Source organism: Pseudorhodoplanes sp. (assembly GCF_035565795.1).
Lineage (GTDB): Bacteria > Pseudomonadota > Alphaproteobacteria > Rhizobiales > Xanthobacteraceae > Pseudorhodoplanes.
The window spans coordinates 1-44,220 of sequence record NZ_DATMRV010000230.1 but is presented as its reverse complement, the minus strand read 5'-3'; the positions used below and the strand labels follow the sequence as shown (position 1 = coordinate 44,220).

Genomic DNA, 44,220 nt, shown 5'->3' with positions numbered 1-44,220 from the left:
GGACCGGGTCCACGCTGCGCGCACGGCCTCTGGTTTGCCGTGGAAACTCGACCACGGTCGGCTCGCCTTGGGCTCCGAATGTCTTGCGCCATTCTTCCACATGCGCCATCGGCAACCCGGATTCCCAGATGACGATGACGCCGCGCTTCCTGAGATCTTCCATGTCGATCCAGGGACTGATCTGCGGCCGACCATGGACGACGACGCGCGGCCTGTCGGGTGAATAGACCGCGACATTGTTGGCAGCAAATTCGGTTCCGGCGACATACGGAAGCGCCGTTCCGGTTTTCTCGTGCCACAGGCGGGTCATCTGCGCGGCGATGGCGTGGCCCGGGAAGTTGCTGGCCTTGGGACGTTCACGCAGATACGGGTCCGCAATCCACGTCCCGATCCAGATCGCGGGAGCGAGCAGGAACAGGAAAATCACCCCGACCGCGAAGGTGGTGATGCGGCGGGTATCCGTGACCGGCCCAAGCCAGAGCAAGGCGGCGAGCGGCAGGAAGGACCAAAGCGGATAGCCCCACATCTGCACCGGGAAGCGGCCGGTCGCGAACGAAACCGCGGTCACCACGGCAAAGGGGCCGAAAGCCAGCATCGTCACGTAGCGGCGCGCGAATGACGATTGTGGCGTGACCGGCTGCACTGTGCCCGCTCGCGGCAGCAACGTGACGGCGAGCAGGATGAGCGTCGGATGCGTGAAAAACATCTGCCCGAACACCCATTTGAATGGCCGCGTGATGTATTCGTGCCAGACCTCGGGGATGCGCGCGCGATCGCTGACATACTGCATCGGCAGGAAGCCGGAATCGACGAGCCACCACGCATTCGGCGCGATCACGACGGCGAAGGCTACGGCCATCAGCCACGGGCCGGGCGTCCACAGCGTGCGGCGCGCGACCGGATCGATGAGAAGAAACAGGCCGAGGCTGACGGCGAGCGCGAAGGCGGCATATTTCGACCAGAAGGCGAGCGCGAGCATTGCGCCGGCCAAAATCCAGTCGAGCGCGCGGCCGCGCATCAATCCCCGATAGAAAAACAACGCGGTGAGAGCCCAGAATGGCAATTGCATCTGGTCGTGCGCGAATTTCACCGCCGAGTAGTTGTAATAGTGGATGCCGACCAGCGAGAGCGTGGCGATCAGCGCCTGCACGGGTCCGGCAATGTCGCGGGCGAGGAAATAGACGGCGATGAAGCAGCCGATCACCGCCAGCGGCCCAAGCGCATAGACCGAGGCGATCTCTCCGCCGGTCAGGCGATAGGCCAGATCGGCCATCCACCAGGGCAATGGCGGGTGCTTCCAGTAGCCGAGCTGCCACTCCTTTCCGAGCGCAAGGTCCTCGGCGAGGTCGAGTTCCAGATTCGGACTGGTCAGGGCCGGCAGCAGCAGCCAGACGGCGAAATGCGCGAGAAGCACGATCGCGAGCGTCCGCCCAGGCTTGCGCAGAGCGAAATCGACGATTGCGCCGAGGGCGCCGCCGCCCGCTGTCGCCGTTTTGGATTCCATGCTCGCGTCGTAGTATGCCACACCCGGAATGGCCCCTTCGGGCCGGCCCGATATTGAGTGCCCGCCTGGCCTCCGCCCGTCAACTCGGGTAACCGGCGACAGAGCGGTACTGGACAGGACGATGAGCGACCCCGTTCCGGATATTTCGGTCGTGCTGCCGGCCCACAACGAGGCTGGCAACATCGCGCGCATGGCCGCGACGCTTGAGGGCGTACTCAAGCCGCTCGGCCGCTATGAGATTGTGTTCGTCGACGACGGCTCGTCCGACGGAACGCTCGCGGCCATTCGTGCCGCCGCGACCGCGAACCCGCAGGTCCGCTACATCTCCTTCACGCGCAATTTCGGCCACCAGGAGGCCTTGCGTGCCGGACTGCGCCACGCGCGCGGCCGCGCGGTCATCGTCATGGATGCCGATTTCGAGCATCCGCCGGAACTCATTCCCGAACTGGTCGCGGCCTGGCGGGACGGCACAAAGGTTGTTGCGACTCGGCGCGAGGACGGTGAAGCCGATCTGCCGGCCCTGAAGAGCGTCACGTCGCGGCTCTATTACCGGCTGCTCGATTCGATCGGCGATGTGCGCATCGAACCGGGCTCGTCCGATTACATGCTGCTCGATCGCAGCGTGGTGGATACGGTGAACGGCTTTGCCGATCAGGACGTATTCCTGCGCGGTGCGGTGCGCTGGTTCGGCTTTCCGACAACCACGATCACCTTCTCGCGCGGGGCGCGCACCTACGGCGAAAGCAAATACACGCTGAGGCGCATGATCGATCTCGCGGTGACCGGCATTGCCGCGCACAGCGTACGCCCGCTCCGGCTCGCGATCTGGCTCTCGCTCGCTTTTGCCGCCGTCGGGCTGCTCCTCGTGATCTATTCGGTGGTGAGCTATTTCCTGGTTCGCCAGACCGTGATCGGCTGGACCTCGATCATGGCAACAATCGCACTGCTCGGCGCGGCGCAATTGCTGGTGCTCGGCATCATCGGCGAATATGTCGGACGCACGCTGCGCGAGACACGCGGGCGGCCGACCTACATCATCGGCGAGACCGAGGCGGACCAGAAGCCGGACCGCGATGTGATCGGATTCAGGCGGCCGGCAGAGTAACTTTCTATCCCTCCCCCGCACGCGGGGGGGAGGGACAGGCAAGTGGCTACCCTACCGCCTTGATCACCCGCGCGGTCTTCTCGAAGATTTCGCCGATCTGCTTCTCGCTGACGATCAGCGGCGGCGACATGGCGAGCGAATCGCCGACAGCACGCAGCATGATGCCTTCGTCGTGGAAGCCGCGGTCCATCGCCTCGAAGCCGCGCTTGCCGACGCCATCGGGCTTCGACGCGAGATCGATGCCGACGGTGAGACCGACGCAGCGGATGTCGAGCACGTTCGGCAGCCCCTTCAGCGACATGCAGGCGTCGTACCAGAGCGGCTCGAGCGTCTTCGCACGCTCGAACAGGCCCTCGTCCCGATACACGTCGAGCGCGGCGAGGCCCGCGGCAACCGCCAGCGGATGCGCCGAATAGGTGTAGCCGTGGAAGAATTCCACGACATGCTCCGGCCCGTGCATGAACGCCTCGTGGATCTCCTTGCGCACGATCACGCCGCCCATCGGCACCGAGCCCGAGGTCACGCCTTTGGCGAAGGTGATCATATCCGGCACCACGCCATAGCGCTCGGCGGCGAAGGCATGACCAAGACGCCCGAAGCCGGTGATGACTTCATCGAACACCAGCAGGATCTTGTACTTGTCGCAGATCGCGCGCAGCCGCTGCAGGTAGCCCTTCGGCGCCGGGAGTACGGCGGTCGAGCCCGCCATCGGCTCGACGAACACGGCCGCAATGGTGTTGTCGCCATTGAGCGCGACAATACGCTCCAGCTCGTCGGCCAGATGCGCGCCCCATTCCGGCTCGCCTTTCGAGAACGCCTGCTGCTCGCGGTTATAGGTGTGCGGCAGATGGTCGACGCCGGCGAGCATCACACCGAACGCCTTGCGGTTGTTGCCGATGCCGCCAACCGACATGCCGCCGAAGCCGACGCCGTGGTAGCCGCGCTCGCGTCCGATGAAGCGCTGGCGCTGCCCCTGCCCCCGCGCATTCCAGTAGCCGAGCGCGATCTTCATCGCGGTGTCGACAGCTTCCGACCCTGAATTGCAGAAGAACACATGATCGAGATCGCCCGGCGCCATCGCGGCGATCCGGCTCGCCAGCTCGAACGATTTCGGGTTCGCGTACTGGAAGGGCGGCGCGAAATCCATTTCGGCGGCCTGCGCCTGGATGGCGGCGACGATCGGCTCGCGGTTGTGACCGGCATTGGTGCACCACAGGCCCGCGGCGCCGTCGATGACCGCTTTCCCTTCGGGGGTGAAGTAATGCATGTCCTTGGCGCGCGACACCATGCGCGGCCGCGCCTTGAAGGCCCGATTGGCGGTGAACGGCATCCAGAATGCTTCGAGATCGTTCGGGACGGCAGTGGCGACGGGTTTGCGGGCGGATTGGGTGCTCATGGTGGCCTCGGATTGCTGCCCCTTCGGCGGGCGGAAGAGGCATGTTCGGCGCTGGATTATCCGCATTCGCAGATAATGACGAAGCGGGATGGCGCTGATACCTACCCGCCCTGTTCACGATTGATCGACGACATGACCGACAAACCGAGCAAACTCAAGGCGCGGCTGCCTCGCGGCCTGGTAGACCGGACCCCGTCCGACATCGTGTCCACGCGCGCGATGCTGGAAAAGATCCGAGCCGTTTACGAGCTTTATGGCTTCGACCCGGTGGAGACGCCCGCCATCGAATATACCGACGCGCTCGGCAAGTTTCTGCCCGACCAGGACCGTCCGAACGAGGGCGTGTTCTCGTTCCAGGACGACGACGAGCAGTGGATGTCGCTGCGCTATGACCTGACCGCCCCGCTCGCGCGTTATGTGGCGGAGAATTTCGACGCGCTGCCGAAGCCCTATCGCAGCTATCGCGAAGGCTGGGTGTTCCGCAACGAGAAGCCTGGACCGGGCCGCTATCGGCAATTCATGCAGTTCGACGCCGACACGGTAGGCTCCGCCTCGATGGCGGCTGACGCCGAGATCTGCATGATGGCAGCCGACACCATGGAGGCGCTCGGCATTCCGCGCGGCAGCTATGTGGTGAAGGTGAATAACCGCAAGGTGCTGGACGGCGTGATGGACGCTGCAAACATCGCCAGCGAAAAGCGCCTCACTGTTCTGCGCGCGATCGACAAGGCGGACAAGTTCTCTCTCGACGAAGTCAGAAAACTGCTCGGTGAGGGCCGTAAGGACGAGAGCGGCGATTTCACGAAGGGCGCCAACCTCGACGCAAAGCAGACGGAGATCGTGCTTGGCCTGTTACGTGCGGACGCGGCCACCACGCAATCGGCTTCGCTGAACGAGACGGGCAAGGCCGGATTTGATGAGCTCGACCAGATCAGAGAACTGGTGAGAGCTGCGGGCTACGGTGAGGATCGCATCCGCATCGACCCGTCCGTCGTGCGCGGCCTCGAATACTACACCGGTCCGGTCTACGAGGTTGAACTCCTGCTCGAGACCAAGGACGAAAAGGGTCGGCCCGTGCGCTTCGGCTCGGTCGGCGGCGGCGGGCGCTATGACGGCCTCGTCTCGCGATTTCGCGGAGAACCTGTACCCGCGACCGGATTCTCGATTGGCGTGTCGCGACTCGCGGCGGCTCTCGCGCTTGTGAACCGCGCCGATGCACAGCCAAGTTTCGGCCCCGTGGTCGTCACGGTTTTCGATCAGGATCGAATCGCAGATTATCAGCGCATGGTCGCGGAGTTGCGCGCAGCGGGAATTCGCGCCGAATTGTATCTCGGTTCAGGAAAGTTCAATCCGCAGATGAAATATGCCGACAAGCGCAACGCGCCCTGCGTCGTCATTCAGGGCAGCGATGAGAAGAACGATGCGGCGGGCGAACAGGTGGTGGTGAAGGATCTGGTCCTCGGCGCCGAGCTGTCGAAGCTGGAAAAGGGCCGCGACGAATACCTTCAGAAGCAGGCCGAGGCCCAGCGCAAGGTGCGGCGCGATCAGCTGGTGAAGACCGTGCAGGAGATTCTCGCGCGCCACGGCGTGCGGACGCGGATGGCCTAGCGCCGGTTCTCCCCGCGCAGGCTCACAAGCTCAGCAGCGCATCCTCTTCAGGGACCAGCGCGACAGGATCGATCCGGGTATGGACGTCGATCGGATGTCCGACGACCTGCTGGGCGGCGTCGAAGGTGTCGCCGAGGCCATGGAATGCGATCAGCTTGCCATTGCGGAAGCGCAGGAAGTGCACGGCGCGAAAACACAGCGAGCGGCCGGTGTCACGCTGGCGCGCGCGCAGCCGCCCGTATATCGCGACCCGCTCGCCCTGCAGCAGCAGATGTTCGATCTCGAAATCGATGATGCGGAAGAAGCACGGCAGGATGCGCGTGACGAGCTCGATCACCTCCGCCTTGCCGCGACGATGGCCATACATATCGAACTGATCCGCCGGGCCGTTCAGCAGCCATTCGACATCGTCGTCGAGGATGGCATCGAGGAGGCCGGCATCGCGCTGGCTGTAGGCGCGGTAGAAATCGCCGATGAATGGCGGCAGATCGCGACCACGGAGCGTGGCCGGCAGCGCGATGGCGCTCAGGACATCGGTCGTCATAGCGCGATCACATCCTTGGCCGCAGCGGGATCTGGCTCGCGATAGGCATCGATGCGGTGTCCGACCACCTGCTCGGCCATGTCGAAGGTGTCGGACAATCCTTTGACCGAGACGACCTTGCCGTCGCGAAACACAACGAAGACGGCAGTCTGATAGGTCAGGATGCGGCCGGTTTGCTTCTGCACCGACGTGACGTTGCTGATCATCGCCGCGGTATCCCCGTCGATCACGATCTCTTCCGGCTCGTAGCGTTTGACCGCGAACATCGAGGGCACAAGCCGCGCAATGTAATCGACCACGGCCGCCTTGCCGCGGCGGTAACCGCAGAACACGAGCACATCCACCGGGCCGGACATGTGCCACTCGACGTCGTCGGCGAGGCACTGCGCGAGCCGCACGGGGTCGCGCGAAGCCAAAGCCTCGTAAAAGGCCTGAACTGCCGCGCAAGAAACAGGTTCACCCATGATTGTCTCCAGACAACCATGTAAGATGGCTTCGAAATCCTTATTTTTCGTGATTACCAACGCTCAGGTGCGCGGCACGTGTTTGCTTCCTGTTAACGCTCGTCATCGACGGCGCCGCCGTCGGGAGCAAGCGACAGGTCTCTGGGAACCGTGGGATCCGTTTCGATCGCGCGCGACACGTCGATGCTACGGCCGACCATTTGCTCGATCGCGTCGAAGGTCTCCGGCACCGCCCGGAACCATGTCAGCAAGCCACCCTTGAAGCGGATGAACTGGGCGGAGCGCAGGCTGAGCGCGCGGCCGGTATCGCGCTGTCGGGCGCGCATGCGAATACGCGTCGCGACGTTCCCGTGGGAGGCATCGCCCTGGATTAACAGGCAGTCCAGCGAAAAGGCTGCCGGCTGGTAATAGCAGGGCATGATCCGCGTGATCAGCTCGATCACGGCACGCTTGCCATGGCGTCGGCCGTAATGGTCGAACTGCTCCGCCGGTCCCTCCAGAAGCCAGTCGACCCGCTCATCGAGAACCGCATCCAGCTCGCGCTCGTCACGCAGCAGGAAGGCTTCGTAGAAGCGGCGTAACCACGCCGGAATGGCGCGGCCGGAAGCCTGACGGGCTGTTTCGATCACGGGCGTCAGGCCGTTCATAACTGCACGAGCCCGTCGTCTTTGGCTTCCAGATCAGGAACGCCAAACGCGTCGATGCGTCTGGCGAACACCTGCTCCGCGATGCTGAAGCTATCCGTCACGCCATGCAGGGAGGTCAGCCTGCCGTCGCCGAACTGCGCGAAATAGGCGCAGGAATAGGCAATGGTCCGGCCGGTCCCTCTCTGCACGGTCGCGATACGGCTGAGTGCGCCGACTGTGTCCCCGTCGATCACCACATGCTCCACGTCAGAGCGGATCACGTCGACCAGACCGGGGACCTCCTGGCAAACATAGCGCAGCACAGCCGGCTTGCCGCGGCGGTATCCGCAGAACGGATACACGCCAACCGGCCCGGGCATGACCCATTCAACGTCATCGCGAGCAGCGGCGCGATGCGCGCCACATCGCGCGAGCGATGGGCCTCGAAGAAGGTTCGAACGAGGCTCAGTGAAACCGGTTCGCCCATCTCCACCTCCGGCAATCACTTCAGAATGGTCCAAATTCCCTTATTTTTTGTGATCGCGAAGAAATTCGATTGATGGGACTAGTAGGGTTTAGGTAACCATTCCGCGGCGATCTGCCCATGAAACGCGGGCTCGAACCGTCGTCGAAACCTCAACACTTCCGTGCTAAAGCCCCGCGGCCATGACCAATCCGCCAAATCCGGCCCTGCCCGATCCGCGCGTGGAGACCCTCGTCTCCGCCCAAAGCCTTGTCTCGACCTATGAACAGGCGGGCTACACGCGTGCGCATCCGGCGATCCTGCAGCCGGCGGACCCCTTCCTCGACCTGTCCGGCGAGGATATCCGCGCGCGAATGTTCCTGACGTCGGGACGGGCTGGCGCCGAACTCTGCCTGCGTCCGGACTTCACCATCCCGGTGTCGCGCGATTATCTCGCCTCGCCCCTCGCGGGACGGCCGCAGGGATTTTGCTATCTCGGCCCGGTCTTCCGCGATCGGGGTACGCTGCCCGGCGAATTCCTGCAGGCGGGCATCGAGTCGTTCGGGCGATCCGACAAGGCCGCCGCCGACGCCGAAACGCTGTCGCTCGGTCTCGCCACGGCCGCGCATTTCGGAAATGACTCCCCCGATATCCGCATCGGCGATGTCGGGTTGTTCGCAGCGCTGGTGTCAGCGCTCGATCTCGCGCCGGCCTGGAAGCGGCGGCTCGTGAAGGACTTCAACCGCAAGGCTTCGCTCGCGCACGACCTCGACCGGCTCACGCTCGGCAAGGGCAATGGAAGGCCCGACTATCAGGGCGTGCTCGCCGCACTTGCAGGCTCCGACCCGAAAGCGGCGCATGCGCTCGTGACCGATCTTCTGTCGATCGCCGGCATCTCGGCAGTCGGCGGGCGTTCGGTGGGCGAGATCGCGGACCGTTTCCTGGAGCAGTCTACGCTCGGCGCGTTGGCGGCCTTGCCGCCCTATACACGTACATTGCTCGAGCGCTTCCTCTCGGTCACGGGGAACCCGCTGGATGCCTCGGTGGAGATGCGCGAGATCGCCAAAGACGGAGGATTTGTCCTTACCCCCATGCTGGACCTGTTCGATGCCCGAAATGTCGAACTGACACAGCACGGGATCGACCTGAAGCGCGTCGTCTTCTCGTCCGCCTTCGGTCGCGGCATGGATTACTATACCGGCTTCGTGTTCGAATTGACCGACGGAAAGTCTACCGAACCATTGGTCGCCGGCGGACGCTACGACGACCTCCTGACCCGGCTCGGATCGAACACGCAAATCCCCGCGGTCGGGTTCTCGGTCTGGATTGAACGGCTCGCCGGAGGCGCGTCATGACTGCGCCCCTCATCATCGCCGTGCCGGCCAAGGGCCGGCTGCAGGAAAATGCCGAAGCGTTTTTCGCGCGCGCAGGCCTGAAACTCGTCAAGCCGCGCGGCGCCCGCGACTATCGTGGCACCATCGCCGGGATGGATGGCGTCGAGATCGCCTATCTGTCGGCGTCAGAAATCACCGCGCAACTGGCCCAAGGCGCAGCCCATCTCGGCGTGACCGGCGAGGATCTTGTGCGCGAGATGATTCCGGACTCGGATTCGCGCGTGATCCTGCTGGAAGGGCTCGGCTTCGGCTACGCCAATGTCGTGGTCGCGGTGCCGCAGGCCTGGATCGATGTGCGCAGCATGGCCGATCTCGACGATGTCGCAACCGCTTTCCGCCTCAAGCATAACCGCAAGATGCGGGTCGCGACCAAATACGTGAACCTCACCCGCGGATTTTTCGCGCAGCACGGCATTGCCGACTACCGGATCGTGGAGAGCCTCGGTGCGACCGAAGGTGCGCCCGCAGCCGGCACCGCCGAGATGATCGTCGATATCACCACCACCGGCAACACACTCACCGCCAACGCATTGAAGGTGATCGACGACGGCGTGATGCTGCGCTCGCAGGCCAATCTCGTTGCCTCGCGCGGCGCTGACTGGAATGCGAACGCGCTCGACACCGCGCGCCGGATCATGGACCGGCTGGCAAGCCAGGCACGTGCGCATGCCTTCCGCGAGATGCGCACGCGCTTTGCGGGCTGCGACGATGCGCTGCTCGCGCAGGCGCGCGATCGCTTCGGCATCGTGACGCCGTTCGGAGGGCCGACCTCGTCCGGCATGCTGACGCTGCATTGTCCGCCGGATCAGGTTTTCGCGCTTGCGGATTTTCTGCGCGACAAGGGCGCACAGGCGATCTCGGTGTCCGAGATCGATTACGTGTTCACGCAGGAGAATCCGCTGTACGAAAAGCTGACGGCGGGAATTTAGCCCGGCGGATCTAGCGGTTCGCCCGCACGCACGGATGGCGGCGTGATGGTCAGCCTCTGCGACAATCTCGGCCCGCAGTTCAATCTGGTGATCGGGGTGAAGCATTAGCTATCCGCCCGAATACCCGCCGATGATCGGCAGGATCTCGCCGGTGATGTAACTTGAGCAACTCGGCGCGGCGAGGAAAACGAAAGCCGGCGCGATCTCTTCCGGTTGCGCCGGGCGCTTCATCGGTGTGTCGGCACCGAATTTTGACACTCCCTTTGCATCACGGTCGGCCGGATTAAGCGGCGTCCAGACCGGTCCGGGCGCGACGGCGTTCACGCGAATGCCCTTGTCTACGAGATGCGTCGCAAGCGAACGCACGAAGGCATGGATGCCGCCCTTGGTCATCGAATAGTCGAGCAGCTTGTCGTTGCCCAAAAGACCTGTCACCGAGCCGGTCATCACGATCGACGCGCCCTCTTTCATGTGCGGCACCGCGGCCTGCGCCATGTAGAAATATCCATAAAGGTTGGTCTTCAACGTGCGATCGAAATGCTCTGGCGCCAGATCGAGGAAATCCTTCACATGCTCCTGGAACGCGGCATTGTTCACCAGCACGTCGAGCCGGCCGAATGCATCCAGGGTTCGCTTTACCGCTTCCTTGCAGAATTCCGGATCGGCGACGTCACCGGAAATGACAATGCAGCGGCACCCTTCTTTTTCGACGGCGCGCTTGGTTTCCTCTGCATCCTTGTGTTCGGAGAGATAGGAGATCGCGACATCGGCGCCTTCGCGCGCATAGAGAACCGCAACGGCACGGCCGATGCCGGAATCTCCGCCGGTGATCAGCGCGACCTTGCCTTTCAGCTTGTCCGACCCCTTGTAGTGCGGAGCATCGTACATCGGCGCGAGGTCAAGGTCGGATTCGTTGCCCGGCTTCCTGAGATGCTGCGCAGGCAGCGGCGGCTCTGGATAACGGCGTGCGCCGGCTTGCATCGCGCGCGGTTCGTTGTCCTGCTTGGGCTTTGATTTTTCCTTGGATTTTTCCTTGCGATCGATGTCGTCCTGAATCGCGCGCTCGGCGGCGGCGGTTTGCTCTGCGGCGCGCGCGAAGCGGTCCTTGGTTGCTGCGTCTGCCATCGGGTCCTCGCGTGTGTTTCACTCGCTAACGGACGCCAGCGCAGCGAAGTTCCCGGCATTCAGATTGCATGGATGACGCAGCGGCCTCAGGCGCGCGGCTTCCGGAACACCACGAAATGCGACATGGAGAAATTGACGAGGAAGCTGACGCCTATGGCGAAGAGCTTTGCATACAAGACCGGCATGACAAGCGCGCAAAGCACCAGCGTGGTGGTTGCAGCAATCAGTCCGAACACCTGCGAGACGACGAAGGCCAGATAAGCCTTCACGGTAAGCCGGCGCCCGGACTCCGCGGCGAAGGTTATGAAGGAATTCATCACGTAGGATCCGGTCACCGCGACGGTCCAGGCCAGCACGTTTGCGACCACCAGCGAACCGGTCAGGTATTTCAGCGCGAGGAGGAACAGCCCGAGATCGACCAGCGAATTCACCACCCCGATCGAGGCGAAACTCATCGCCTTCAGCATGATGGCCTGGCGCCGCAAAGTCGCCACGATGCGCTGCAGCAAGCTTTCGGGACTGGGTGAATGCTGCATCGGGAAGGTTAACTTTTTGAAAGATCGGCGTTTTCTGAACAAAAGCTCATGCAACATTCGCAGCATGAGCTATATTTTTGGCGATGGCCTCGCAGGGCCGGAACGAGCGCGATATGCCGACGAAAGCGGGTCAGGACGGGAATACATCAGCGGCAGCCGCGCGCAAGCGTGCCGAGCGCACGCTGTCGATCGTGGTGCCGTGCTTCAATGAAGCCGATAATCTGCCGGCGGTCCATGCCCGGCTTTGCGAAACTGCGCAGATGCTGCGCGAGACCCGCGGCCTGAAGATCGAAGTCGTCTATATTGACGACGGTTCTCGTGACAGCACATACGCCGTCGCAAGCGCCCTGCCCGCCATCGGCCTTGACGTGCAAACCGTGTCGCTGTCGCGCAACTTCGGCAAGGAAGCCGCGCTGATGGCCGGTCTCCACCACGCCCGCTATGGCGCAATCCTGTTCATGGACGGCGACGGCCAGCATCCGCCGGCGCTGATCGAACGGCTGGTCGGGCATTGGATCGATGACGGCTACGATGTGGTCTACACCGCGAAGGCGCACCGGGATCAGGAACCGCTCCTGCGCCGAGCCGGCGTGAAGACCTTCTACGCGCTGATGAACTTCCGCTCCCGTCACAAGATTCCGGAGGACGCCGGCGATTTCCGCCTGCTTTCTCCACGCGCGGCCAACGCGCTGAGGCAGCTCCCCGAGCGCAATCGCTTTTTCAAAGGTCTCGCCAGCTGGATCGGGTTTCGGCAGTTACGGGTCGACTACGAGCCGGCCGAACGCGCCCATGGCCGCACCAGCTGGAATCTCGGTTCGCTGATCGGGCTCTCGATCGAGGGACTGACATCGTTCTCGGTTGCGCCGCTCCGCGTCGCGAGCCTGCTCGGCGTATTGCTCGCCACAGGCGCACTGATATTCGGCATGGCGATCCTGTACGAAACGCTGATCTACGGAAAATCGGTGCCAGGCTATCCCTCGGTGGTTGTCGGCCTGATGGTTCTTGGTGGCGTGCAACTCATCATGATCGGCGTCCTCGGCGAATATATCGGCAAGATCCTATCCGAGCAGAAGGCGCGGCCGGTCTATTTCGTGGCCGAGCACCAGACCCGCAGCGAAGCCCGCGAAGAAGCGAGCGAAGACCGCCAGCCGGGCGCGGCCGCCTGAGCCAATGACGCCAGCAGGAACGCGGCGCATCGTACTGTGCGCGGACGATTACGGAATCTCGCCCGGTGTCAGTGAGGCGATCCGGGACCTGATCGCGCGCGGCCGCCTGAACGCGACCTCGGCAATGGTTGTCGCGCCGTCACTCACGGCATCAGAGGCGGCGTCGCTCACCCGCCTGAAGCGGGATTTGCCGCACCTGCAGATCGGGTTGCATTTCACGCTGACGGCTCCGTTCCGGCCAGTCAGCGAAGGCTTCTCACCCCTGAAGCAGGACTCCTTCCTGCCCCTCACCACCACGCTCGGCAGTGCGCTGATCGCGCGGCTCGATCGTGAACGCATCGCGCAGGAACTGCGTTCACAACTTGCTGCCTTCTCCGAGAGGTTCGGCTTTCTTCCCGATTATGTGGACGGCCATCAGCACGTACAGATTTTTCCGCAGATCCGCGATGCGATCCTCGCCGTGATGCGAGATGCGATGCCCGGCGCATGGGTACGGCAATGCGGCCGCGCCACGCCGTTGGCTGCGCGTATCGCAGATCGGAAGGGATTGCTGCTCGACACGTTGAGCAGGGGCTTTCGCAGCCGCGCGGCGGCCATGGGCGTTGCGTACAATCCCGCCTTCGCCGGCTCCTACGACTTCGGCTCCGATCCGGATTTTGCTGCACTGTTTCCGAAGTTTTTGGACGCTCTCCCGGCCGGCAGCGTCGTCATGTGCCATCCGGGCTTCGTCGACGATGAACTCAGGACGCTGGATCCGCTGACTGATCTGCGAGAGCGTGAATTCGCTTTCTTGGGCTCGGATGCCTTCCCGGAACTTCTGCGCAAACACCGCGTCACGTTGTCGTGACATCTCCCCGCGCGAGGTCGGGCTCCCTACATTTGCGGTGCCCGCCTCCGCGGGCGTGAAGGAGGACCAATGACACCGCAGGAACGCGAACTGGTCGACGATCTGTTCGAACGGCTTGCGACACTTGAGCGCAACCCGCGCGAGGCCGACGCCGAGGAAGCAATCCGCGCCGGCCTTCGCAAGGCGCCGAACGCGACTTACGCACTGGTGCAGACCGTGTTGCTTCAGGAAGAAGCGCTGCGTCAGGCCAATGAGCGCATCCGCGAGCTGGAAGCCGCGCCGCCCCAGCAGCAAGGCGGCGGTGGTTTCCTCGATTCGATGCGCGACGCTGTATTCGGCGGCAACAGCGCTCCGCCCGGCTCTGTCCCGTCTGTCGGCGGCCGGCCGATGGGCGTGCCGGGAGGTTTCCCGCGCGCGGGTGATCAGTCCCAAGCTCAGGGCGGCGCGCCCTACCAGCAGCAGGCCGAGCCTGCGCATGCTGGCGGAGCGGGCGGCTCGTTCCTTGGCACAGCTGCTGCAGCAGCAGCCGGCGTCATTGGCGGCACACTCCTGATGAATTCGCTGAAAGGCATGTTCGGCGGGGACCAGGCGCATGCCCACGGGCTCGGCAATCTCGGCTCGCAGCAGGCCGAAACCAATCCATCCGGAGCGAACCCTTGGGGCGACGCCGGGTCAGGCGGCGGAGACCTTTCGCGACAGGCCGGGATCGACAGCATCGGCAAGCCGAGCGGTGAAGGCGATCGTCACGCCGCCTACGAGCCCGCGCACGAGATGGACGAGGGCGATATGGAGGATGACTTCGATATCGGTTTCGACAACGACTTCCTCTGAGCCGGCATTGCATCAGCGCCAAGACACGAACGGCCCGCTCATCGAGCGGGCCGTTTTTGTTTTAGGTCGGGCCGGCCAACGCTCGCCGGAAGGCTGGGGTCCTTCCATGACACGAAGGCGCGGCCCGCTGATCGCCGCTTTTGCGATCAGATGACGATAACCCTCGTGCCGACCTTCACGCGCTCATACAGGTCGGTGACATCCTCGTTGCGCATGCGGATGCAGCCCGACGACACGGCCTGACCGATGGTCCAGGGCTCATTCGATCCGTGGATGCGATACAGCGACGAACCGAGGTAGAGCGCGCGCGCGCCGAGCGGATTATCCGGACCGCCGGCCATGTAATGCGGCAGGTCCGGACGGCGCGCGAGCATTTCCTTCGGCGGCACCCAATCGGGCCATTCGGCCTTGCGCGTGACTGTCTTCACGCCCGCCCAGGTGAAGCCCGGACGCCCGACACCGATGCCGTAGCGCAATGCGGTGCCGTCATTCTGCACCAGATAGAGGAACCGCTGCGGCGTATCGACGATGATCGTGCCCGGCTTTTCCTTGCCGGAATACGGGACCACCTGCTTGTTGAAGCGCGGATCGAAGCTGCGCTGATCCGGCCCGCGATAGGCCATCGGCGGCGTGGCGCTCTGATCCTGATACATGCCCGGCTGATAATAGCCCGGTGCACGGCCATATTCGGGTTGCGCGGGTGCGCCCGGATAAGCCGGCTGTTCGCGATAACGCGGCTGCGCACCCGACTGCCCACCGCCGAACAGAAACTCGATGAACCCGCCGCCCATATTCTGCGCCTTCGCAGGCACCGGCGACAACGCAGCGCCGGCGAGACCGGACAACGCTGCGGCAAATACAAGACCAGAACGCTTCATCGACGCTACTCGCACTTGCTGAACAAAGGCGCTGCAAAGGCACGCGCCACTCATGCGAGCGAGTACATGGGAAAAATTGATGCGAATGGTAAACGATCGCGCGGCAACGCAAAGCTAACCACGATCGCGGCGCCTTTACCTGCAGTTAGCGTTTATTTTGGGTGAAACATCGTGGTTAATGCTTCGCTTCATCGTGCATGAACCGGGCATTAAGCGGCGTCGGTTACCGTCGCTGCCGGAGACAAGCATGCCCGTACAACGCAAGATTTTCCGCGTCGAAGAAATGATGCGCGACGAGCCGCAGCCGCAGGATTTGCTGGCACCCGACGCGCCAGATTTCCCATCACCAGGTTTCCCGTCAAATGTGATTGACGAACTGCGCGCGCTCCGCACTCTCATGGAAAGGCGCATGCCGGACGCCGGCGAAACACGCGCGAAAGCTGACGCGCCGGCGCAGGAAGTGCGCAAACTCAAGATCGAACTCGACGTGATCGGAAACGCCATCAAGCAGACGCGCACCGAGATCGTGTCGCTGCAGGATCAGGGCTTCGATTCAGGGCGTGTCTCCCGCGTGACGAAGGAACTCGACGCTGTATTCGAAGATACGTCCCGTTCGACGGATCGTATCCTCAAGGCAGCCGAGGATATCGACCGCTCCGCTCATGCTCTCGCCGGGATGTTGAAGGGTGACCATGAGCTGGGACTGGCTCATGACATTCAGGAGCGGGTTACGGAAATTTTTGAAGCCTGCAATTTCCACGACCTGACGGGACAGCGCATCAGCAAGGTCGCCGCCATGCTGAAGATGGTCGAAGAGCATCTCGCGCGGATGATGGAAATCTGGAGCGTGATCGAGCGCTTCAATGTCGATGCCGCACAAACGGCCGCATCCGAACTCGACGGGCTGCTGAACGGGCCCAAGCTTGCGGGCGACAACGGCCATTCGACGCAGGACGAGATCGACCGGCTGTTTAACTGACGCGCTTCGGGCCGCCGCCGACGGCGCTTCCTCCTGTCCACAACGCGTGTGGTATAAGGATTCCCCTTCAGCGGCCGATCCGGTCCCGAGCCATGTCCGCCTTGTCTCCCGCGACCCTGACCACGCCGGCAAAGCCCGCGCACTCCGCACGCGCCGTGGCGGCCGCACGGCTCACCCGATCCTATGCGCGGCTGAGCAGCGGGCTGATCCTGTTCGCCTTCGTGCTCTGCCATTTCGGAAGCCACATCGCCCTGATCGGCTCCGTGCCGGCGGCCGAGCGCGTTTTTGGCGTCCTGATGTGGTTCTGGCTGACCGTTCCCGGCACCCTGTTGCTCGGGACTGCGTTCGTTGTGCATGTCCTGAATGCACTCTGGTCGATCTACGTCCGCCGTTATCTGCGGATGCCCGCCTGGGAGATCGCGCAGATCGTACTTGGGCTCGCGATCCCGCCGCTCATCATGATCCACGTCATCGGAACAAAGCTCGCCGACGACATCTACGGCACCAACAGCAGCTACGCATCGGTACTGGCGTCGCACTGGCTCGGACCACCCCTGCTGTGGGGCGCCTCGTCCTTCGTCTATCTGCATATCGCAGCGATCCTGACCGTGTGGATCCATGGCTGCATCGGGCTGCATTTCTGGCTGCGGACCAAGCGCTGGTACGCATCGTGGCGACCGGCGCTCGAGATCGCGGCGATCCTGATCCCCGCACTTGCGCTCGCCGGCTACATTTCCGGCGGAAACCAGATCATGCGCGACGCGCAGGATCCGGATTTCATCAAGGAGCTCATCCAGGAAGCCCGCGTTACGCCGGAGACCATCGAGGGGGTCTGGCACAACATCCATATCGGGTTCGCGATCTATCTCGGGCTCGTGCTGTTGCCGTTCATCGCGCGAGCGATCCGCCGTCTTGTCCACACGATCCATCGCCCTCCGCGACTGACGCATGCGATCGGGCGCTCCATGGCTGTCTTGCCCGGTGCGACTGTCCTCGAAACATTGCGAGCGAACGGAATTTCCCACGCCGCCGTTTGCGGCGGCCGCGCGCGCTGCACCACCTGCCGCATCCGGGTGACGGATGGACTTTCAGCGCTGCCGGAACCGGCCGGGCTTGAAGCCACGGCGCTGGCGCGGATCGGCGCAAACGAAGGCGTCCGGCTGGCGTGCCAGTTGCGGCCGACAAGCGACATTTCCGTGCTCCCGCTTCTGACCGCAGATGCGAGCGCAACCTACGGCCTGATCCGCGCCGGCAGCGAAGGCAGCGAACGCCTGGTCACTGTCATGTTCATCGACCTGCGCGGCTCGACCACGCTTGGTGAAGCGCGGATGCCATACGACGTGCTGTTCATCCTCAACCAATTCTTCGACGAGATGAGCAAGGCGCTGGAGGCGACAGGCGGACATTATTCGAACTTCACCGGCGACGGCCTGATGGCGATCTACGGGCTTGATGCCGCAGACCCGAGGGCCGGCGCGCGGCAAGCATTGCGCGGCGCAAGCGAAGTGCTGATCCGGCTCGACAACGTGAACGCGCGGCTCAAGGCCGACCTGAAGGAACCGCTGCGGATCGGCGTCGGCATCCACTATGGCGAGGCAATCGTCGGCGCCATGGGGCCGCCTCGCTCGCAGATCATCACCGCGATCGGCGACACGGTGAACACCACCGCGCGTCTCGAAGGCCTGACCAAGGACTATCGCTGCTCGCTGATATTGTCGCAGGCGGCGGCGCAGGCGGCGGGTCTCAGGCTGCAAGGCCACGATCTGCATCAGGCGACCGTGAAGGGCCGCACAGGGTCGGTTGCATTTTATGCGCTCAACGAGGTTCCCGAACCAACACGCTGAAGCGTGAAGGCATCGCGCCAGCCGCCGATCTCCTTTGCCTACTATTTTTGCAAACAAAATAGCGCCTTTGCCGCAATACGAAGCCATTTTGCGCAAGGCAGGAACATTTGCACGAATAAAAGCATTTCGCATTTTTTCTTTGAAACTAATCTAGCCCGACAGTTCTTCTGTCTTGTGCATCGCAAAGCAGCGGCTTTCGGGGCATTCATTGCGTCGCCCCTCTCGCCGAGCATCACCAATTGCTTGGAGTTATCGATGTCACGCAAATCATCACAAACGACGACTCGTGTTGAGCATCCAACCCGACGCGAAGTCGTCACGTCCGGAGCAATGGTTCCGATCGCCTTGAGCTTGCCATCGGACAGCGTGGCTCAATCCGGCGCGCAAACCGTAACGAAAACCGCCGCTCAAGTCAGCGTTCCGGTGACCATCACCATCAACGGAAAGCCGCGCGCGCTTACTCTCGATCCGCGATCGACGCTACTGGATGTGTTGCGTGAGCAACTGGATCTGACGGGTTCCAAAAAGGGATGCGATCAGGGCCAATGCGGCGCGTGCACTGTCCTGATCAACGGACGGCGCGTCGTGTCCTGTCTGACGCTGGCTGTCATGCAGGATGGCGCGAGCATCACGACGGTCGAGGGCCTTGCGACGGATGGCAAGCTGCATCCCTTGCAGCAGGCCTTCATCGATCATGACGCATTCCAGTGTGGCTATTGCACGCCCGGCCAGATCTGCTCGGCCGCCGGTCTGATTGCCGAAGGCAAGGCCAGGACACCGGACCAGATCCGCGAGCTGATGAGCGGCAACATCTGCCGTTGCGGCGCCTATCCCAACATTGTTGCAGCAATCCAGCAGGCGATGGGGCAGTCATGATCGGGTTCGAATATTCGCGCGCGAGCAATGTCGCCGATGCGGTGACACAGATGGCCGCAAGCCCCGGAGCGAAATTCGTCGCCGGTGGCACCAATCTAGTCGATCTCATGAAGGTCTATGTCGAAAAGCCGACAAAGCTGATCGACGTGACCAGGCTTCCACTCGACAAGGTCGAGGAGACTGCAGGCGGCGGCCTGCGGATCGGAGCGCTGGTGCGCAACTCCGATCTCTCCTACCACCCGATTGTCGAGCGCCGATACCCTATGCTGTCGAGCGCGATACTGGCCGGCGCATCGCAGCAGCTGCGCAACATGGCTTCCACTGGCGGCAATCTCGTGCAGCGTACGCGCTGCGCCTATTTCTACGACATCGCCACGCCCTGCAACAAACGCGAGCCGGGCACCGGCTGCTCCGCCAGGGAAGGCCTGAACCGGATGAACGCGATCCTCGGCACGAGCGACGCCTGCATTGCCGTGCATCCGTCGGACATGTGCGTGGCGCTTGCCGTGCTCGAGGCGAAGATCCACGTCACCGGCCCGCGCGGCGACCGCGAGATCGCGCTTGCGGATTTCCATCGGTTGCCCGGCGGCACTCCGCAGCTTGAAACCAACCTGAACGCAGACGAACTGATCACCGCGGTCGAATTGCCGGCGCGAGGATTTGCATCGAACTACACCTATCTGAAAATCCGCGACCGGCTGTCCTATGCCTTCGCACTCGTCTCCGTCGCGGCAGGCATCGAACTCGACGGCGGCACGATCCGCGAGGCACGGTTCGCACTCGGCGGTGTCGCGCACAAACCGTGGCGCAATGCCGAGGCGGAAGCGGCACTGCGTGGCAAAGCCGCGAACGAAGCCGCGTTCGCCCAGGCGGCCGATATCGTGCTGCGCGAAGCAAAAGGCTTCGGCGGCAACACGTTCAAGATCGAACTGGCACGACGCACCATCGTGCGCGCGCTGTCGCAGGCCGCGCGCGCAACGCCGCAGTCGCAATCCACCAAAAAGATCGCGTGAGCAAAGTCATGGCACCTTACATCGGTACTGCTACCTCCCGCGTCGATGGCGTTGCGAAGGTCACCGGCGCCGCCAAATATGCCGCCGAGTTCAATACGCCCGGCCTCGCCCATGCCAGCCTCGTCACATCGACGATTACGAAGGGTCGCATCACGGGCATTGACCCGAGCGCTGCCAAGGCCGTCAAAGGCGTCCTCGCCGTGCTCACGCACGACAACCGGCCGGCGATGGCGGACAAGGACGAAGCTTACAAGGACGATGTGGCTCCGGAAGACGGATCACCCTACCGGCCGCTTTACGACAACAGGATCATGTTCAACGGCCAGCCGGTCGCGCTTGTCGTGGCCGAGACGCCGGAGATCGCGCGATACGCAGCGTCCCTGGTGAGAGTGAACTACGCGACGGAAAATTTCGTCACCGACATCTTCCGCGAGCGCGCCAGAGCGACCCCGGTGAAGACCAGGGAAGGCCCGATGGCTCCGCCGAAAGCCCGCGGCAAGCCCGACGACGCGCTGGCTGCCGCGGCCGTTCGCCACGAGGCCGAATATTACGTGCCGATCGAGCATCATAACCCGATGGAGCTCTACGCTTCGACCGTCGTGTTCGAGCCCGGCGGCAAGCTGACGATCTACGACAAGACGCAAGGTGTGCAAAACGTCCACAAGTATATCTGCGGCGTCTTCAACATGAAGCCGGAGGACGTGCGGGTCATGTCGCCCTATATGGGCGGCGGCTTCGGCTCGGGCCTCCGCCCGCAATACCAGGTCGTACTGGCGGTGCTGGCAGCGCGCGCGCTGCAGCGTTCGGTGCGGCTCGTGCTGACCCGGCCGCAGATGTACGAACTGGGCTATCGACCCGCGATGATCCAGCAGATCGCGCTGGGCGCAAATACGGGCGGCACGCTCGACGTCATCACGCATGACGCGGTAACCGTCACGTCGCAATACGAGGATTTCCACCGTCAGGAGACCGGCTGGTCCGGCCTCCTTTACAAGTCGCCAAACGCGAAATATGCGCACCGCCTCGCGAAGCTCGATCTGCCGACATCGGCGGACATGCGGGCGCCGAGCGCTGCACCCGCGCTGTTCGCGCTCGAGTCCGCGATGGACGAACTCGCCGTCAAGCTCAAGATCGATCCGATGGAGTTCCGATTGCGGTGTTATTCGGACCGCGACCAGAATGAAGACAAGCCATTCGGCAGCAAGGCTCTGCGCGAATGCTACAAACAGGGCGCAGACGCATTCGGCTGGAGCAAGCGCAGCCCCGAGCCTCGCTCGATGCGCGACGGCAGCGAACTCGTCGGCTGGGGCATGGCGACCGGCATCTGGGAGGCGCTGCAGGTACCAATCACCGTGCGCATTGCACTCACCGCCAACGGTCATGCCGAGGTCGCGTGCGCAACGTCCGACATCGGCACCGGCACCTACACCATCATGGCGCAGGTCGCGGCCGATATGCTCGGCCTGCCGATCGAGACTATCAGCATCAAGCTCGGCGACTCGAGCCTTCCGCAATCGCCGGTCGAAGGCGGATCGTGGATCGCGACGTCCGTGGCGAATGCCATTGTGACAACCGCCGGGGCGATCCGCGACCAGTTGCTCGGCTTCGCGGGCAAGATGCCAAACTCGCCGCTTGCCGGGATGAAGGGCGATGATGTCACGCTCGCCGACGGCAAGCTTGTCAGCAAGCGCGACGCGTCCCGCAGCGTGTCGATTGCCGACGCCATGCGTCACGGTTCGGTGGAACGGATCGTACAGGAGAAGACCACCGGGCCGAGCGGCGACCACTCGAAAGCGAACAATACGCACGCCGCGCATTTCATCGAAGTGAAGGTGGACGAGCAGCTCGGCGTCATACGCGTCACGCGCGCCGTGAGCGCGATTGCGGCCGGGCGAATCCTGAATCCCAAGACCGGTGGCAACCAGATCAGCGGCGCGGTGGTCTGGGGCATCGGCATGGCGCTGCACGAGGAGACCCATATCGACCACAGGTTCGGCCGCATCATGAATGCCAACCTCGCCGAATATGCGATGCCCGTTCACGCCGACATTCACGACATCCAGGTGATCTTTGTCGACGAGAAGGACGAGAGTAATCCGCTCGGCCTGAAGGGGCTTGGCGAGATCGGCATTGTCGGTGTCGCCGGGGCGGTCGCGAATGCCGTGTATCATGCGACCGGCAAGCGCGTGCGCCATCTGCCGATCACGCTCGACAAGCTGCAGGCGTGACCGCTTAGGCCAACGGGATCGCGGTCAAGCTTTCGGGCGGCGGATCGCGATCAGGCAGACCAGCGAGACGACACCGAAAGCGGCCGTGACCGCGAGCGCGGTCGCGTCTCCGCTGTGCTCGACCACGAAGGCGAGCGCGAGCGGCGCCATCGCCTGCATCACCTGGAACGGCTTGGCGATACGGCCGAGGACGCGGCCATAGCCGCTCGCCCCGAACAGCGCGAGCGGCACGGCACCGCGCGCGATGGTCAAGAGACCATTGGCGGCGCCGAACATGATTGCAAATGCGATCGCGGCCCATAGCCTGAAGCCGAACAGCGCAATCAGCGCGAAGCCGGACAGGATCAGCGCGACCGAAAATCTGGCGAGATTGAGCGGATGCGCGCGTCCGCCGAACACAAGCTCGCAGATCCGCGCGGCGACCTGCGAGGGTCCAAACAACGCACCGATCATCACCGCTGTTGCAGGGTCGATGCCCGAACGGCCGAACATCGCGATCAGATGCGCCGCGAGGCCGGACGGAATGAAGGCATACGACGCAAAGGCCGCAGCGACGAGAAAGAACACGAGACCGCTGGCCGGCAGATAGGTCGGCGGGTTCGCGGCGGCGTTGTCGGCCATGGCCGGTGGCGCGGCTTTGGTGCGCGGCAATGCGAAGGCGTGCAGCGGGGCTGCGACCATCGCCAGTACCGCGGCAAATATCAGATAGGTGCCGCGCCAGTCGGTGAAGGTGAGCGAGAGCTGCGTCGCCGGCCAGCTCGCGGTCGAGGCGAAGCCGCCGGCCAGCGTGAGATAGGTGATCGGCTTGCGTGCGCCTGTGCCGAAGATACGGCCCAGTGTCGCGAAAGCCGGATCATAGAGATTGGCCGCGATGGCAACGCCGAGAATCACCCAGACCGCAAGATAGGCGGCCGGATGCGAGGCAAAGGCGAGCAGCGCCACGGCCAGCGCGCCGATCAACGAGCCCGCCGCCATGACGATATGTCCGCCATACCGATCGATCCAGCCGCCGATGGTGGGCGCGGTCGATCCGGCAACGAGAAGCGCGAGCGAAAACCCCGCCATCGCAAACGACAGCGACCAGCCGCGATCCGCCGCGATCAGCGGCATCATCAGGACCGGCGGATAGAACAGGATGCCCCACGCGAGGATTTGCGTGACGCCGAGCACCAGCACGGCGCGCCAGGGACCGAGGAGGAATGCGCTGAGACGGGACATGCGAGGACCGGCGGGGCGTAGCCAAGCCTAGCACGTCGCGAGCGGAAACCGGACTGCCGCTCCTGCAAACCAGCCGTCAGGCGAACAGGCGGGTCGCGTAGTAGCAAAGCGCCGAGATCGCGGCGGAACAGGGGATGGTGATGATCCAGGCTATGACGATGCCGTTTGCCACGCCCCAGCGCACCCCGGACACCTTCTTGGCCGCGCCGACGCCGACAATGGCGCCCGTGATCGTGTGGGTGGTCGAGACCGGAATGCCGAGCCCCGTCGCCATGAACAGCGTGATGGCGCCGCCGGTCTCCGCGCAGAAGCCCTGAACCGGCGTCAGCCGCGTGATCTGCGAACCCATCGTCTTCACGATGCGCCAGCCCCCGGCCAGTGTGCCAAGACCCATGCCGAGCTGGCAGGAGATCACCACCCAGAACGGTACATAGAACTCGCTGCCGAGATGCCCCTGCGAATAGAGCAGCACCGCGATAATACCCATGGTCTTCTGCGCGTCGTTACCGCCATGTCCCAGCGAATAGAGCGAGGCCGACACGAACTGTCCGGAGCGGAAGAAAATGTCGACTCCGTACGGCGTTCTGCGCGCGAACAGCCACGACACGATCAGGAACAGAACCAGCGCCAGGACGAACCCGGTGAAGGGCGACAGAAAGATTGCGGCCGTGGTCTTTGCCAGACCGCCCCACACGATCGACGAAATACCGACCTTCGCAACGCCGGCGCCGACCAGGCCGCCGATCAGGGCATGCGAGGAACTGGACGGGATTCCGTAATACCAGGTGATCAGGTTCCAGGCGATTGCGCCCATCAACGCCGCGAAGATCACGCTCGCATCGACGATCTCGGGCGAGATAATTCCGGTGCCGACCGTGTTGGCGACATGAAGGCCGAAGATCAGGAAGGCGATGAAATTGAAGAAAGCCGCCCAGATCACAGCGTAGTGCGGCCGCAGCACGCGCGTCGACACGATGGTCGCGATCGAATTCGCGGCGTCGTGCATTCCGTTGATGAAGTCGAAGAACAGCGCGACGACGATCAGCGCGATTAGAAACGGAAGGGCGATCGAGGCGTCCAAACCAAGCCCCTCAGACGTGCTCGATCACGGTCGCGTGGATGACGTTGGCGACGTCATCGAAGCGGTCCACGACCTTTTCGAGATGATCGTAGACCTCGTTGCCGGTGATGTAGCCCATCGGATCGGCGTTACGATACCGCCGGAACAACTCGTGCAGCCCCTGGTCGTGCAACTCGTCGGCCTGCCCTTCGAGGCGGGATATCTCTTCGGTGATTTCTCCGAGGCGATGGGCTTCGTTGCTGATGGATTTCAGCCGCGGAATTGCCTCTTCCACGAGGCCGGCGCAGCGCTTGATCACGTCACCCATCTCGCGCATCTGCGGGGTGAACTCACGCAACTCGAAAATCATCACGGCCTTGGCGGTCTTCTGCATCTGGTCGATGGAATTGTCCATCGACGTGATCAGTTCCTTGATTGCGCCGCGGTCGAACGGAGTGATGAAGGTACGGCGAACCGCGATCAGGATGTCCCGGGTGATGACGTCGGCGTCATTCTCACGCTCCATCACCAGCTGAAAGTTGCGTTCCACCGCTTCGCCGCCGTCCAGCAGCGCCCGCAACGCCTCGGCACCCGCCACCAGCGTTTTCGAATGCGCAGCGAACATATCGAAGAAGCGCTCTTCCTTCGGAAGGAGCGCATTGAACCAGCGCATCATGTCAAATGGCTCCCGTCGGACCGATCGCGCCGGACGCTACCCGATTCGATGATCGCGAATGACGCTAATATGACCGTCCACAAGGATCAGGCGCGCGGCGCACAGCGCACGTAGACCTGCGTCCCATAGCGGCCGGACACCTCGGGATCGAGGAAACGCACGGTCATCGTGCGGCCATCGAACGAGGTGATCTCGCGGTCCTGCATCCCGCCCGCCGGCTCGCCGGGCGGGCCGATAAAGGTCTTGTTGCCGGGCGCACCCTTCAGCCGCAGTTCTTCCGGCTGCGCCTTGTCAGGCATGTGCATGATCACGCCACCGCTCGGGCCCATGCCGATATTGTAGGGCTGGCGGCAGCCATTGCGGGCGGCAGCTTCGGTGCGCTTCAGATCCTGTGGATTATGATAGGCGGCGAGGCCCCAGCGGCCTGCGATTTCCTGCGCCTTGATGGCCGGCGGCACCTCGGCGACCGACGGCATCGAAGTCTCCGGCGAGTTTCCCTGCCCGGCGCAGGCGCCAACGGCCAGCGCAGCGGAAAGTCCAAAAATAGCTTTCATCGGCAGACGAAGCCGTACGGATACCATGGCTCGACCTCGGTTTTGCGGGGAGCCCAGCCCCCAGCCCCCAATCACTTTGCTGTCAAGATCGCTCTGGCGCAAGCCCTTGGATCTGGCAACCCCTGACGCGACCTTAGCAGGTTTGAATCGAACATGGCGGCGTTCTGTAAATCCAGCCCTAATCTCACCGGGCGGGACGGATTTTGTCACGAGTGGCCAATCGGCAAGGCCGTTCAGGCGCTTAAAGCTTGACAGAAAGGCCCTTCGCCACCTATCACCCTGCCCCGTTGGCACTCCTTTAGTACGAGTGCCAAGTCGCTGCAAAGTCAGCAAATTTTCCAGCTCCTGCAGCAGTAGCGTAACGCCCCGCGAGGAAAACATGGCCAAGAGCAAGTTCCGCCCCCTGCATGACCGCGTGGTCGTGCGCCGTATCCAAGCCGACGAAAAGACCAAAGGCGGCATCATCATTCCGGACACCGCCAAGGAGAAGCCGCAGGAAGGCGAAGTCGTCGCCGTCGGCCCGGGTGGCCGCGACGAGAGCGGCAAGCTGATCCCGATCGACGTGAAGGCCGGCGACCGCGTGCTGTTCGGCAAGTGGTCCGGCACCGAAGTGAAGCTCGATGGCGAAGAACTCCTGATCATGAAGGAGTCCGACATCATGGGCGTTGTCGGCTGATTTTCTTCCCTCGCGCTGAGGAGGCCGCGAAGCGGCCGCCTCGAAGGGCGAGAGTAAACCCTAATCAACCTCCCCTTCGAGACGCCGGCGGACCGGGCCCCTCAGGGTGAGACTCAGAGACAACGGAGCAATTCCACATGGCTGCCAAGGACGTGAAATTCGCAGGCGACGCGCGCGAGCGCATGCTGCGCGGCGTCGATATCCTCGCCAACGCTGTGAAAGTGACGCTTGGCCCCAAGGGCCGCAACGTCGTGCTCGACAAGTCGTTCGGCGCTCCGCGCATCACCAAGGACGGTGTGACGGTCGCCAAGGACATCGAGCTCGAGGACAAGTTCGAGAATATGGGCGCGCAGATGGTGCGCGAGGTCGCCTCGAAGACCAATGATCGCGCCGGCGACGGCACCACCACCGCGACCGTTCTCGCCCAGGCAATCGTGCGCGAAGGTGCGAAGTCGGTTGCCGCCGGCATGAACCCGATGGATCTGAAGCGCGGCGTCGACCTCGCGGTCGCGGCGGTGATCAAGGACATCGAGAAACGCGCGAAGCCGGTGGCTTCGTCCGCCGAAGTTGCTCAGGTCGGCACCATTTCGGCCAACGGCGATCAGACCATCGGCAAGATGATCGCGCAGGCGATGCAGAAGGTCGGCAATGAAGGCGTGATCACGGTCGAAGAGGCGAAGTCCCTCGATACCGAGGTCGAGATCGTTGAGGGCATGCAGTTCGACCGCGGCTACCTGTCGCCGTACTTCGTCACCAACGCCGACAAGATGATCGCGGAACTCGATGACGCCTACATCCTGCTCCACGAGAAGAAGCTGTCGGGCCTGCAGGCCATGCTGCCGCTGCTGGAATCGGTTGTGCAGTCGGGCCGTCCCCTCGTCATCATCGCGGAAGACGTCGAGGGTGAAGCGCTTGCCACGCTCGTCGTGAACCGTCTGCGCGGCGGCCTGAAGGTCGCTGCCGTGAAGGCGCCGGGCTTCGGCGACCGCCGCAAGGCCATGCTCGAGGACATCGCGATCCTCACCGGCGGCCAGCTGATCTCCGACGATCTCGGCATGAAGCTGGAAAACGTGACCCTCAACATGCTCGGTCGCGCCAAGAAGGTGATCATGGAGAAGGAAAAGACCACGATCGTCAAAGGCGCCGGCAAGAAGGCCGACATCGAGGCGCGCGTTGCCCAGATCAAGGCTCAGATCGAGGAAACCACCTCGGACTACGACAAGGAGAAGCTGCAGGAGCGGCTGGCGAAGCTCGCCGGCGGCGTTGCGATCATCCGTGTCGGCGGTGCGACCGAGATCGAGGTGAAGGAAAAGAAGGATCGCGTCGAGGATGCGCTGAACGCCACCCGCGCTGCGGTCGAGGAAGGCATCGTGCCGGGCGGCGGAACCGCGCTCCTTCGCGCGAAGAAGGCGATCGGCCGTCTGAACAACGATAACGCCGATATCCAGGCCGGCATCAACATCGTGCTGAAGGCGCTGGAAGCCCCGATCCGCCAGATCTCCGAGAATGCCGGCGTGGAAGGCTCGATCGTGGTCGGCAAGATCATGGACAACAAGTCCGAGACGTTCGGCTTCGACGCGCAGAACGAAGACTATGTCGATCTCGTCGAGAAGGGCATTGTCGATCCGGCGAAGGTGGTGCGTACCGCGCTGCAGGATGCGGCGTCGGTTGCGGGCCTCCTGATCACGACCGAAGCGATGGTCGCCGAACTGCCGAAAGAACCGGCACCGGCCATGCCCGGCGGTGGCGGCGGCATGGGCGGAATGGGCTTCTAGCCCATTCGCCCAAATCAAAAAATTATCGAAGCCGGCAGGCCGGCTTCGATTGGCGGAATGGGCTTCTGACCGCCCGCTTCCGTTTCATGGATTGCGAAAAGGCGCGGCGCGAGCCGCGCCTTTTTTCTGCGCTGCATTGGTCGCCATGCTAGCATTCAAACGATTTGCAGATGCGGAGACCTGACGATGCGCGTGTTGTCGATTGCGGCACTGGCTCTGGCGTGCAGCGGGTTCGCTGCATCGGCGCAAACCAACGTCCGCTATTTCAACGGCGTTTATGGCCTCCTCGGCGACATCGAAACCGATGCGTTCCTGAAAGAGACGCGACAGGGCGGCAAGGTCGTGTCGGCAGAGCTCGACGTCTGTCATGCGCCATCGCCAGGCTCGCCGCTGCGCGACCGTTTTGTGGTGGCGCTGAAGCCGCAGGGCAATCGGCTGGTCGGCTCCGGGCAGACGCAGGAAAGCAAGCGCCCTGTCACGGTCGATCTCGCTCGCTCCGCCACCGGCAACAGCTACTCGTTCGAAGGCACCGTGAAGCTCGGCGATCAGGTGCACAAGGCATCGTCGGACGACCTCGCCGACATGAGCGAGAAGGATTTCCGCGAGCAGACCTCCGTCGAGGAATCGATCGCCGACAATCCGGCCGACTTCCGCGAGGTCACGCCCGGCACGATTGCGATCCGCGTTGCGCGCACGGCGATGGTCGATCTGCTGAAGGCGTTGCGGACCGAAAATGTGAAGGTTCAGGGCTACAGCATTGCACCGAGTTGCGAGTCTCTGAGGCGCGGCACCGTCGATGTCCAGATCGATGTCGACCCGGAGCGGGCAGTCGATCTGGTCAGCAAGGTCAAGGCGATGCCCGGCGTCACGAAGGCCGGCTGGACCAGCGGCGGTCTCGACCTCAACCGCGCCGTCCGTATTCCTGCAGGAGCGTTCCGCGATAGCGCGGGCAAACTCGACCGACAGAAGCTTGGCGATGCGATCGCCGCAGCCTCTGCGAAAGTGTTTTCGGCGCAGCGGGGCTCCGTGGAATGGGACGATGTCACCGGCGAGCTCACCGTCACCGTCAAGCGGCCGGACATCACCATACCGGAGCTCGGCCTGACCGAGGTGATCGGGATCCCGTTCATGATCAGCGGTGAGAAGCCCGGCGCGAAGGACACGATCGTCATCCGCATCGGTCAGAGCGATGGCGAAATCCTGGACGACGGCGCGGTGCCTCGCCTGACGATCGCGACGAACCAGAGTGGCGAGGAAACGCCCGAGCCGACCGGCAGCGATAACCTGCAGGCGATTATCGCCCGGGAGCTGAAGGGACAGACCTGGGACGCCGACAAGGAAGCCTGGTCGAAATAGGCTCCGTACCCGTTGCGACTAATTCTACCCGCCGCGGCTAATTCGACGCCGGACGCCAGCGCAGGGGCTCCGGACCTTCAAGCACCAGCAGGAATCCCTCCCAGCGCCACGCCGTCACCTGCATCAGCTTGGTCAGGAACTCCTTGTCCGCATCGAGCTGCGCCTGCGAACACTGATTGTCGCGCAGCGCAGTCGGCGTAATCGTGATAGTCCGGTCAACCACCGCGGCGCGCCCCCGGCCGCTGGCGCACCACAGGTCGATATCGACCGTGCCGTTCTCGGAGAATTGCAGCCAAGGCAGCCGCTTCGAGCCCTTCATCGGATTTGCGTCGAGCCGTAGCTCGGCACCGTACGGGAATGCCTTTTGCGCCGCGGCAGGAGCGCAGATCGCGGCAATTGCAATCACGGCAGAGGCACCCAAGGCGACGAATACGGCGCGAACTGGCGCAAAAAGCATGCGGATTCCGATCTGTGGCTGAGCGGCCGTCCGGCCGGCGGGATGAAATTTCGGCAAGGCGTGGATAAGCGTGCGGCGGCAATTTATAGTGCCGCACCGAAACGGACAACGACATGACACGATTGCTCCTTGCTCTCGCGACTCTCGCCGCCTTCGCATCCACAGCCACAGCGCAACAGGACAGGCTACGGGTCGTCACCACGACCGGCGACCTGAAGGTGCTGGCCAAGGCGGTCGGCGCAGAGCGAGTAACCGTCACCAGCCTCGTTCCGCCGGGCGAGCGCCCCGAACGCTATGCGCCGCGGCTGCAGGAAACCTCGGTGCTGAAGGGTGCGCGTGTCGTGGTTCGCGCCGGCCCCGGCATCGACGGATGGTTCGACAAGCTGCTCTCGCGCGCCGCGCAGAAGAACGGCGCGACCGGAATCGAGCGCGGCGAGAAGGGTCATATCGATGCATCCGCCGCTGTCGCGGCCACCGACCCGACGCTCGTGAGCGCAGGCTTTGCGGCGCGCAACCGCCGCTCGCAGCGCGGCGCCGCAACACTCCATTACTGGCTCGATCCGAAGACGGCGGACGCGATCACTGCGGCGATGGTCAAGACGTTCTCCGAGGTCGATCCCGACAACAAGCGCTATTATGAGCAGAACCGCGCCGCGTTCCTGTCGCGCCTCAATCAGAAGCTCAGCGAATGGACATCACGGCTCGAGCCGCTGAAGGGAGAACCATTGCTGGCCTTCCATGACGACTGGGATTACTTCGCGCGGAGGTTCAATCTCAACATCGTCGACTTCATCACCGAACGCGACGGCGCCCCGCCGAAGCTCGGCCGCATTGGCGAACTGGCCAAGCTGATGAAGGACAAGAATATCCGGATCATCCTCGCCGAGGCGAACCAGCCGGAGCGGCATTCGAACATGCTGGCGCAACGCACCGGCGCAAAGGTTGTCCAGCTCGCAGGCAGCGTCGGCATGCTGCCGAATACGGACGATTACATCTCGCTGTTCGACGCCAATGTGAATGCACTGGTGTCGGCCTATAAGCAGAAGTAACAGGCGGGTGCACTCACCTCCCCTTAAGGGGGAGGGAGTACAGCAGCGCCAGTCTCACAACACCTCGTCCACCGCGCGCTTCGCCTGGCCGATCGCGCTGTGGGCATAGGCACTCCAGCCGGCATCCGAATTGGCGATCGCGACCCGGCCGTGGGGCCGCCGCGCAGCTTTCCTGGTCTCATCAGCACTGCCCGGGGGGTCGAACAGCGTGTTCTCGCCATACGCATAGCCGTGCGCCCAGCGATTGACTGTGATCGCAGCGATATCGCGCGCGCTGGAAAATCCGCCGGCGCCGAGCATGCGATCGAGTTCGTCACGCACCCGCACCTCGAAATCGTCGAAGCTCATCTCAAGCAACTTCATGCGCCCGATCCGGAACATGTCGCGCGCCTCCATGCCCGGATTGCTCTCGTTCGGCACATGCACGAGATGCAGACCGATCGGCTCCGAGGGGCGGCGCGAATGCTTGTAGCCGCCCAAACTGACCGGATAGTCGAGCTTCACGCGGCAATGGAATGACATCGCACCCGAAATTTCGTGCACGCCGAGCCTTGCCCATGGCTCCCAGTTGCGCACGACAACTTTCGTATAGACCAGCGGCGCCTTGACGTTGCGCAGCAGCGCATTGCGCTGCTCTTCCGGCAGACCGGGCATCATGTAGGGGATCGCCGAATTGAAGCCCGCAAGGATGGCGCGGGCCCCGCGCACGCGGTGAACCCCGCCATTGCGGACATACGCGATCTCGACGCCGCCCTTCCCGTCCCTCACATTGACGCAGGTGGACTGCAGGCGGATGCGAACGGCATTCTCGCGCTGATCCAGCAGGTCGTAGCGGAAAGACGCGAGCACAATGTCATCCATGCTGTTACCGGGCGCGATGCCCGGTATCAGCGCGCGCACAAGTAGTCGCGCGAGCGATGCATTGCCGTCCGGGAAGTGATGGATATAGGGCTCATCCCGTTCGGGGCTCGCATCCGCGGGAAGACCCAGCCCGTCGAAGCCGGGCAAGCCCATCTCGCGTGCATCTGCCGCCGAGATCATGTCGCTTGCCAGCGCGAAAAAGTCGAGCGAACGGCCGTGGAAGCAGTTGGCGGCCCGTTCGCTCAGGCCGCAGGCCTTCGTCAGGTAGTCGCGGTAGCTGGTCTCCCCGAGGAAGTCTTCCTTCGCGCTTACGCTCTTGCCGGCGAGCGGATCACGCTTCGCATCATAGAGCGAGAGGATCTGCGCTTTCTCCGTGGCGCCGACCGGAAAGCCCGCAACGAAATCCGCGACCGGCTTTGCGTTCAGAAGACCCGGACCAAGATCGTCGGCCGCCGAATGCATCGGATCGCCGGTGACCAGCGCGTCGCGTTCGAACGACTCGCGCGGAAAGAATACGCCGCGTGACAGCCCCATGGACGGATAGAGATTGCGTTCGAAGGCCGTGTCGAAGCGTCCGATATCGACGCCGAGCTCCTTGATGAGCCCCTTGGCAACGGGACTCCACAGTGCCTTCGGCGATTGCAGGGACTCGCTGCCGCCATATCCGAGGATCAGCTGACCATCGACGGTGAATTCATTGCGCTTGGCGTGACCGCCGAAATCGTCGTGATTGTCGAGAATGAGGATGCGCGCGTCCGGCCGCCGCTTACGGTAGAAATACGCCGCCGAGAGCCCGCTGATGCCCGCCCCGACCACGACGAGGTCATAGTCCTCATCGATCGGCCGGCCGGAAAAGTCCGGCACCTCGCCGTCGCGCATGGCATGCGCCACCTCGAACGAGCCGGGATGATGACCGCGCAGGCCGCTGCGAGCCGGCGGCTCCTGCACAGGCTGCGCCTTCGCAAGCTGCGCCAGCGGCGTCAGCCCTGCGGCCACCGTCAGCGCGCAGCCGTCCAGGAAATCGCGACGTGTGATGTCAGGCACGTCCTTCCTGCTCCGCCCAAGCCCCGTCCTGGCGAGGCCGGGCGGAGATTACGGCATCACCCGCCGCTTCACCACCCGATCGCTTTAGGTAGCCATGTCGCAAGGCCCGGGTAGCAAAAGACCAGGACCAGAGCGATCAGCTGCATGATGATGAACGGAACCACGCCGCGATAGATGTCGGCGGTGGTCACTTCGGGCGGCGCCACCCCGCGCAGAAAGAACAGGGCCCAGCCGAAAGGAGGCGTCAGGAACGAGGTCTGCAGATTCACGCAGATCAGGGTGGCGAGCCACACCAGATCGACATTCGCTTGCACGAAGACCGGCAGGAACAGCGGCACCGCGATGTAGGAAATCTCGATCCACTCGATGAAGAATCCGAGGATGAAGATGATCAGCATCAGGAACCAGATGTCGTAGCCGACACCGCCGGGCAGGAACGCGAAGAGATCGTGAACGATCTTTTCGCCCTGCAGCCCACGGAAGGCGAGCGCAAAGGCCTGAGCGCAGATGAGGATGAACATCATCATCGCGGTGATCTTGGTGGTCGCCTGCGCCGTTTCCCGAACGACCTTCCAGGACAGGCGCCCACCGATCGCAGCGACGACCAGCGAACCGAGCGCGCCCATCGACGCGGCTTCCGACGGCGCGGCGATACCCGCGATGATGGAGCCAAGAACGGCGCCAACCAGTGCGATGGGAGGCGCCACCACCTTGAACGACTTGCGGATCAGCTCTGCCCTGGAGATCTGGTCGCGTTCCTCCTTCGAGAAGGCGGGAACACTGTCGGGACGCACGACGCCCATAATGAGGATGTAGAGCACATAGATCGCCGACAGCATCAGCCCCGGAAGGACAGCCGCAGCGAACAGCGTGCCGACCGACTGGTTCAGGATATCCGCCAGCAGGATCAGGATCAGGCTCGGCGGAATGATCTGCCCGAGCGTGCCCGACGCGCAGATCACACCGCAGGCCAGCCCCTTGTCGTAGCCGCGCCGCAGCATCCCCGGCAGCGTGAGAAGGCCGAGGGTGACAACCGTCGCACCGACGATGCCGGTCGTTGCACCCAGCAGGACGCCGACCAGCACAATGCCGATGCCAAGTCCGCCGCGCAGCGACCCGGACAGGTGGCCGATGACGTCCATCAGGTCTTCGGCAAGCTTGGATTTCTCCAGCATCATGCCCATGAAGACGAAGAGTGGAATCGCCAGCAGCGTGGAGTTCGTCACCACGCCGAAGATGCGGCCCGGCAACAGATTGAACAGCAGGGTTCCGAACCCGAGATAACCGAAGACGAGACCCGATAGTGCCAGCGTCAATCCGACCGGGATGCCGGCCATCAAAAACACGAAGAACGACACCAGCATCAGGATAGCGAGCATTTCCTGCAAGGGCATCAGTGTCTCCGCATCGCAAGCGCACTTTTGATCGCTTCGGAGAGCGACTGCAGGAACATGATCGCAAAGCCGATCGGGATCAGCGCTTTGACGATGTATCGATATTCAATCCCGCCGGGATTGGCTGTGCCCTCCCCGATCGACCAGGATTGGTAGACATAAGGGATCGAGAGCAGGATCACGATCACGCAGAATGTCATCGAGATGACGGCGGATATCGCATCGACCAGGTGCTTGTTGCGTTCGGAGAAATACTGAAACACCACGTCGACCCGCACATGCTCCTTGTGCAGAAGCGCGTACGACATGCCGAACAGGCAGATTGGCACGAAGATGTGCCATTCCAGCTCCTGCGCCCAGATGAAGCCGTAGGAGAAGGCATAACGGAGCAGGACATTGGCGCCCATGACAAGCGCAATGCCGAGCGCAAGCCACGACGTGGCGCGGCCAACGAGATCGGTGAACGCATCGATCCCGCTGGCCAACTTTTCGGCGGTGAACAATCAGGCCTTCCGGATCTTCGTGTGGTAGACGGTTTCGCTCAGGTCGGCCCAGGAGTCGTACTTGGCCTTGTAGGCCATGTAGGAGTCGTGGACTTTCTTGGTGACCGGATCTTTCGCAACCGCTTCCGCCAGGATCTTGTCGTTGGCGGCACGCAGCGCCTTCACCACGGAGTCTGGCAAGGGCCCCGCGATCACGCCCTGGTTCTTCACCAGGTCTTCCATCGCTTCGGCGTTGTTCTTCTGACACCAGGCTTCGCTGATCGTGTTGCATGCGGCGCAGGCATTCTCGACGATGGCCTTCAGGTCCGGCGGCAGCGAATTCCACTTTGCCTTGTTGATGGTCAGTTCGCTTGCGGTCGCCATCTCGTGCCAACCGGTCGTGTAGTAATATTTCGCCACCTTCTGCAGGCCGAGCTGGCGGTCGAGATACGGACCGACGAATTCGGCGGCATCGATCACGCCGCGCTCGAGCGAGGGGAAGATTTCGCCGGGAGCAATGAGACGGGAGTCGACGCCGAGTTCCTTGTAGACGCGACCGGCAAGGCCGGGGATGCGCATCTTGATGCCCTGCAGGTCCTCGGGTTTTTCGATCGGCTTGCGGAACCACCCGGTCATCTGCACGCCGGTATTGCCGCAGACGAAAGGCACGAGATTGAAGCGATCGTAGACCTCGCGCCAGAGCTGGAGGCCACCGCCGTCATACATCCAGCCATTGAAGCCCTGGAAGTTGAGGCCGAACGGCACGGCAGTGAAATATTGCGCGGCGAAGCTCTTGCCGGTCCAGAAATAGGAATTGGCGTAGTTCATCTCGACAGTGCCGGACGAGACGGCGTCAAAACCCTCGGCGGCCGGGATCAACTCGCCGGCGCCGAAGAACTGGATCTTGATCCGGCCGTTCGACATCTCCTCGATGCGCCTGCAGAGATCTTTGGCGCTGCCCGGTCCCGTGGAATAGAACGCGGCATTCGGGCCGTAGAAGCTCGTCATTTTCCAGTTGAAAGTGGTTTGCGCGCGCACCACCGAAGGCGCGGCCACCGTCGCCGCCGCACCCGTCAATGCCAGTTTGGTGAAATCCCGACGCCGCATGACACCCTCCCCGCTGAACGTTTCGAAGTGCCATCATCAAGCAAATTGCAGGCCAGCATTTACAGCGCGGTTATGCCTGCATTTATTCGACAGGCTGAAAACTGATTATTTTTTGGGCTTTGTTGGGAAAAATTCGAGATCGGAATGCATAAAGCTCCGCCGGAGCGGTTTGCCTGATAGACGCCGGGAGAAAAGGAAATGGATCAGCGCATCATCAACCTCTACGATCGCTTCACCCATGGTGGCATGAGCCGCCGCACCTTTCTCGAACGGCTGACGCAGCTTGCCGGTTCGAGCGCTGCGGCCACGGCGCTGCTGCCGCTCCTGCAGAACGACTATGCCAAGGCGGCAATCGTGCCGGCCAATGAGCCGCGGCTCGTCTCGGAGCGAGTGTCGTTCGAGTCCCCGAAGGGAAAGATCAACGGCTATCTCACCCGCCTGAAGGGCAATGCGAAACGGCCGGCCGTGCTGGTCATCCATGAAAACCGTGGCCTCAATCCGCATCTGGAAGACATTGCGCGCCGCCTCGCGCTGAGCGGCTTCCTCGCCTACGCGATCGACTTGCTCTCGCTGGTCGGCGGCACGCCGGCGAACGAAGACGAGGCGCGCGAACTGCATCCGAAGATGAATCAGGATGACGCTCTGGTCGCGCTTGTCGCGGCCGTGAACTTCCTCAAGAAATATCCGGAATCGACCGGCAAGGTCGGCGCGGTCGGCTTCTGCTTCGGGGGGATGATGGTCAACCGGCTCGCGGCCGCGAGTCCCGAACTCGACGCCGCCGTTGCCTATTACGGGCGGCAGGTCCCGGCAGCGCAGGTGCCGAATATCAAGGCGTCATTGCTGCTGCACTATGCCGAGAACGATGCCGGTGTGAATGCCGGCATCGCGGATTATGAAGCCGCACTGAAGGCCAACAACAAGAGCTACGTGATCTACCAATATCCGGGCACGCAGCACGCCTTCAACAACGACACCGGCGCAGCGCGCTACAACAAGGCTGCTGCGGATCTCGCCTGGCAGCGCACGATTGCTTTCTTCACGGAAAAGCTCGGTACGCCGCCGAAGGGCGCCTGATCAGGCGCGCTTGCGCCGGGTCTTCGGCGGGTTGAGCTTGTTGACCAGCCAGTTGGCATTGCGCAGCAGCCGCGCATCGTCGCGCGGCCCTCCGACCAGTTGCACGCCGAGCGGCATCTCATCCTCGCCGGTGAGCAGCGGCAGCGACAGCGTCGGCAGGCCCGACAGCGTCCAGAGCGTAGAGAAGATCGGGCTGCCGGTTGTGCTATGCCCCTTCGGCGCGACACCCGGCGCCGCCGGGGTGATGATGGCGTTGCAGTGGTCGAAATAGCCGACCAGCGAGCGCGCCAGTTCGCGCGCTTCCTCCCGCGCCTTCTGATAGGCGACCGCCGTGATGGTCCGCCCCTCTGCGATGAGGTTGCGCAAGACCTCGCTCACCGCTTCGCCCCCCCGATCGACGAAGCCGCCGAGGTTATACGCCATCTCGGCGTACATGATGGTGCGGTGGATGTCCCAGGCGTCCGCGTAGATCTCGGGCAGGTCGATTCGGACACAGTTTTCACCAAGGGACTCGGCGAGCTTCTCGAACGCGCGCTGCGCTTCAGGCTCCGCCTTGTCCCAGACCGGCGTACGCACGAAGGCAAAGCGCGGCTCGACCGGAAAATTCTCGACGGTGATGGCAGGGAAGTCCGGCACCATGCCCGGCCGGGTCTCGGGATCGTCCTCGTCGTAACCGGAGATGGCCTGGAGCAGCAGCGCGAGATCCGGCAGCGATCGCGCGAAGGGACCTGCGACATCGAGCGTCTCCGACAGCGGCAGGATGCCGGTGCGCGGGACGAGGCCCTTCGAGGGCTTGGCGGCGTAAACGCCGCAATAGGACGCGGGCCGGATGATCGACCCGTTGGTTTGCGTTCCGATGGCAAGCGGCACCATTCCCGCCGCCACCGCCGCCGCCGTGCCGGAGGACGAGCCGCCAGGCGTGCGCTCGACATCGTGCGGATTGCGGGTCTTGCCGGGATAGAAATAGGCGAATTCGGTCGTGACCGTTTTCCCGATGATGACCGCGCCGGCCGCCCGCAGCCTGGTGATGATGGCCGCGTCCCTGTCCGCCCGGCGGCCGGCAAACAGCGGCGAGCCGAACTCTGTCGGAAAGTCCTCAGTGTCGATGATGTCCTTGATCGCGACCGGGATGCCGTGAAGCGGGCCGAGCGGCTTGCCCTCCAGCCGATGACGATCGAGATTGCGCGCCTGATCGATCGCGTAGTCCGGCGATATATGGGCGAACGCCCCGACCTCCGGCTCCACCTCCTCGATGCGGGAAAGACAGGCACGGACATAGTCCTCTGCCGAAACAGCTCCGCGGGCGATCTGCGACGCCACCTCGGTGGCCGGCAGCGTTAGAAGATTGACACTCGACACGACGGCTCGATCCTATCCAAAACTTCCTGTCCGTAGCGGGACGCGACTAGCGCGGCCCGTACAGATAGTTCGGCAGCCATAATGTCATACCCGGCCACAGATACATAATGACCATGCAAATGATCACGATCAGCATGTAAGGCATCATGCCGCCGAATATCTGGTTAAGCGTCACATGCTTCGGAGCAACGCCCTTCAGATAGAAGGCGGACATCGCCACCGGCGGCGACAGGAAGGCGGCCTGCAGGTTCACGAAGACCAGAACGCCCCACAGGACCGGGTCGATGTTGAAGTGCTTCAGCATCGGCAGGAAGATCGGAACGAAGATGACGATGATCTCCGTCCATTCCAGCGGCCAGCCGAGCACGAAGATGATGGCCATCGACAGGATCATGAACTGGGTCGGCGACATGTCCAACCCCAGCACCCAGCTCTCCAGCAGGGCCTGACCGCCCAGGATCGCGAACACCGCCGAGAACAGGGCTGAGCCGACGAACAGCCAGCAGACCATTGCCGTCGTCTTGGCCGTGAGGAACACCGCCTCCTTGGTTTTCTTCCAGTCCAGTGTCCGGGCCTGGAACGCCAGCAGGAAGGCACCAGCGGCACCGACCGCAGCGGATTCAGTCGCAGTGGTGATGCCGAACAGAATGACAGCGAGCACGACGACCGTCAGAATGCCGAGCGGCATGACCGATACGGTCAGCAGCTTGATCACAACAAGCCGTTCTGCCGTCATACGCGCGTAGTACCGGATCATGATGATCGCGGCCAGGGCGGCAATCACACCGAACCAGATATAGAACGACATGTCCGGCCCCGCCGAGGCGGGGGTGACCGGAGCGGACGTCGGCGATCCGAGCGGCTGAAGGCCTTCCGGCAGCGCCTCCTCGGGGCCACTCTGCTGATGGATCACGACGTACCACCAGACAAGCCAGACCGTCAGCGCGACCAGACTTCCAGGCACGAGCGCGTAGAGAAGATTCTTGAACAGCTCCCAGCGGCCGAGCGGACGACCGTCGATCTGGATCGCGGATGCCTTTTCCGGAGACGCAAGCGACTTGAGGAGAGCAACAAACGTGTTGCGGGAATAAGCGTCCTGCAGCCTTGTCAACCAGTCCGGAATCGGGACCTTGGTCTGCTCCTCCGGCAATTTCGGTGCGATCTCAGGCCGGAGCAGCGCCCATCCGAGGATGTAGACGAGATACAGCAAGGACAGGAAAAACCCCGGAAACATTGCCGCAGCATAGAGCTTCACCACCGACTGGCCGGCGACCGCCGCATAGACGATGATCATCACCGATGGCGGAATCAGAATGCCGAGCGTTCCGCCGGCCGTGATGACGCCCGACGCCAGCTTTACGTCGTATCCGGCCTTCAACATCGGATTGAACGCGATCACGCCCATCAGCACCACGACGGCGCCGACGAGGCCGGACGCGATGCCCCAGAAGGTACAGACGATGAGGGTCGCGACCGCAAGCGACGCCGGAACCCGCCGGAACGCAAGCTGGATCGAATAGAACATCTTGTCGACCAGCGCACCGCGCTCCATCACGTATCCCATCAGCACGAAAAGCGGGATCGAGATCAGAACGTCATTGGTCATCGCACCGTAGGTGCGCTGAACCATCAACTCGAAAACGCGGTTATCCGTCCAGGCCTGACCCGGCACGTAGAACGCGATGAAGCCAAAGAACATGCCAAGGCCCATCAACGTGAAGGCCGTGGCGAAGCCCATCATGATGACGACGACAATGAGCGCCAGCATCAAGAGGCCGAGGGCCGGATCACTCATGTCTGCAGGTCCCCGCCCATGCCGCGCTGACGCGCGGCCTCGTCGATATTCTTGGCCTTCTCGATCGCGATCTTGCGCGATTCCTCGTCGACATAGTCGCTGTGTGCGAGTTGCTCCTCGATGACGTCTGTCTCCGCGACGTCCTTCAGCCGGCTCGGCCATTCACCGGTCTTTATACAGACGATGCACCGCACGACTTCGGCGACGCCCTGCAGCATGATCAGGGCGCCGGCGATCGGGATGACCGTCTTGAAATGGTAGACGGGCGGGCCATCCGCCGTGACATTCGAATGTTCGTTGATCCGCCAGGAAATCGCCGCGAAATCCAGCCCTGCGTAACAAAGCGCGGCAATGCCGGGAAAGAAGAACACGAAGTAGAGGATCAGGTCGAGCGTCGCCTGGGTTCGTGGCTTCATCGACGAGTAAAGGAAGTCGCCGCGAACATGAGCGTTCTGCGCCAGGGTATAGGCGCCGGCCAGCATGAACAGCGCACCATACATCATGTTGCTGGCGTCAAAGATCCACGACGTCGGCATGTTCAGGAGATATCGCTTGAACACTTCGACGCAGACCGTGGTCATCAGCAAGATGATGAGCCAGGCCGCGGCCTTTCCCACCCATGTGCTGATTGCGTCGACCGTGTGCAAGAAGCTTTGGACGCTCATGCGATCAGGCCGTTAGCGAATGTTGGAAGAAGCTGACATGAGAAAGACGCGAGGCACCACACGGCAAATCTCCGAATGGTGCCTCGCGCAGCTTTAGGCTACATTAGATTTTTTTCGCCGCACCATTGGCGCCGAAATAGTGATCGTAAGCCATCCGGCGATTCACGACCGTGTCCTGCTCCCACTTGACCGCTCGCTCAGCGAACTTGAGCTGGGACTGCAGAATCTCCTTGAACAGCGGATTTTCCGCGGCCTTCTTCTTGGCCACCTCGTCGTAGATTTCGAGCTGGGCCTTCAGGACCGAATCCGGCGTCTTGTAGAAGCGGACGTTATCCTTGGTCTGCAGCGTCTGATAATCCTGCGAGTAGCGATCGATCGCCTTCAGCGACATGTCCTGACTGGCCGCCTCCACCGCATTGGCGATGATGGCTTTCATCTTGTCCGGCAGCGCGTTGTACTTGTCCTTGTTGAACATGATCTCGAACTGCTCGGCATTCTGATGGAAGCTCTGCAGCATGCAGGTCTTCGAGACGTCGGCAAAGCCGAGCGCGCGATCGGACGACGCGTTGTTGAACTCTGCAGCGTCGATCAGGCCGCGATCCATGGCCGCCACGATTTCACCACCGGGCAGCGCGTTGACCGCGGCGCCCATTCCGGTGAACACGTCAATCGAGATACCGACGGTACGGAATTTGAGACCCTTGATGTCCTCGGGACGGGCGATCGGCTTCTTGAACCAGCCGAGCGGCTGGGTCGGCATCGGGCCGTAGGGGAACGACACGACATTGCCGCCAACCGATGCGTAGAGCTTCTCGAGGAGTTCCTTGCCGCCGCCGTATTTATGCCAGGCGAGCAACATTTCGGCATCCATGCCGAAACCGGGACCCGAACCCCACAGCGCCAGCGCGGTCTGCTTGCCATAGTGATAGACGAGCACGCCGTGGCCGCCGTCGAGGACGCCCTTGGACACGGCGTCGAGCAACTGGAAGGCCGGCACAACAGCGCCGGCAGGCAGAACCTCGATCTTCAGATCGCCACCGGTCATATCGTTGACCTTCTTGGCGTAATCGAGTGCGAATTCGTGGAAGATGTCCTTTGAAGGCCACGTGCTCTGCCAGCGCATGCTGATCGGGCCCTGCGCCTTCGCAACCTTCGGTGCGGCGACGGCCGCAGCCGCGCCCGCGGCGCCGGCCGCAAGCAGGAATTTGCGGCGCGACGTCTTCTCTGCCTTCTTGGTCATCGAGATCCTCCCTAAACGACCGTTTTTGTCCCGGCTTGGATGCCGTTTTCGTGACTAACCGCTGGAGCGAATATGATATTCCAGCGGGTCTCGTCATAGTTTGGACGGGTTGTACGGTTTGCACAAGTCTACCAATTGTTACTCCTGCGTAATTTTGCCGGGAAGCGGATGCCCTCGTTTAAGTCTGCGCTACCGCTGCAATTTTGTGTCCGCAAAAGACGACATCCCGGTCTCGCCCCGCGGTGGACGGTTCTGAAAGGTGCAGCGTGAAGGATCTGGTCCGGGTATTCCGCGAAGTCTTCCGACTCTCACTGCCTTATTTCAGGTCGGAAGACCGGCGAGCGGGGCTGATATTGCTGGGCGCCGTTATCGGTATCGAATTGTCGATTGTCGCGGTCAACGTACTGATCAATCAATGGAACGCGCGCTTTTTCAATGCCCTGCAGGAGCGGAACTGGGACCAGTTCGTTCGTGAGCTCAGCATCTTCTGCGTGCTGGCGGGCATTTTCATCGTGCTCGCGGTCTATCAGCTCTATCTGAACCAGTGGCTCCAGATTCGCTGGCGGACCTGGATGACGCGCGTTTATCTGGATCGTTGGCTGAACAGTTCCACGCACTACCGGATGCAGCTTTTTGGCGATGCAGCAGACAACCCGGACCAACGGATCGCCGACGACATCAACCAGTTCATCGAGAAGTCCCTTACCATCGTCGTGCGGCTGCTCGGCGCAATCGTCACGCTTCTGTCCTTCTTTGCGATTCTGTGGGGCCTTTCCGAATCGGCGCCGCTGACACTGTTCGGTTCGCCAATTGCGATTCCCGGCTATCTGGTCTGGATCGCACTGGTCTATTCCGTGATCGGCACGCTGCTCGCGCACTGGATCGGCTGGCCTCTCGCCGCGATCAACTTTCGTCAGCAACGCTTCGAGGCCGACTTCCGCTTCAACCTGATCCGCGTTCGCGAGAATGCGGAACAGATTGCATTGATGCGCGGCGAAGAGGCCGAAAAAAGCCGGCTCGGCGATCGCTTCTCCAAGGTCATCAGGAACTTCATGGACCTGATGTCGCGGCAGAAGAAGGTGATCTTCGTCCAGCAGGGCCATGCGCAGGTGGCGATCATCCTGCCTTATGTCGTCGTGAGCCCGGCCTATTTCTCTGGCGCAGTCCCGCTCGGCACGCTCACCCAGACCGCAAGCGCCTTCAACAGCGTGCAGGAATCGCTGTCGTTCTTCGTCACATTCTATCGAAGCATTGCCGAATGGGCTGCGGTGGTCGACCGGCTGAGCGGTTTCAATCGCTCACTCGATCAGGCGGAGGCGATGGCGGCCACGTCCAGCATTGCAGTCTCGTCCGATCCGGGCGCGCGATCCGTCCGGATAGAAAACCTCTCGGTGCATCGCCCCGACAACAAGCCATTGCTGACACCCACGGCACGAGAATTTCATCCGCGCGAGCATGTGCTGGTGAGCGGCCCCTCGGGGGCTGGAAAATCGACGCTGTTCCGGGCGATCGCCGGCCTTTGGCCATTCGGGTCGGGGCGCGTCGTGATCCCGGACGGGGCGCGCATCATGGTCCTGCCGCAGCGTCCGTACTTCCCGGAAACGACGCTGGCCAATGCGCTGTCTTATCCGGCCTCGGACGCTTTCGACGATGCCGCTTTGACCGAGGTCCTGCGCGCGGTTGGCTTGCCCGCGCTGAGCATGAGGCTGCACGAAGAGGCGCACTGGAACCGCACCCTCTCGCTCGGCGAACAGCAACGGCTCGGCGTCGCGCGCGCGCTGCTGCAAGCACCGGACTATCTTTTCCTCGACGAGGCGACGGCCTCGCTCGACGAGCCTTCCGAAGCCAAGCTCTACGGGTTGTTGCAGGAGCGGTTGAAGGGGACCACGATCGTCTCGATCGGCCATCGTTCGACGTTGACCGGACTGCATGACCGCCACGTCGCCTTCGAGCCGGATGGCGACAGCGGGCACAAACTCGCGGAGAAGAAGCCGGCCGCCGCGGCCGAATAGCGGTGATTCG

The 44,220-nt window shown here is 62.9% G+C and carries 40 protein-coding genes; 18 read left to right on the top strand and 22 right to left on the bottom strand.

Annotation, left to right across the window (positions count from 1 at the left end; genetic code table 11):
- Positions 1 to 1,504: glycosyltransferase family 39 protein (locus VNZ93_RS20440; protein ID WP_325709538.1), on the bottom strand; the 1,504-nt coding region annotated here is incomplete at its 3' end.
- A gap of 121 nt (positions 1,505 to 1,625) precedes the next feature.
- Between VNZ93_RS20440 and VNZ93_RS20435 the strand changes: the two genes are divergently transcribed.
- A complete protein-coding gene (locus VNZ93_RS20435; protein WP_325709536.1) occupies positions 1,626 to 2,609 on the top strand; it encodes a glycosyltransferase family 2 protein in 984 nt (327 codons plus the stop codon).
- A gap of 46 nt (positions 2,610 to 2,655) precedes the next feature.
- On the opposite strand, the gene VNZ93_RS20430 is transcribed toward VNZ93_RS20435, so the two are convergent.
- On the bottom strand, positions 2,656 to 4,005 hold the full coding sequence (locus VNZ93_RS20430) for an aspartate aminotransferase family protein (protein ID WP_325709534.1): 1,350 nt from the start codon (positions 4,003 to 4,005) through the stop codon (positions 2,656 to 2,658).
- A 132-nt stretch (positions 4,006 to 4,137) separates the two neighbouring features.
- On the opposite strand from VNZ93_RS20430, the gene hisS reads away from it, so the two are divergent.
- Positions 4,138 to 5,613 (top strand): histidine--tRNA ligase, encoded by a 1,476-nt coding sequence (gene hisS / locus VNZ93_RS20425; RefSeq protein WP_325709532.1) that lies wholly within the window; start codon positions 4,138 to 4,140, stop codon positions 5,611 to 5,613.
- A 22-nt stretch (positions 5,614 to 5,635) separates the two neighbouring features.
- Here hisS and VNZ93_RS20420 read toward each other — a convergent pair whose 3' ends face one another.
- The 4 genes from VNZ93_RS20420 to VNZ93_RS20405 all read right to left on the bottom strand — a co-directional run bounded on the left by VNZ93_RS20420 (position 5,636) and on the right by VNZ93_RS20405 (position 7,753).
- The gene (locus VNZ93_RS20420) at positions 5,636 to 6,157 is read right to left on the bottom strand and encodes a nuclear transport factor 2 family protein (RefSeq protein ID WP_325709529.1); all 522 of its coding nucleotides are present in this window, start codon (positions 6,155 to 6,157) and stop codon (positions 5,636 to 5,638) included.
- Complete coding sequence (locus VNZ93_RS20415; RefSeq protein WP_325709527.1) at positions 6,154 to 6,621, bottom strand: nuclear transport factor 2 family protein; 468 nt, start codon at positions 6,619 to 6,621, stop codon at positions 6,154 to 6,156. The genes VNZ93_RS20420 and VNZ93_RS20415 overlap by 4 nt, the downstream gene beginning before the upstream one ends.
- Positions 6,622 to 6,713: 92 nt before the next feature.
- Positions 6,714 to 7,268, bottom strand: a complete 555-nt coding sequence (locus tag VNZ93_RS20410; protein ID WP_325709524.1) for a nuclear transport factor 2 family protein — start codon at positions 7,266 to 7,268, stop codon at positions 6,714 to 6,716.
- Positions 7,265 to 7,753, bottom strand: coding sequence for a nuclear transport factor 2 family protein (locus VNZ93_RS20405; RefSeq protein WP_325709543.1), 489 nt, complete (start codon positions 7,751 to 7,753; stop codon positions 7,265 to 7,267). The genes VNZ93_RS20410 and VNZ93_RS20405 overlap by 4 nt, the downstream gene beginning before the upstream one ends.
- A gap of 160 nt (positions 7,754 to 7,913) precedes the next feature.
- Between VNZ93_RS20405 and VNZ93_RS20400 the strand changes: the two genes are divergently transcribed.
- On the top strand, positions 7,914 to 9,065 hold the full coding sequence (locus VNZ93_RS20400) for an ATP phosphoribosyltransferase regulatory subunit (RefSeq protein ID WP_325709521.1): 1,152 nt from the start codon (positions 7,914 to 7,916) through the stop codon (positions 9,063 to 9,065).
- Entirely contained in the window at positions 9,062 to 10,033 is a 972-nt protein-coding gene (hisG, locus tag VNZ93_RS20395; RefSeq protein WP_325709518.1) for an ATP phosphoribosyltransferase, read from the top strand. Before VNZ93_RS20400 ends, hisG begins: the two co-directional genes overlap by 4 nt.
- Before the next feature lie 108 nt (positions 10,034 to 10,141).
- On the opposite strand, the gene VNZ93_RS20390 is transcribed toward hisG, so the two are convergent.
- Together VNZ93_RS20390 and VNZ93_RS20385 are read right to left on the bottom strand one after the other, a co-directional pair.
- The gene (locus VNZ93_RS20390; protein ID WP_325709515.1) at positions 10,142 to 11,158 is read right to left on the bottom strand and encodes an SDR family oxidoreductase; all 1,017 of its coding nucleotides are present in this window, start codon (positions 11,156 to 11,158) and stop codon (positions 10,142 to 10,144) included.
- Between the two features lie 86 nt (positions 11,159 to 11,244).
- Complete coding sequence (locus tag VNZ93_RS20385) at positions 11,245 to 11,694, bottom strand: GtrA family protein (protein ID WP_325709512.1); 450 nt, start codon at positions 11,692 to 11,694, stop codon at positions 11,245 to 11,247.
- A 113-nt stretch (positions 11,695 to 11,807) separates the two neighbouring features.
- Between VNZ93_RS20385 and VNZ93_RS20380 the strand changes: the two genes are divergently transcribed.
- The 3 genes from VNZ93_RS20380 (at position 11,808) to VNZ93_RS20370 (ending at position 14,538) form a co-directional block, all read left to right on the top strand.
- Positions 11,808 to 12,860, top strand: coding sequence for a glycosyltransferase family 2 protein (locus VNZ93_RS20380; RefSeq protein WP_325709509.1), 1,053 nt, complete (start codon positions 11,808 to 11,810; stop codon positions 12,858 to 12,860).
- Between the two features lie 4 nt (positions 12,861 to 12,864).
- A complete protein-coding gene (locus VNZ93_RS20375; protein WP_325709506.1) occupies positions 12,865 to 13,707 on the top strand; it encodes a ChbG/HpnK family deacetylase in 843 nt (280 codons plus the stop codon).
- Between the two features lie 69 nt (positions 13,708 to 13,776).
- Positions 13,777 to 14,538, top strand: a complete 762-nt coding sequence (locus VNZ93_RS20370; protein ID WP_325709503.1) for a DUF2076 domain-containing protein — start codon at positions 13,777 to 13,779, stop codon at positions 14,536 to 14,538.
- 146 nt (positions 14,539 to 14,684) lie between these two features.
- Here VNZ93_RS20370 and VNZ93_RS20365 read toward each other — a convergent pair whose 3' ends face one another.
- Positions 14,685 to 15,416: a L,D-transpeptidase gene (locus VNZ93_RS20365; protein ID WP_325709500.1), complete on the bottom strand. Its 732-nt coding sequence runs from the start codon at positions 15,414 to 15,416 to the stop codon at positions 14,685 to 14,687.
- A 247-nt stretch (positions 15,417 to 15,663) separates the two neighbouring features.
- Between VNZ93_RS20365 and VNZ93_RS20360 the strand changes: the two genes are divergently transcribed.
- The 5 genes from VNZ93_RS20360 to VNZ93_RS20340 all read left to right on the top strand — a co-directional run bounded on the left by VNZ93_RS20360 (position 15,664) and on the right by VNZ93_RS20340 (position 22,356).
- Entirely contained in the window at positions 15,664 to 16,395 is a 732-nt protein-coding gene (locus VNZ93_RS20360) for a protein phosphatase CheZ (RefSeq protein ID WP_325709497.1), read from the top strand.
- A 92-nt stretch (positions 16,396 to 16,487) separates the two neighbouring features.
- Positions 16,488 to 18,239 (top strand): adenylate/guanylate cyclase domain-containing protein, encoded by a 1,752-nt coding sequence (locus VNZ93_RS20355; RefSeq protein ID WP_325709494.1) that lies wholly within the window; start codon positions 16,488 to 16,490, stop codon positions 18,237 to 18,239.
- A gap of 330 nt (positions 18,240 to 18,569) precedes the next feature.
- Positions 18,570 to 19,115 carry a (2Fe-2S)-binding protein gene (locus VNZ93_RS20350; protein ID WP_325709541.1) on the top strand — a complete coding sequence of 182 codons (546 nt, stop codon included), beginning with the start codon at positions 18,570 to 18,572 and terminating at the stop codon, positions 19,113 to 19,115.
- The gene (locus VNZ93_RS20345) at positions 19,112 to 20,128 is read left to right on the top strand and encodes a xanthine dehydrogenase family protein subunit M (protein ID WP_325709491.1); all 1,017 of its coding nucleotides are present in this window, start codon (positions 19,112 to 19,114) and stop codon (positions 20,126 to 20,128) included. Before VNZ93_RS20350 ends, VNZ93_RS20345 begins: the two co-directional genes overlap by 4 nt.
- Before the next feature lie 8 nt (positions 20,129 to 20,136).
- Entirely contained in the window at positions 20,137 to 22,356 is a 2,220-nt protein-coding gene (locus VNZ93_RS20340; RefSeq protein WP_325709488.1) for a xanthine dehydrogenase family protein molybdopterin-binding subunit, read from the top strand.
- A 24-nt stretch (positions 22,357 to 22,380) separates the two neighbouring features.
- Here the strand turns inward: VNZ93_RS20340 and VNZ93_RS20335 are convergent, their stop codons facing one another.
- The 4 genes from VNZ93_RS20335 to VNZ93_RS20320 all read right to left on the bottom strand — a co-directional run bounded on the left by VNZ93_RS20335 (position 22,381) and on the right by VNZ93_RS20320 (position 25,786).
- Positions 22,381 to 23,574: an MFS transporter gene (locus tag VNZ93_RS20335; protein ID WP_325709485.1), complete on the bottom strand. Its 1,194-nt coding sequence runs from the start codon at positions 23,572 to 23,574 to the stop codon at positions 22,381 to 22,383.
- 76 nt (positions 23,575 to 23,650) lie between these two features.
- On the bottom strand, positions 23,651 to 24,655 hold the full coding sequence (locus VNZ93_RS20330) for an inorganic phosphate transporter (protein WP_325709483.1): 1,005 nt from the start codon (positions 24,653 to 24,655) through the stop codon (positions 23,651 to 23,653).
- A 10-nt stretch (positions 24,656 to 24,665) separates the two neighbouring features.
- Positions 24,666 to 25,310 (bottom strand): DUF47 domain-containing protein, encoded by a 645-nt coding sequence (locus VNZ93_RS20325; RefSeq protein WP_325709480.1) that lies wholly within the window; start codon positions 25,308 to 25,310, stop codon positions 24,666 to 24,668.
- A gap of 86 nt (positions 25,311 to 25,396) precedes the next feature.
- Entirely contained in the window at positions 25,397 to 25,786 is a 390-nt protein-coding gene (locus tag VNZ93_RS20320) for a hypothetical protein (RefSeq protein ID WP_414710138.1), read from the bottom strand.
- A gap of 457 nt (positions 25,787 to 26,243) precedes the next feature.
- On the opposite strand from VNZ93_RS20320, the gene groES reads away from it, so the two are divergent.
- The 3 genes from groES to VNZ93_RS20305 all read left to right on the top strand — a co-directional run bounded on the left by groES (position 26,244) and on the right by VNZ93_RS20305 (position 29,671).
- Positions 26,244 to 26,540, top strand: coding sequence for a co-chaperone GroES (gene groES, locus VNZ93_RS20315; RefSeq protein WP_325709474.1), 297 nt, complete (start codon positions 26,244 to 26,246; stop codon positions 26,538 to 26,540).
- A gap of 137 nt (positions 26,541 to 26,677) precedes the next feature.
- A complete protein-coding gene (gene groL, locus VNZ93_RS20310) occupies positions 26,678 to 28,315 on the top strand; it encodes a chaperonin GroEL (RefSeq protein ID WP_325709471.1) in 1,638 nt (545 codons plus the stop codon).
- A gap of 186 nt (positions 28,316 to 28,501) precedes the next feature.
- Positions 28,502 to 29,671 carry a hypothetical protein gene (locus VNZ93_RS20305; RefSeq protein WP_325709468.1) on the top strand — a complete coding sequence of 390 codons (1,170 nt, stop codon included), beginning with the start codon at positions 28,502 to 28,504 and terminating at the stop codon, positions 29,669 to 29,671.
- A 37-nt stretch (positions 29,672 to 29,708) separates the two neighbouring features.
- On the opposite strand, the gene VNZ93_RS20300 is transcribed toward VNZ93_RS20305, so the two are convergent.
- Complete coding sequence (locus tag VNZ93_RS20300) at positions 29,709 to 30,128, bottom strand: META domain-containing protein (RefSeq protein WP_325709465.1); 420 nt, start codon at positions 30,126 to 30,128, stop codon at positions 29,709 to 29,711.
- A 113-nt stretch (positions 30,129 to 30,241) separates the two neighbouring features.
- On the opposite strand from VNZ93_RS20300, the gene VNZ93_RS20295 reads away from it, so the two are divergent.
- The gene (locus tag VNZ93_RS20295; RefSeq protein ID WP_325709462.1) at positions 30,242 to 31,177 is read left to right on the top strand and encodes a metal ABC transporter substrate-binding protein; all 936 of its coding nucleotides are present in this window, start codon (positions 30,242 to 30,244) and stop codon (positions 31,175 to 31,177) included.
- Between the two features lie 54 nt (positions 31,178 to 31,231).
- Here the strand turns inward: VNZ93_RS20295 and VNZ93_RS20290 are convergent, their stop codons facing one another.
- From VNZ93_RS20290 to VNZ93_RS20275, 4 genes are all read right to left on the bottom strand, one after another.
- On the bottom strand, positions 31,232 to 33,082 hold the full coding sequence (locus tag VNZ93_RS20290) for an FAD-dependent oxidoreductase (RefSeq protein ID WP_325709459.1): 1,851 nt from the start codon (positions 33,080 to 33,082) through the stop codon (positions 31,232 to 31,234).
- A gap of 68 nt (positions 33,083 to 33,150) precedes the next feature.
- Positions 33,151 to 34,476 carry a TRAP transporter large permease subunit gene (locus tag VNZ93_RS20285; RefSeq protein ID WP_325709456.1) on the bottom strand — a complete coding sequence of 442 codons (1,326 nt, stop codon included), beginning with the start codon at positions 34,474 to 34,476 and terminating at the stop codon, positions 33,151 to 33,153.
- Positions 34,476 to 34,979: a TRAP transporter small permease subunit gene (locus VNZ93_RS20280; RefSeq protein ID WP_325709453.1), complete on the bottom strand. Its 504-nt coding sequence runs from the start codon at positions 34,977 to 34,979 to the stop codon at positions 34,476 to 34,478. The genes VNZ93_RS20285 and VNZ93_RS20280 overlap by 1 nt, the downstream gene beginning before the upstream one ends.
- The gene (locus tag VNZ93_RS20275) at positions 34,980 to 36,065 is read right to left on the bottom strand and encodes a TRAP transporter substrate-binding protein (RefSeq protein ID WP_325709451.1); all 1,086 of its coding nucleotides are present in this window, start codon (positions 36,063 to 36,065) and stop codon (positions 34,980 to 34,982) included. It lies immediately after the preceding gene.
- A 198-nt stretch (positions 36,066 to 36,263) separates the two neighbouring features.
- Here VNZ93_RS20275 and VNZ93_RS20270 point away from each other — a divergent pair, with 198 nt between their 5' ends.
- Positions 36,264 to 37,139: a dienelactone hydrolase family protein gene (locus tag VNZ93_RS20270; RefSeq protein WP_325709448.1), complete on the top strand. Its 876-nt coding sequence runs from the start codon at positions 36,264 to 36,266 to the stop codon at positions 37,137 to 37,139.
- Here VNZ93_RS20270 and VNZ93_RS20265 read toward each other — a convergent pair whose 3' ends face one another.
- The 4 genes from VNZ93_RS20265 to VNZ93_RS20250 all read right to left on the bottom strand — a co-directional run bounded on the left by VNZ93_RS20265 (position 37,140) and on the right by VNZ93_RS20250 (position 42,198).
- The gene (locus VNZ93_RS20265; RefSeq protein ID WP_325709445.1) at positions 37,140 to 38,498 is read right to left on the bottom strand and encodes an amidase; all 1,359 of its coding nucleotides are present in this window, start codon (positions 38,496 to 38,498) and stop codon (positions 37,140 to 37,142) included. It abuts the gene before it with no gap.
- Positions 38,499 to 38,544: 46 nt separating this feature from the next.
- A complete protein-coding gene (locus VNZ93_RS20260) occupies positions 38,545 to 40,293 on the bottom strand; it encodes a TRAP transporter large permease (RefSeq protein WP_325709441.1) in 1,749 nt (582 codons plus the stop codon).
- Positions 40,290 to 40,958 (bottom strand): TRAP transporter small permease subunit, encoded by a 669-nt coding sequence (locus tag VNZ93_RS20255; RefSeq protein WP_325709438.1) that lies wholly within the window; start codon positions 40,956 to 40,958, stop codon positions 40,290 to 40,292. The genes VNZ93_RS20260 and VNZ93_RS20255 overlap by 4 nt, the downstream gene beginning before the upstream one ends.
- A 103-nt stretch (positions 40,959 to 41,061) precedes the next feature.
- A complete protein-coding gene (locus VNZ93_RS20250; protein WP_325709436.1) occupies positions 41,062 to 42,198 on the bottom strand; it encodes a twin-arginine translocation signal domain-containing protein in 1,137 nt (378 codons plus the stop codon).
- Positions 42,199 to 42,464: 266 nt separating this feature from the next.
- On the opposite strand from VNZ93_RS20250, the gene VNZ93_RS20245 reads away from it, so the two are divergent.
- The gene (locus VNZ93_RS20245; RefSeq protein WP_325709433.1) at positions 42,465 to 44,210 is read left to right on the top strand and encodes an ABC transporter ATP-binding protein/permease; all 1,746 of its coding nucleotides are present in this window, start codon (positions 42,465 to 42,467) and stop codon (positions 44,208 to 44,210) included.
- Positions 44,211 to 44,220: the final 10 nt, after the last annotated feature.

Coding starts and splice junctions, on each gene's coding strand:
- VNZ93_RS20285 (WP_325709456.1), bottom strand. CDS start 34,476: ATGCCCTTGCAGGAAATGCTCGCTATCCTGATGCTGGTGTCGTTCTTC.
- VNZ93_RS20370 (WP_325709503.1), top strand. CDS start 13,777: ATGACACCGCAGGAACGCGAACTGGTCGACGATCTGTTCGAACGGCTT.
- VNZ93_RS20410 (WP_325709524.1), bottom strand. CDS start 7,268: ATGAACGGCCTGACGCCCGTGATCGAAACAGCCCGTCAGGCTTCCGGC.
- VNZ93_RS20300 (WP_325709465.1), bottom strand. CDS start 30,128: ATGCTTTTTGCGCCAGTTCGCGCCGTATTCGTCGCCTTGGGTGCCTCT.
- VNZ93_RS20340 (WP_325709488.1), top strand. CDS start 20,137: ATGGCACCTTACATCGGTACTGCTACCTCCCGCGTCGATGGCGTTGCG.
- hisG (WP_325709518.1), top strand. CDS start 9,062: ATGACTGCGCCCCTCATCATCGCCGTGCCGGCCAAGGGCCGGCTGCAG.
- VNZ93_RS20335 (WP_325709485.1), bottom strand. CDS start 23,574: ATGTCCCGTCTCAGCGCATTCCTCCTCGGTCCCTGGCGCGCCGTGCTG.
- VNZ93_RS20270 (WP_325709448.1), top strand. CDS start 36,264: ATGGATCAGCGCATCATCAACCTCTACGATCGCTTCACCCATGGTGGC.
- VNZ93_RS20420 (WP_325709529.1), bottom strand. CDS start 6,157: ATGACGACCGATGTCCTGAGCGCCATCGCGCTGCCGGCCACGCTCCGT.
- VNZ93_RS20260 (WP_325709441.1), bottom strand. CDS start 40,293: ATGAGTGATCCGGCCCTCGGCCTCTTGATGCTGGCGCTCATTGTCGTC.
- VNZ93_RS20250 (WP_325709436.1), bottom strand. CDS start 42,198: ATGACCAAGAAGGCAGAGAAGACGTCGCGCCGCAAATTCCTGCTTGCG.
- VNZ93_RS20385 (WP_325709512.1), bottom strand. CDS start 11,694: ATGCAGCATTCACCCAGTCCCGAAAGCTTGCTGCAGCGCATCGTGGCG.
- VNZ93_RS20415 (WP_325709527.1), bottom strand. CDS start 6,621: ATGGGTGAACCTGTTTCTTGCGCGGCAGTTCAGGCCTTTTACGAGGCT.
- VNZ93_RS20325 (WP_325709480.1), bottom strand. CDS start 25,310: ATGATGCGCTGGTTCAATGCGCTCCTTCCGAAGGAAGAGCGCTTCTTC.
- VNZ93_RS20355 (WP_325709494.1), top strand. CDS start 16,488: ATGTCCGCCTTGTCTCCCGCGACCCTGACCACGCCGGCAAAGCCCGCG.
- VNZ93_RS20400 (WP_325709521.1), top strand. CDS start 7,914: ATGACCAATCCGCCAAATCCGGCCCTGCCCGATCCGCGCGTGGAGACC.
- VNZ93_RS20295 (WP_325709462.1), top strand. CDS start 30,242: ATGACACGATTGCTCCTTGCTCTCGCGACTCTCGCCGCCTTCGCATCC.
- VNZ93_RS20435 (WP_325709536.1), top strand. CDS start 1,626: ATGAGCGACCCCGTTCCGGATATTTCGGTCGTGCTGCCGGCCCACAAC.
- VNZ93_RS20380 (WP_325709509.1), top strand. CDS start 11,808: ATGCCGACGAAAGCGGGTCAGGACGGGAATACATCAGCGGCAGCCGCG.
- groES (WP_325709474.1), top strand. CDS start 26,244: ATGGCCAAGAGCAAGTTCCGCCCCCTGCATGACCGCGTGGTCGTGCGC.
- VNZ93_RS20305 (WP_325709468.1), top strand. CDS start 28,502: ATGCGCGTGTTGTCGATTGCGGCACTGGCTCTGGCGTGCAGCGGGTTC.
- VNZ93_RS20350 (WP_325709541.1), top strand. CDS start 18,570: ATGGTTCCGATCGCCTTGAGCTTGCCATCGGACAGCGTGGCTCAATCC.
- VNZ93_RS20390 (WP_325709515.1), bottom strand. CDS start 11,158: ATGGCAGACGCAGCAACCAAGGACCGCTTCGCGCGCGCCGCAGAGCAA.
- VNZ93_RS20430 (WP_325709534.1), bottom strand. CDS start 4,005: ATGAGCACCCAATCCGCCCGCAAACCCGTCGCCACTGCCGTCCCGAAC.
- VNZ93_RS20365 (WP_325709500.1), bottom strand. CDS start 15,416: ATGAAGCGTTCTGGTCTTGTATTTGCCGCAGCGTTGTCCGGTCTCGCC.
- hisS (WP_325709532.1), top strand. CDS start 4,138: ATGACCGACAAACCGAGCAAACTCAAGGCGCGGCTGCCTCGCGGCCTG.
- VNZ93_RS20320 (WP_414710138.1), bottom strand. CDS start 25,786: ATGCCGTCGGTCGCCGAGGTGCCGCCGGCCATCAAGGCGCAGGAAATC.
- VNZ93_RS20345 (WP_325709491.1), top strand. CDS start 19,112: ATGATCGGGTTCGAATATTCGCGCGCGAGCAATGTCGCCGATGCGGTG.
- groL (WP_325709471.1), top strand. CDS start 26,678: ATGGCTGCCAAGGACGTGAAATTCGCAGGCGACGCGCGCGAGCGCATG.
- VNZ93_RS20275 (WP_325709451.1), bottom strand. CDS start 36,065: ATGCGGCGTCGGGATTTCACCAAACTGGCATTGACGGGTGCGGCGGCG.
- VNZ93_RS20360 (WP_325709497.1), top strand. CDS start 15,664: ATGCCCGTACAACGCAAGATTTTCCGCGTCGAAGAAATGATGCGCGAC.
- VNZ93_RS20375 (WP_325709506.1), top strand. CDS start 12,865: ATGACGCCAGCAGGAACGCGGCGCATCGTACTGTGCGCGGACGATTAC.
- VNZ93_RS20255 (WP_325709438.1), bottom strand. CDS start 40,958: ATGAGCGTCCAAAGCTTCTTGCACACGGTCGACGCAATCAGCACATGG.